This window comes from Yimella radicis (assembly GCF_054778255.1).
In genome coordinates this window covers 115,344-172,188 of the sequence record NZ_BAAGZR010000007.1, presented here as the reverse complement: position 1 = coordinate 172,188, position 56,845 = coordinate 115,344, and the positions used below count along the sequence as shown (strand labels likewise).

At 67.1% G+C, this 56,845-nt stretch carries 54 protein-coding genes (2 of these 54 only partly in view); 27 read left to right on the top strand and 27 right to left on the bottom strand.

Features of this window, described 5'->3' with window-relative positions; all coding sequences use genetic code 11:
* The 5 genes from ACYU8W_RS05360 to ACYU8W_RS05340 all read right to left on the bottom strand — a co-directional run.
* Positions 1-14, bottom strand: the 5' end (the start) of a protein-coding gene (locus ACYU8W_RS05360) for an AAA family ATPase (protein ID WP_499467266.1). Its footprint begins 985 nt before the window's first position; 14 of the gene's 999 nt are visible here — the first part of the coding sequence; its start codon is at positions 12-14; its stop codon lies off the left edge, out of view.
* Complete coding sequence (locus ACYU8W_RS05355; RefSeq protein WP_499467264.1) at positions 14-1,129, bottom strand: DUF4350 domain-containing protein; 1,116 nt, start codon at positions 1,127-1,129, stop codon at positions 14-16. Before ACYU8W_RS05355 ends, ACYU8W_RS05360 begins: the two co-directional genes overlap by 1 nt.
* Positions 1,126-1,761: a DUF4129 domain-containing protein gene (locus ACYU8W_RS05350; protein ID WP_499467262.1), complete on the bottom strand. Its 636-nt coding sequence runs from the start codon at positions 1,759-1,761 to the stop codon at positions 1,126-1,128. Before ACYU8W_RS05350 ends, ACYU8W_RS05355 begins: the two co-directional genes overlap by 4 nt.
* Positions 1,762-1,780: 19 nt before the next feature.
* Entirely contained in the window at positions 1,781-2,695 is a 915-nt protein-coding gene (locus ACYU8W_RS05345) for a DUF7847 domain-containing protein (RefSeq protein ID WP_499467260.1), read from the bottom strand.
* A gap of 218 nt (positions 2,696-2,913) precedes the next feature.
* Positions 2,914-3,516 carry an AAA family ATPase gene (locus ACYU8W_RS05340; RefSeq protein ID WP_499467258.1) on the bottom strand — a complete coding sequence of 201 codons (603 nt, stop codon included), beginning with the start codon at positions 3,514-3,516 and terminating at the stop codon, positions 2,914-2,916.
* 81 nt (positions 3,517-3,597) lie between these two features.
* Between ACYU8W_RS05340 and deoC the strand changes: the two genes are divergently transcribed.
* Together deoC and ACYU8W_RS05330 are read left to right on the top strand one after the other, a co-directional pair.
* Positions 3,598-4,251, top strand: a complete 654-nt coding sequence (gene deoC, locus ACYU8W_RS05335; RefSeq protein ID WP_499467256.1) for a deoxyribose-phosphate aldolase — start codon at positions 3,598-3,600, stop codon at positions 4,249-4,251.
* Positions 4,252-4,256: 5 nt separating this feature from the next.
* Entirely contained in the window at positions 4,257-4,883 is a 627-nt protein-coding gene (locus tag ACYU8W_RS05330) for a PH domain-containing protein (RefSeq protein ID WP_170221958.1), read from the top strand.
* Between the two features lie 90 nt (positions 4,884-4,973).
* Here the strand turns inward: ACYU8W_RS05330 and ACYU8W_RS05325 are convergent, their stop codons facing one another.
* The gene (locus ACYU8W_RS05325; protein WP_499467254.1) at positions 4,974-6,605 is read right to left on the bottom strand and encodes a phospho-sugar mutase; all 1,632 of its coding nucleotides are present in this window, start codon (positions 6,603-6,605) and stop codon (positions 4,974-4,976) included.
* A 13-nt stretch (positions 6,606-6,618) separates the two neighbouring features.
* Positions 6,619-7,455: a purine-nucleoside phosphorylase gene (locus tag ACYU8W_RS05320; RefSeq protein ID WP_499467252.1), complete on the bottom strand. Its 837-nt coding sequence runs from the start codon at positions 7,453-7,455 to the stop codon at positions 6,619-6,621.
* A 63-nt stretch (positions 7,456-7,518) separates the two neighbouring features.
* Between ACYU8W_RS05320 and ACYU8W_RS05315 the strand changes: the two genes are divergently transcribed.
* Positions 7,519-8,922 (top strand): NAD(P)H-quinone dehydrogenase, encoded by a 1,404-nt coding sequence (locus ACYU8W_RS05315; protein WP_239701279.1) that lies wholly within the window; start codon positions 7,519-7,521, stop codon positions 8,920-8,922.
* Between the two features lie 254 nt (positions 8,923-9,176).
* Here ACYU8W_RS05315 and ACYU8W_RS05310 read toward each other — a convergent pair whose 3' ends face one another.
* From ACYU8W_RS05310 to ACYU8W_RS05300, 3 genes are all read right to left on the bottom strand, one after another.
* Complete coding sequence (locus tag ACYU8W_RS05310; protein ID WP_239701282.1) at positions 9,177-9,365, bottom strand: hypothetical protein; 189 nt, start codon at positions 9,363-9,365, stop codon at positions 9,177-9,179.
* A 124-nt stretch (positions 9,366-9,489) separates the two neighbouring features.
* The gene (locus tag ACYU8W_RS05305) at positions 9,490-10,173 is read right to left on the bottom strand and encodes an acetyl-CoA hydrolase/transferase C-terminal domain-containing protein (RefSeq protein ID WP_499467250.1); all 684 of its coding nucleotides are present in this window, start codon (positions 10,171-10,173) and stop codon (positions 9,490-9,492) included.
* Positions 10,170-10,373: a hypothetical protein gene (locus ACYU8W_RS05300; protein WP_499467248.1), complete on the bottom strand. Its 204-nt coding sequence runs from the start codon at positions 10,371-10,373 to the stop codon at positions 10,170-10,172. Before ACYU8W_RS05300 ends, ACYU8W_RS05305 begins: the two co-directional genes overlap by 4 nt.
* 71 nt (positions 10,374-10,444) lie before the next feature.
* Here ACYU8W_RS05300 and ACYU8W_RS05295 point away from each other — a divergent pair, with 71 nt between their 5' ends.
* On the top strand, positions 10,445-11,044 hold the full coding sequence (locus ACYU8W_RS05295) for a TetR/AcrR family transcriptional regulator (RefSeq protein ID WP_499467247.1): 600 nt from the start codon (positions 10,445-10,447) through the stop codon (positions 11,042-11,044).
* Positions 11,045-11,125: 81 nt separating this feature from the next.
* Here the strand turns inward: ACYU8W_RS05295 and ACYU8W_RS05290 are convergent, their stop codons facing one another.
* Complete coding sequence (locus ACYU8W_RS05290; RefSeq protein WP_499467245.1) at positions 11,126-12,907, bottom strand: acetyl/propionyl/methylcrotonyl-CoA carboxylase subunit alpha; 1,782 nt, start codon at positions 12,905-12,907, stop codon at positions 11,126-11,128.
* Positions 12,908-13,001: 94 nt separating this feature from the next.
* On the opposite strand from ACYU8W_RS05290, the gene ACYU8W_RS05285 reads away from it, so the two are divergent.
* Both ACYU8W_RS05285 and ACYU8W_RS05280 read left to right on the top strand, forming a co-directional pair.
* Positions 13,002-13,847, top strand: coding sequence for an aldo/keto reductase (locus tag ACYU8W_RS05285; RefSeq protein ID WP_499467243.1), 846 nt, complete (start codon positions 13,002-13,004; stop codon positions 13,845-13,847).
* A 109-nt stretch (positions 13,848-13,956) separates the two neighbouring features.
* Positions 13,957-15,180: a serine/threonine-protein kinase gene (locus ACYU8W_RS05280; RefSeq protein ID WP_499467241.1), complete on the top strand. Its 1,224-nt coding sequence runs from the start codon at positions 13,957-13,959 to the stop codon at positions 15,178-15,180.
* Between the two features lie 3 nt (positions 15,181-15,183).
* On the opposite strand, the gene ACYU8W_RS05275 is transcribed toward ACYU8W_RS05280, so the two are convergent.
* From ACYU8W_RS05275 to ACYU8W_RS05265, 3 genes are read right to left on the bottom strand one after another with little or no spacing between them, the layout of a single operon-like run.
* On the bottom strand, positions 15,184-16,521 hold the full coding sequence (locus tag ACYU8W_RS05275; RefSeq protein WP_499467239.1) for a hypothetical protein: 1,338 nt from the start codon (positions 16,519-16,521) through the stop codon (positions 15,184-15,186).
* 52 nt (positions 16,522-16,573) lie between these two features.
* Entirely contained in the window at positions 16,574-17,944 is a 1,371-nt protein-coding gene (locus ACYU8W_RS05270) for a VWA domain-containing protein (protein WP_499467237.1), read from the bottom strand.
* On the bottom strand, positions 17,941-18,798 hold the full coding sequence (locus ACYU8W_RS05265; RefSeq protein WP_499467235.1) for an AAA family ATPase: 858 nt from the start codon (positions 18,796-18,798) through the stop codon (positions 17,941-17,943). Before ACYU8W_RS05265 ends, ACYU8W_RS05270 begins: the two co-directional genes overlap by 4 nt.
* A 151-nt stretch (positions 18,799-18,949) precedes the next feature.
* Here ACYU8W_RS05265 and ACYU8W_RS05260 point away from each other — a divergent pair, with 151 nt between their 5' ends.
* Positions 18,950-20,131, top strand: a complete 1,182-nt coding sequence (locus ACYU8W_RS05260; protein WP_239701292.1) for an acyl-CoA dehydrogenase family protein — start codon at positions 18,950-18,952, stop codon at positions 20,129-20,131.
* A complete protein-coding gene (locus ACYU8W_RS05255) occupies positions 20,128-21,678 on the top strand; it encodes an acyl-CoA carboxylase subunit beta (protein ID WP_499467233.1) in 1,551 nt (516 codons plus the stop codon). The genes ACYU8W_RS05260 and ACYU8W_RS05255 overlap by 4 nt, the downstream gene beginning before the upstream one ends.
* Positions 21,679-21,732: 54 nt before the next feature.
* Here the strand turns inward: ACYU8W_RS05255 and ACYU8W_RS05250 are convergent, their stop codons facing one another.
* On the bottom strand, positions 21,733-22,389 hold the full coding sequence (locus ACYU8W_RS05250; RefSeq protein ID WP_499467231.1) for a hypothetical protein: 657 nt from the start codon (positions 22,387-22,389) through the stop codon (positions 21,733-21,735).
* 125 nt (positions 22,390-22,514) lie between these two features.
* Between ACYU8W_RS05250 and ACYU8W_RS05245 the strand changes: the two genes are divergently transcribed.
* Positions 22,515-23,579 carry a YihY/virulence factor BrkB family protein gene (locus ACYU8W_RS05245; RefSeq protein ID WP_499467230.1) on the top strand — a complete coding sequence of 355 codons (1,065 nt, stop codon included), beginning with the start codon at positions 22,515-22,517 and terminating at the stop codon, positions 23,577-23,579.
* Positions 23,580-23,628: 49 nt separating this feature from the next.
* Here ACYU8W_RS05245 and ACYU8W_RS05240 read toward each other — a convergent pair whose 3' ends face one another.
* Complete coding sequence (locus tag ACYU8W_RS05240; RefSeq protein WP_499467228.1) at positions 23,629-24,270, bottom strand: Maf family protein; 642 nt, start codon at positions 24,268-24,270, stop codon at positions 23,629-23,631.
* Between the two features lie 342 nt (positions 24,271-24,612).
* On the opposite strand from ACYU8W_RS05240, the gene ACYU8W_RS05235 reads away from it, so the two are divergent.
* A complete protein-coding gene (locus ACYU8W_RS05235) occupies positions 24,613-26,391 on the top strand; it encodes an HNH endonuclease signature motif containing protein (protein ID WP_499467223.1) in 1,779 nt (592 codons plus the stop codon).
* Positions 26,392-26,545: 154 nt separating this feature from the next.
* Here ACYU8W_RS05235 and ACYU8W_RS05230 read toward each other — a convergent pair whose 3' ends face one another.
* Positions 26,546-28,417, bottom strand: a complete 1,872-nt coding sequence (locus ACYU8W_RS05230) for a Na+/H+ antiporter (protein WP_499467222.1) — start codon at positions 28,415-28,417, stop codon at positions 26,546-26,548.
* Positions 28,418-28,505: 88 nt separating this feature from the next.
* The gene (locus ACYU8W_RS05225) at positions 28,506-30,146 is read right to left on the bottom strand and encodes a DUF885 domain-containing protein (RefSeq protein ID WP_499467220.1); all 1,641 of its coding nucleotides are present in this window, start codon (positions 30,144-30,146) and stop codon (positions 28,506-28,508) included.
* Positions 30,147-30,249: 103 nt separating this feature from the next.
* On the opposite strand from ACYU8W_RS05225, the gene ACYU8W_RS05220 reads away from it, so the two are divergent.
* Positions 30,250-31,419 carry an MFS transporter gene (locus tag ACYU8W_RS05220; protein ID WP_499467218.1) on the top strand — a complete coding sequence of 390 codons (1,170 nt, stop codon included), beginning with the start codon at positions 30,250-30,252 and terminating at the stop codon, positions 31,417-31,419.
* Positions 31,420-31,449: 30 nt separating this feature from the next.
* Here the strand turns inward: ACYU8W_RS05220 and ACYU8W_RS05215 are convergent, their stop codons facing one another.
* The 3 genes from ACYU8W_RS05215 to ACYU8W_RS05205 form a co-directional block, all read right to left on the bottom strand.
* Complete coding sequence (locus ACYU8W_RS05215; protein WP_129625838.1) at positions 31,450-32,361, bottom strand: sulfite exporter TauE/SafE family protein; 912 nt, start codon at positions 32,359-32,361, stop codon at positions 31,450-31,452.
* Between the two features lie 180 nt (positions 32,362-32,541).
* Complete coding sequence (locus tag ACYU8W_RS05210) at positions 32,542-32,760, bottom strand: acyl-CoA carboxylase epsilon subunit (protein WP_499467216.1); 219 nt, start codon at positions 32,758-32,760, stop codon at positions 32,542-32,544.
* Positions 32,757-34,412 carry an acyl-CoA carboxylase subunit beta gene (locus ACYU8W_RS05205; protein WP_499467214.1) on the bottom strand — a complete coding sequence of 552 codons (1,656 nt, stop codon included), beginning with the start codon at positions 34,410-34,412 and terminating at the stop codon, positions 32,757-32,759. The genes ACYU8W_RS05210 and ACYU8W_RS05205 overlap by 4 nt, the downstream gene beginning before the upstream one ends.
* A gap of 25 nt (positions 34,413-34,437) precedes the next feature.
* Between ACYU8W_RS05205 and ACYU8W_RS05200 the strand changes: the two genes are divergently transcribed.
* From ACYU8W_RS05200 to ACYU8W_RS05185, 4 genes are read left to right on the top strand one after another with little or no spacing between them, the layout of a single operon-like run.
* The gene (locus ACYU8W_RS05200; RefSeq protein WP_499467212.1) at positions 34,438-36,252 is read left to right on the top strand and encodes a biotin--[acetyl-CoA-carboxylase] ligase; all 1,815 of its coding nucleotides are present in this window, start codon (positions 34,438-34,440) and stop codon (positions 36,250-36,252) included.
* The gene (locus tag ACYU8W_RS05195; RefSeq protein ID WP_499467210.1) at positions 36,249-37,025 is read left to right on the top strand and encodes an enoyl-CoA hydratase/isomerase family protein; all 777 of its coding nucleotides are present in this window, start codon (positions 36,249-36,251) and stop codon (positions 37,023-37,025) included. The genes ACYU8W_RS05200 and ACYU8W_RS05195 overlap by 4 nt, the downstream gene beginning before the upstream one ends.
* A gap of 17 nt (positions 37,026-37,042) precedes the next feature.
* Positions 37,043-37,717: a response regulator transcription factor gene (locus tag ACYU8W_RS05190; RefSeq protein WP_499467208.1), complete on the top strand. Its 675-nt coding sequence runs from the start codon at positions 37,043-37,045 to the stop codon at positions 37,715-37,717.
* A 6-nt stretch (positions 37,718-37,723) separates the two neighbouring features.
* Positions 37,724-38,707: a sensor histidine kinase gene (locus tag ACYU8W_RS05185; protein WP_499467206.1), complete on the top strand. Its 984-nt coding sequence runs from the start codon at positions 37,724-37,726 to the stop codon at positions 38,705-38,707.
* Positions 38,708-38,723: 16 nt separating this feature from the next.
* Here the strand turns inward: ACYU8W_RS05185 and ACYU8W_RS05180 are convergent, their stop codons facing one another.
* Positions 38,724-39,239, bottom strand: coding sequence for a GtrA family protein (locus ACYU8W_RS05180; protein WP_499467204.1), 516 nt, complete (start codon positions 39,237-39,239; stop codon positions 38,724-38,726).
* Between the two features lie 24 nt (positions 39,240-39,263).
* Here ACYU8W_RS05180 and ACYU8W_RS05175 point away from each other — a divergent pair, with 24 nt between their 5' ends.
* Positions 39,264-40,466, top strand: a complete 1,203-nt coding sequence (locus tag ACYU8W_RS05175) for a 5-(carboxyamino)imidazole ribonucleotide synthase (RefSeq protein WP_499467203.1) — start codon at positions 39,264-39,266, stop codon at positions 40,464-40,466.
* Positions 40,463-40,996: a 5-(carboxyamino)imidazole ribonucleotide mutase gene (purE, locus tag ACYU8W_RS05170; protein ID WP_499467201.1), complete on the top strand. Its 534-nt coding sequence runs from the start codon at positions 40,463-40,465 to the stop codon at positions 40,994-40,996. The genes ACYU8W_RS05175 and purE overlap by 4 nt, the downstream gene beginning before the upstream one ends.
* A 131-nt stretch (positions 40,997-41,127) precedes the next feature.
* Here purE and ACYU8W_RS05165 read toward each other — a convergent pair whose 3' ends face one another.
* Complete coding sequence (locus tag ACYU8W_RS05165; protein WP_499467199.1) at positions 41,128-42,339, bottom strand: nucleotide sugar dehydrogenase; 1,212 nt, start codon at positions 42,337-42,339, stop codon at positions 41,128-41,130.
* Between the two features lie 129 nt (positions 42,340-42,468).
* Between ACYU8W_RS05165 and ACYU8W_RS05160 the strand changes: the two genes are divergently transcribed.
* Both ACYU8W_RS05160 and ACYU8W_RS05155 read left to right on the top strand, forming a co-directional pair.
* On the top strand, positions 42,469-43,479 hold the full coding sequence (locus ACYU8W_RS05160) for an LLM class F420-dependent oxidoreductase (RefSeq protein ID WP_499467489.1): 1,011 nt from the start codon (positions 42,469-42,471) through the stop codon (positions 43,477-43,479).
* 53 nt (positions 43,480-43,532) lie between these two features.
* The gene (locus tag ACYU8W_RS05155) at positions 43,533-44,699 is read left to right on the top strand and encodes an acyl-CoA dehydrogenase family protein (protein ID WP_499467197.1); all 1,167 of its coding nucleotides are present in this window, start codon (positions 43,533-43,535) and stop codon (positions 44,697-44,699) included.
* Positions 44,700-44,768: 69 nt separating this feature from the next.
* Here ACYU8W_RS05155 and ACYU8W_RS05150 read toward each other — a convergent pair whose 3' ends face one another.
* A complete protein-coding gene (locus ACYU8W_RS05150; protein WP_499467195.1) occupies positions 44,769-45,698 on the bottom strand; it encodes an LCP family protein in 930 nt (309 codons plus the stop codon).
* A gap of 682 nt (positions 45,699-46,380) precedes the next feature.
* Here ACYU8W_RS05150 and ACYU8W_RS05145 point away from each other — a divergent pair.
* The 3 genes from ACYU8W_RS05145 to ACYU8W_RS05135 are packed head-to-tail and all read left to right on the top strand — an operon-like array spanning position 46,381 to position 49,261.
* Positions 46,381-47,379, top strand: coding sequence for a glycosyltransferase family 2 protein (locus tag ACYU8W_RS05145; RefSeq protein WP_499467487.1), 999 nt, complete (start codon positions 46,381-46,383; stop codon positions 47,377-47,379).
* Positions 47,380-47,400: 21 nt separating this feature from the next.
* Positions 47,401-48,222: an ABC transporter permease gene (locus tag ACYU8W_RS05140; RefSeq protein ID WP_499467193.1), complete on the top strand. Its 822-nt coding sequence runs from the start codon at positions 47,401-47,403 to the stop codon at positions 48,220-48,222.
* Between the two features lies 1 nt (position 48,223).
* Entirely contained in the window at positions 48,224-49,261 is a 1,038-nt protein-coding gene (locus tag ACYU8W_RS05135) for an ABC transporter ATP-binding protein (protein WP_129625827.1), read from the top strand.
* A gap of 2 nt (positions 49,262-49,263) precedes the next feature.
* Here the strand turns inward: ACYU8W_RS05135 and ACYU8W_RS05130 are convergent, their stop codons facing one another.
* From ACYU8W_RS05130 to ACYU8W_RS05120, 3 genes are read right to left on the bottom strand one after another with little or no spacing between them, the layout of a single operon-like run.
* Positions 49,264-49,890, bottom strand: coding sequence for a TIGR03089 family protein (locus tag ACYU8W_RS05130; protein WP_499467191.1), 627 nt, complete (start codon positions 49,888-49,890; stop codon positions 49,264-49,266).
* Entirely contained in the window at positions 49,887-51,410 is a 1,524-nt protein-coding gene (locus tag ACYU8W_RS05125; RefSeq protein WP_499467189.1) for an aldo/keto reductase, read from the bottom strand. Before ACYU8W_RS05125 ends, ACYU8W_RS05130 begins: the two co-directional genes overlap by 4 nt.
* 42 nt (positions 51,411-51,452) lie before the next feature.
* On the bottom strand, positions 51,453-52,565 hold the full coding sequence (locus ACYU8W_RS05120; protein ID WP_499467187.1) for a PseG/SpsG family protein: 1,113 nt from the start codon (positions 52,563-52,565) through the stop codon (positions 51,453-51,455).
* A gap of 192 nt (positions 52,566-52,757) precedes the next feature.
* On the opposite strand from ACYU8W_RS05120, the gene pseB reads away from it, so the two are divergent.
* The 5 genes in view from pseB to ACYU8W_RS05095 are tightly spaced (at most 3 nt apart) and all read left to right on the top strand, a layout consistent with a single transcriptional unit that may run on beyond the window.
* Positions 52,758-53,747: a UDP-N-acetylglucosamine 4,6-dehydratase (inverting) gene (gene pseB / locus ACYU8W_RS05115; RefSeq protein WP_499467185.1), complete on the top strand. Its 990-nt coding sequence runs from the start codon at positions 52,758-52,760 to the stop codon at positions 53,745-53,747.
* Entirely contained in the window at positions 53,747-54,874 is a 1,128-nt protein-coding gene (locus tag ACYU8W_RS05110; protein ID WP_499467183.1) for a DegT/DnrJ/EryC1/StrS family aminotransferase, read from the top strand. Before pseB ends, ACYU8W_RS05110 begins: the two co-directional genes overlap by 1 nt.
* A gap of 3 nt (positions 54,875-54,877) precedes the next feature.
* On the top strand, positions 54,878-55,753 hold the full coding sequence (locus tag ACYU8W_RS05105) for a hypothetical protein (RefSeq protein WP_499467181.1): 876 nt from the start codon (positions 54,878-54,880) through the stop codon (positions 55,751-55,753).
* A gap of 1 nt (position 55,754) precedes the next feature.
* Positions 55,755-56,612 carry a hypothetical protein gene (locus ACYU8W_RS05100; RefSeq protein WP_499467179.1) on the top strand — a complete coding sequence of 286 codons (858 nt, stop codon included), beginning with the start codon at positions 55,755-55,757 and terminating at the stop codon, positions 56,610-56,612.
* On the top strand, positions 56,609-56,845 hold the beginning of the coding sequence (locus ACYU8W_RS05095; protein WP_499467177.1) for a hypothetical protein. It continues 1,407 nt past the right edge of the window; 237 of the gene's 1,644 nt are visible here — the first part of the coding sequence; the start codon lies at positions 56,609-56,611; its stop codon lies beyond the right edge, outside the window. The genes ACYU8W_RS05100 and ACYU8W_RS05095 overlap by 4 nt, the downstream gene beginning before the upstream one ends.

Here is a 56,845-nt window from a genome sequence, read left to right as displayed (position 1 = left end):
TCCAGATCGGTCATCAGCGGCGGACCTGCCTTTCGAGTGCCGAGAGTTCATCGGCCAGTTTGCTCAACGACGATTCGTCGATGGTTCGTGGGTCGTCGGCCAGCAGGACGCCGACCTCATGCGGTTCGCGTCCGCTGTGCAGCGCCACCTGGTGGACGAGGTGTTCGTCGTCGATGCCGGGCGGAAGGCCGAGGTAGCGACGCACACGGTCGCGGGTCGCCGAACGCAGCACCGCCGCCGTGCGGGAGGTGTCGCGAGCCTTGCGGTAGAGCTGCCCGCGCGCGGCGGTGGTCTCGTTGGCGTGGACGATCACCGGCAGCGGTTCGGTCACCAGACGTCCGAGGCGTCGACCGCGCCAGAACATCAGGAGCAGCACGCACGCCGAGGTCAGCCAGAGCGCCGGCATCACCCACCTCGGGAACACCGTCTCCTGCTGCGCACTGGACGACTTCGGATCGAATCCGCCGGAGTACCAGAGGAGTTCGCCGGTCTGGCCGAGTGCTCGCAATCCGAGTGCGGCGTTGTCGCCGGCCTTCATCGTGCTGTTGGTGAGGATGTCGGTGCTGCCGATGACCAGCAGCGCCGGACGCCGGTCGGCGGCCGGAAGTTCGAACACGACGCCCTCGGAGTCGTCACCGAAGCAGGAAGTCGCACCCGCCGGAACGGCGTAGCTGACCGAGTCGGCCGACATGGTCAGCGAGCGAGCCCATGCCAGCGAGCATTCCTGGCCTGCGGCCGTCGCGGTCGACGTCCCGCCGGCTTCGGTGGTGATCTCGAACGCGTCCTTCAGCAGGTGCGGGTGTGGTGCGATCAGAATGAGTCGTGCGCTGTCGCGATGGGCAGACGCGATCTCGCGCAGCCGGTCGGCCGAGACGGACGTCGGGTCGCTCACCAGCACGGTCGTGCCCTTGCCCGGCGGTCGGTCTTGCAGCTCGTCGACATCGGTCACTCGATGCACGTCGACACCGTTGGCGCCGAGCACGCTCGCCACGGCCTCGGACCCGCCCTTGCCGGGGTTCTGCGGATCGAGCGGAATCTCGTTGCTGCGGTTGAGCATCGACATGACGCCGGCCACGACCAGCACGAGTGCGAGGACTGCAACGGCAGCGAACAGACGGCGGCGGGTCATCGCGTGACCGCCGGGTGCGCAGGACGGCTGCGGGCGAGGGACGCATCGAGGTCACGCATCGCCTCGACGACCGGACGTGGCGGCACGCGTCCGCCGTACCGCACCTCGTCGAACGTGCGTGCGGCGGCGCCGATGTCGGACCGGCGATCGGGAAAGGCGTGCGAGAGCTCGTTCGCGACCTCATGCGCTGTTGCGCCGGGTCGTGCGGAGACGATCGTGCGGTCGACACCCCGCCGGGCGAGCGCTCGGAAGTACTGCACATGGGCCAGGGCCGTGTCACCGTCCGCCAGTGCGCGGTCGCCCGCCGCGCGTAGTTCGTCCGCGTCGAGTTCGCTGGAGATGACCTCGTCCACGTCGTGGTCCGAGCCGCGTTCGGGTCCTTGACGACGTCGAATCCTGGTGAGGCCGAGTCCGATCAGGGCCGCCAGCATGATCAGTACCAGGCCCAGCCAGAGGGGCGGCAGCGAGCCGGCGCCGTCGGTGAGATCGGCCAGTCGTTCGTTCAGCCAGTCCATCAACTTCTGCAGGAGGGTGCGCCGGTCGCCGTACTTGGGCTTGCTCAACTCGTGCTCGAGTTGCCTACGCGCGTCGTCGGACGACGGTTGCAGGGGCGGCTCGAGGCGGGCGAACATCGTCAGTACAGGATCCGAGTCACTTCTGCCCGGCGGCCTTCATCAGCTCGAGGTCGAGCGCCTCACGCCGGATGCGCTGATCGATGTAGAGCAAACCGGTCACGCTGGAGCTGAACGGTGCGGTGATCGCCGTGGAGATGATCGTCATGACCTGCATGAAGACGACGAACCACAACGGCGTCGCAACTCCCGCGTCGGGGTCGGCGCCCGCGAGGAGCACGCCCATCCCGACGAGCATCGCGGGGAACAGGATCATCGAGGCGATCATGCCGACCAGCAATTGCGTGACGAGCGAGATCCCGAAGATCCGCCAGAACTGGCCGCGGGTGAGTTCCCAGGAACGCTTCAGCGACCGGACCGGGCCGATGCCCTCCAGCGTGACCGCAGCGGGGGAGAGCATCGTGCGGGTGCCGAGCCAGATCAGTAGAGCCAAGCCGGCGACGACGGCCAGGATGCCGACGATCACGGCAGCGATCTCACCACCGGCCAGGTAGGCGAGCAGGGTCACGCCGACCAGGACCGCAACGAGCAGGATGCCACCCAGCAGCAACAGCAAGGTGGCGCCGAGCAGCGCCCAGATGCGCGGCTTCACCCGGGTCCATGCCTCGCCGATCGAGGCGCGGTGACCGAGCACGGCCTCGGCCACGACCACGATCAACATGCCCGACAGCAGGATCGAGGCGAAGACCCCGACCAGTTGACCGACCGAGTTGGCGATCGACACCAGGGCATCACCGGTGTTGTCCGCACCGAACGCGGTGTTGGTGATGAGCAACGTCAGCAACAGCGTCGGGATCGCGAAGAGCGTCGAGATGACCAGCGACATGCCGAGGGTCGCCATCGGGTTGCCGCGGACCGTCCGGAACGCGCCCTCCAAGATGTCGCCGAGCACGAGCGGCCGCAACGGGATCACACCGGGTTTGGGGGCGAACAAGCCTGGGGGAGCGCCGTATTGAGGTTGAGGCGAGGGTGGACCGCCGTATGGACCAGTTTGCGGCGGCGGATACTGCTGGCCGTATCGAGGGCTCTGGCTGTGATCGGGTTGCGGGCCGCGTCCCGGTGCGTACTGGCCGTACTGCGGAGTGGGTGGCGGCGGGCCGTGGTGCGCCGGCTGCTCAGGCTGCCGTTCTCCCGAAGGACTGGCCCAGTTCGTCATGCACCGACCCTAACCTCCCGCTCCGCCTGCTTCGGGGTGACTGCACGCGCGCCACGCCGTACATGCGCGGCGACGATCTGCGGCTCGTCCATCGCCAACCGCAAACCTCGACGCGCGAGCACCGGCACCGACTTGCGCCGCTCGGACACGTCGCGCACGAACCGGCGTCCCATCGTGACCCAGCGGTTCTGCCGGACGCAGAACGCATCGCGCAACAAGTCCGCATCTCGCAGCAGGGCGATCAGGTCGGCGGCGAAGATCCCCTCGGCCACGACAGTGTCGGCGCTCGCCAGTTCGACGGTCGAGTGCCCGGCCGCCCGGGAGGTGGAGATGTCGTAGTCGGGCACCACGGTCCGGCCGGTCGTGCACAGATCCTGCAACGCGGCGAACGCGGCATCGATGTTCCAGGAGCCGACGACGTCCCAGTCGGGGATGCCCAGTGACGACATCGCCAGCGACGGATCGTCGCCGTCCTTGTAGAAGTCGTCCAGGCGCACGGTTGGCCAGCCGTACGAGCGGTGCAGGCGTTCGGCCAGGCGGGACTTCCCGGATCCGCTGGGGCCGCACAGGATCAGCACGCGTGCTCGTCGTTCGGACATCGATCGGGTTCCTCCTCGAGCATCGCTCGGGCGTTCTGGTGGCGCGATGAGAATACGGCAGCCCCCAGGTAGCCTGGCCGGGTGACGAAACCGAACCGTTCCCAGGTCGCGCAGATGGTCGACCACACCCTGCTCAAGCCCGAAGCCACCACGGACGACGTGCGTGCGCTCGTCGCCGACGGTGAGCGGCTGGGCGTCTACTCGGTGTGTGTGTCGCCGTCGATGCTGCCGCTGGAGACCTCGCTGCCCGTCGCAGTCGTCTGCGGGTTTCCGAGCGGGAAGCACACCTGCGCGGTGAAGGCGGCCGAGGCTGCCGAGTCCGCGAAGCTCGGCGCCGCGGAGATCGACATGGTCATCGACATCGGAGCCGCCCACGCCGCAGACTTCGACGCGGTCCAGGCCGACATCGCCGCGGTGCGCCAGGCTGCTCCGGACGTCGTCTTGAAGGTCATCATCGAATCCGCCGCCCTGACCGACGAGCAGATCGTGGCGTGCTGCCAGGCGTCCGAGCGCGCCGGTGCGGACTTCGTGAAGACGTCCACCGGTTTCCACCCGGCAGGTGGCGCGAGCGCACACGCGGTGCGACTGATGCGCGAGACCGTCGGCGACCGTCTCGGCGTCAAGGCGTCGGGTGGGATTCGCACCCCTGAAGCCGCTGCCGAGATGATCGAGGCGGGCGCGAACCGCCTCGGTCTGTCCGGCACCGAGTCTGTGCTCGCCGGTTTCGACGCCTGACCTCAGTGTCACAGGACAAGAATCCGGGCAACCCCGTCCGCACTTTCCGCCAGCGGGGTGCGTACGTGACCGGTTGGGTGTTGGTCGGCGTCTTCCTGGTCGTGCTCGTCGCGCTCGCGGTCGCGTCCGGGCTCGAGGTGGGTGCCACCGCGTTCCTGTTGGCTGCGGCGGGGGTGGTCTGGTTGATTCTCGTCCGTCCCGCAGTGCGGTTGAGCGCCGACGGGGTCCGTCTGGAGAATCTCGTCCGTGACATCCGGATGACGTGGCCGGCGGTCGACATGACCGAGGCCCGCTGGAACCTCAAGGTGGTTTCACCGGAAGGCGACGCGTACTCCTCCTGGGCCATCTCGGCGCAGCGTCCGAAGATGACCGGGGGTGTCACCCCGACGCCGGGTGGACAGTTGCTCCCGACCACCGGCACCGATGTGCCGATGGGACAGGAGCACCGGTCCGGGTCCGCCGGCGCGGTCGCCTCGGCCATCGACGAGGCCAAGGCCGACTACGAGCGGGCCGTCGCCAAGGGTGCGATCGCCGAACAGAAGCCCGAGATTCACCGCACCGTTTCGCCGGTGGCCGCGGCAGGCTGGGCCGCGTGCCTGCTGGCCGTCGTGATCGGCTTCCTCAGCCTGTAGTCGGCCGCTTCGGAGGAGGTCTGGTCGAGCAGGTGCGAGCGCCGCGATCGAGACCTCGTGCGGTTCGGTGGAAGGCGAGAACCGTCCCGGTCAGGCGGTGGTGAGACCCTCCATCTCGGCCCGGACGGCCGCGAGTCGTTGCGCGGTCTCGGCAGCGTCGTCACCGATGGCTTCGAGGTAGATCTTGAGCTTCGGTTCGGTGCCTGAAGGTCGCACGATGATGCGTGTGTCGTCAGCCAGGTAGTAGCGCAGGCCCTCCGTCGGGGGCAGCGCGTCCGACCCTTCCGCAAGATCCTCCCTGCGGGAAACCGACTGTCCAGCAACGTTTTCCGGCGGATTGTCGCGCAGTCGCTGCATGATGCGTCCGATGATCGACAGGTCATCGACCCGCACCGAGAAGCTGTCGGTGAGGTGGGCGCCATGGGTGCGGGCGAGTTCGGCGAGGACGTCGGGGATCGAACGCCCCGTGGCCTTCAAGTCCGCAGCCAATTCGGCGATCAACAGACCGGCACTGATGCCGTCCTTGTCCCGGACGCCTGCGGGATCGACGCAGTAGCCGAGCGCTTCCTCGTAGCCGTACCGCAGACCGGGGACGCGGCTGATCCACTTGAACCCGGTGAGTGTCTCCTCGTGGGCGATGCCCGCGGCGCGGGCGATTGCGCCGAGCAGACGAGAGCTGACGATCGAGTTGGCGAACACCGAGCCTTCGGCGACACCGCGTTGCACCAGGTGGTGACCCAGGAGCGCACCCACTTCGTCGCCGCGCAACATTCGCCAGGTGCCGGCGTCCTCGATCGCGACGGCGCACCGGTCGGCGTCGGGGTCGTTGGCGATGACGATGTCGGCACCCACCTTCCGCGCCTCGGCGAGCGCAAGATCGATCGCTCCCGGCTCCTCGGGATTGGGGAAGCTGACGGTCGGGAATTCCGGATCCGGCTCCGCTTGCTCGGCGACAGGCTGGACGTCGGTGAAGCCGGCGCGGTGCAGGGCGTCGATCATCGTGGCCGACCCGACGCCGTGCAATGCGGTGTGCACGATCCGCAGGTCGCGCGGGCCGCCCGCCTCGACGACCGACGTCACCGACGCCAGGTAGTCGTCGATGATCGAGTCGTGGACCGTCTCCCAGCCGTCGTCGGCCTGAGCGACATCGGCCGCGCGCGGAAAGCGGTCGATCGCAGCGGCGATCTCGGCGTCCGCGGGTGGAACGATCTGGCTGCCGTCGCCGAGGTAGACCTTGTAACCGTTGTCCTGCGGCGGGTTGTGGCTGGCGGTCACCATCACTGCGGCGTCGGCGCCCAGGTGGCGAATCGCGAACGCCAACAACGGCGTCGGCAACGGATGGCTGAGCACGAGCGCGCGTCCGCCGGCTGCCACGACGACGGCCGCAGTGTCGCGGGCGAAGACGTCTGAGTTGTGGCGGGCGTCGAATCCGATCACCACGGTCACGTCGGGGCGGCCCTGCGATTCCTGCAGGTACGCGGTCAGGCCGGCAGCAGCACGCAGCACGACGACGCGGTTCATCCGGTTCGGCCCGCCACCGAGCGCGCCGCGCAGCCCGGCGGTGCCGAACTCGAGCAAACCGGAGAACCGGTCGGCAAGTTCGGCGTCCGCGCTCTCATCGCCTCTTTGGGCGCGCTCCAGCAGGCTGATCAGGCCGGCAGCGGTCTCGGCGTCGGGGTCGTCGGCGATCCACTCGCGGACGTCGTCGTGCACCTGGGTCATGACGGAACCTCGCTCAGAGCTTGCGGACGATCTGCGACAACAGGTCGGCGCAGCGACTCGCTGCAGCCTTGCCGGCGTCGATGACTTCCTCGTGCGACAGCGGCACCTCACTGATGCCGGCGGCCGCGTTGGTGACCAGGCTGATGCCGAGGACCTCCAGGCCGACGTGGCGCGCGGCGATGGCCTCGAGCGCGGTCGACATGCCGACCAGATCGGCGCCGAGCACCTTGGCCATCTGCACCTCGGCGGGCGTCTCGTAGTGCGGCCCACGGAACTGCGCGTACACACCCTCGGGCAGGTCCGGGTCGACCGTGCGGGCCAACTCCCGCAGGCGCGAGGAGTACAGGTTGGTGAGATCGACGAAGGTCGCGCCCTCGAGCGGCGAGTCCGCGGTGAGGTTCAGGTGATCGCTGATCAGCACGGGCGTGCCGGGAGCCCAGTCGGGGTTCAACCCGCCGCAGCCGTTGGTCAGCACGACGGTGTCGCACCCGGCGGCCTTGGCGGTGCGGACGCCGTGCACGACCGCGCGCACCCCGCGTCCCTCGTAGTAGTGCGTGCGGGTGCCGTAGACCAGCGCGTGCTTGTCGGTGCCCTCGATGCGGATCGATCGCATCGTGCCCTCGTGGCCGGCGACGGCGGCCTTGGCGACTCCGGGCACCTGCTCGTTGTCGATCGTGGCGACGGTTTCGCCGAGCCGGTCGGCGGTGTCACCCCAACCGGAACCGAGCACCAGCGCCACGTCGTGCTTGTCGACGCCGGCCAACTCCCGGATCCGCCGTGCCGCCTGATCGGCGAGCTGGAAGGGGTCGACGTCGGCGAAGTCGGCGGTCTGCGTCTTGATGTTCGTCACGGCCGCCACAGTACCCAGCCGGACCCCCGGAACACACGACCTACTGCGTGGTTGGATGGGCGGGTGACTGGTCGACAGAAGTCAGTGGTGGTCATCGGCGGCGGTCCCGGTGGCTACGAATCCGCGTTGGTGGCCGCGCAACTCGGCGCCGCCGTCACGATCGTCGAGAGGGACGGACTCGGTGGCGCTGCGGTGCTCACCGACTGCGTCCCGAGCAAGACGCTGATCGCGACCTCCGACTTCATGTCGCGCTTCAAGGCGGCCGGACGTCTGGGTGTGCACTTCGAGGGGCACGAGGAGGACCAGCACGCCGAGGCGCACATCACCGAGGTCAACACCCGCGTGCTGAAGCTGGCCAAGGCGCAGAGCTACGACATCCGCGCTCAGGTCGAGAGCGTCGGCTGCCGCGTCGTGCACGGTTCGGCCTCGATCGTCGACAGTTCCACCGTGCGTCTGGTGCGGCAGGACGCCGAACCCGAGGAGATCAAGGCAGACGTCATCCTGCTGGCGGTCGGCACCACACCGCGGGTGATGGAGTCGGCGATGCCCGACGGCGAACGCATCCTGACCTGGCAGCAGATCTACGACCTGAAGGAACTGCCGGAGCACATGATCGTCGTCGGTTCCGGTGTCACCGGTGCCGAACTCGCCCACGCCTACCTCGGCCTGGGTTCGAAGGTGACGCTGGTGTCCTCCCGCGATCGCGTGCTTCCGGGCGAGGACGCCGACGCCGCCACCGTCATCGAGAACGTCTTTCGTCGCCGTGGCATGCAGGTGCTCAACCGCTCCCGTGCCCAGTCCGCGGTGCGCGACGGCGACAAGGTGACGGTCACCCTCGAGGACGGCCGGACGGTCGAGGGTTCGCACGCACTGTTGGCCGTCGGTTCGATTCCGCAGACCAAGGGCATCGGACTCGAGGAGGTCGGTGTCGACCTCACGCCGTCGGGTCACATCAGCGTCGACCGTGTCTCCCGCACTTCCGTGCCTGGTATCTATGCCGCCGGCGACTGCACCGGCGTGCTGCCGCTGGCGTCCGTGGCCGCAATGCAGGGACGAATTGCCATGGCGCACGCACTCGGCGACGCGGTCGCCCCGCTGAACCTGCGCGGTGTCTGCGCGAACATTTTCACCGACCCCGAGATCGCCACGGTCGGTTACTCCCAGGCGGACGTCGACGAGGGCCGGATCGAGGCCCGCGTGGTCACGCTGCCGCTGTCGACCAACCCGCGGGCGAAGATGCGCAACATCAAGGACGGCTTCGTGAAGCTGATCGTCCGTCCCGGCTCGAACACGATCGTCGGTGGAGTGGTCGTGGCGCCCCAGGCGTCCGAGTTGATCTACCCGATCGGCCTGGCCGTACAGAACCGCCTGACTGTCGATCAGATGGCCCAGACCTTCTCGGTCTACCCGTCGATGACCGGTTCGATCGCCGAGGCCGCGCGCCGGCTGCACCAGTCGGAGATCTGAGGCCGGTCCCCGCGGGGAGGCACGAACAACGCGAGAACCGACGAATGCCGCTGGTTGAGCCCTACGGATGACGAAGGAATCCGCAGGTGCCGAAACCAAGGTGCGACAACGTGAGAACCCAGCCACGTCGGGCTGGGTTCTCGTTGTTCCTACGGTGGTTTCGGCACCTCGGCCTTCGTTCCTCAGGTCGAGGCCTCAACCAGCGAAGGTGGCCGGGTTCTCGTTGTTCCTGCCGTGGTTGAGTAAGCTGAGAATCAGTGAGAGAAGGAGTGCTGGCCGAGGTTGCTGTAGTAGCGGACCAGGGGCTGACGGGTGGCCACGCGCTGCTGACGGTTGCGGGCGAAGAACTGCACCGTCCAGGTACCCAGGACGGCGATCATCGCGACGAGCGCAATGGCGGTGATGATGGTGAAACCGGTGAAGAAGCCGGGGATCATGTTCATGGTGACGACTGCCTTTCTACAAGTGTAGTGCTCGATCTATCTACGACACTACACCTGTAGTGAGCAAGGTCGAAACGAACGGTGCGTGACCTCTGTCACGCGCGACGCGGACTCGCCACGACGTTCAATAGATCGGGTTGTCCAGACCAAATTCTGCTGCAGCGGAACGCAATTCATCCCGAACGTCCGGATGTGCTGCCTTCTCGATGATCTCGGTCGCCTGCTGCTTCTCGTCATTACCGAGCAGGAACGCGATGCCCTGTTCGGTCACGATCGCACTCTGCTGGAAGCTCGTCGTCGTGTCCGCGAGGCGGGGGACGACGGTCGACACGTCCGCCTTGGGGTGCCAGGAGCGCAGCGCGATGAACGAGTGTCCGCCGGGGGAGTGCATCGCACCGACGATGAAGTCGGTCTGACCGCCGAACCCCGGGTCTGCAGGGTGGATCCGTCGGGCACCTGCGCGGCGACCGTCGCACCGATGAGTGCGCTCGCAGTGCACGATCACGACGTCCGCACGCAGCCGGCGGCGCAGCAGCACCGGCACCATCGACAGGCGGCAGGGAACGTAGGACAGTGCCGGGTGGTGGCGCTGACCGGCTCCGATGAAGCAGGTCTCGGCGATGACGCCCTCGCGGGTCGGGATCCCCTCGGCGCCGTTGAGGATGTTCAGGATGTAGGTCGGCACCGCGTGGTCGAGGGCTTCGACGGCCTTCCACGGTGTGGCCAGGTTGCCGCTGACGACAACCCTCGGGCGTCCCTGGAGGATCGACAGCCGCGACCGCAGTTGCGCCGTCGTGACGGTCTTCATCGACGGTCCCGGCCGGGGTCGTCCGCCTCCGCATCTTCGGTCCGGCCGCACGGTGCCTCGTGGTCGATCTGGTGCGGCATCAGGCCGGCGTCCTCCCACACCTTGTGCCGGTTGCGCCGGGCACGGGGAACGGCGACGAACAGCACCGCCACGATGACAGCGGTGAACAACAGAAGTGGGATCACGTTGCCCCAGGACATTGGCTACCTCGTCTCGGTCTCGACCGTCACCCTGACGGGTGTCGGATCGTCGATTGTGACAGTCTCTTGCGGTGACCACGCCACGACCTGAAGGAACCGCCGCCCGCCAGACCCATCTGCTCGACGCAGCGATCGGAGTCGTCGGCGAATCAGGATTGCGTGGCCTGACTCACCGAGCACTCGACCGCGCCGCGGGCCTGCCCGAGGGCAGCTGCTCGGTCTACTACCGAACCCGGCTGGCGTTGCTCACCGCTCTCACCGACCACGTCGCCGGACGTCTGATGCACGACGTCCAGCAGCTCACCGATTCACTGCCGGTGGGCACGGACGACCCGACCTGCGCGATTGACGGCACGACGCGGTTGCTGCTCGGCTGGGTTCGCGACCCGGCTCTGTTGCTCACGATCAGCGAGCTCAGCCTGGAAGCCGTCCGCACCCCCTCGTTGCAGGATTCGATGCGTGCCTGGCGGCGCGGGCTGGTCGACCTGGTCGGCAGTGTCGTCGAACGTGAGCACAAGGGCGCATCGCACCAGCGCGCGCAGACCGTCGTCGCGGCCCTTGAAGGTGTTGCGATCGGTTCGCTGAGCCTGCCCGCGGACGAACGCGAGGCCTATCTCGCCAGCACCGTCTCGCTGTTGGTGAAGGCGATGTCCGACCTGGAGACTGACTGAGCGCAATAACGACCAGGCCCTTGACTACGGGCGTAGTAGTCAAGGACCTGGTCGTCATAGCGACCGGAGTCGCGCAGGTGGTTACTCGGCGTCCTTGATCTGCGCGATCACGGCGCCTGCACTGACGGTCTCGCCGATGTTGGCCTTGAGGCCCGAGACGACGCCGTCCTTGTGGGCGGTGATCGGCTGCTCCATCTTCATCGCTTCGAGCACGACGATCGTGTCGCCGCTGGAGACGGTGGCATCGTCCTCGACCGCGATCTTGACGATCGTGCCCTGCATCGGAGCGGTGACCGAGTCGCCGCTCGCGGCCTGACCGCCGCCGCTGGACCGGCCGCGCTTCGGGGCCTTCTTCGGGCCGCCTGCTGCGCCGCCGCCAGCGCCGAGCTGCAGGTCGCCGGGCAGCGACACCTCGATGCGCTTGCCACCGACCTCGACCACCAGCGACTGCCGCGGGGCGGCCTCGGGAGCCTCGCCGGCGGCGCCGCCGAAGGGCTCGATCTGATGGTCGAACTCGGTCTCGATCCAGCGGGTGTGGATCGTGAACTTCTCGTCCGGGTCGTTCGGTGCGAATGCCGGGTCGCAGACGACTGCGCGGTGGAACGGCGCGACCGTCGGCATGCCCTCGATGACCAGTTCGTCCAGCGCGCGGCGGGACCGCTCGAGCGCTTCCTGGCGGGTGCGGCCGGTGACGATCAGCTTGGCGATCATCGAGTCGAACGCGCCGGCGATCGTGTCGCCCTCGACCACGCCGGCGTCCCACCGCACGCCGGGGCCGCTCGGCACGACCATCTTGGTGATGGTGCCGGGGGCGGGGAAGAAGTTGCGGCCGGCGTCCTCGCCGTTGATGCGGAACTCGAAGGAGTGCGCGTGCGGCTCGGGGTCGTCGAAGTCGAGCGCCTCGCCGGCCGCGATCCGGAACTGCTGGCGGACCAGGTCGATTCCGGTGACCTCTTCGGAAACCGGGTGCTCCACCTGGAGGCGGGTGTTGACCTCGAGGAAGGAGATGTGGCCCTCCGGCCCGATCAGGAACTCGCAGGTGCCCGCGCCGACGTAACCGGCCTTGCGCAGGATCTCCTTGCTCGCACGGACGAGTTCGGCGTGCTGCTCGTCGGTGACGAACGGAGCCGGTGCCTCTTCGACGAGCTTCTGGTTGCGGCGCTGCAGCGAGCAGTCGCGGGTGGAGACGACCACGACGTTGCCGTGCTGGTCGGCCAGGCACTGGGTCTCGACGTGGCGCGGGTGATCGAGGAAGCGCTCGACGAAGCACTCGCCGCGACCGAACGCGGTGACCGCTTCACGGACTGCGCTGTCGAACAGTTCGGGGATCTCCTCGATGGTGCGGGCGACCTTCAACCCGCGTCCGCCACCGCCGTACGCCGCCTTGATCGCGACCGGCAGACCGTGTTCCTTGGCGAACTCGACGACCTCGTCCGGGCCCTCGACCGGGTCCTTGGTGCCGGGCACCAGCGGAGCGTCGGCGGCCAGTGCGATGTGACGCGCCTTCACCTTGTCGCCGAGGCTGTCGATCGCCTCGGGGCCTGGACCGATCCAGATCAGGCCGGCGTCGATGACCTTCTGCGCGAAGTCGGCGTTCTCGGCCAGGAAGCCGTAGCCGGGGTGCACCGAGTCGGCACCCGACTGCTCGGCGATCTCGAGCAATTTCTCCTGCACGAGGTAGGAATCGGCCGGTGTTGAGCCGCCGAGGGCGTATGCCTCGTCGGCGACCTTGACGTGCAGCGAGTCACGGTCGGGCTCGGCGTAGACGGCGACCGATTCGATGCCGGCGTCCTTGCAGGCGCGGGCGATTCGGACGGCGATCTCGCCACGGTTGGCGATGAGAACCTTGCGCAGTTCGGGCATGGCGTGAGCCTATCCGGATGTGGGCGATGCCACATTCGAGGGGCAAAACCGAACGGTAGGAAATATCGGGCGGCGATGCATCGCTGCATCGGGCATGACTGGTAACCCCACCATCCCCAACATTTCCCTGCGCGCCGGCGACACCTCGGTCGAGATGCCGCAGCTCGGTTTCGGCGTTTGGCAGGTCGAGGACGACGCCGCCGCCCCGGCCGTCACCGAGGCCCTGCGCGCCGGCTACCGCAGCATCGACACCGCCCGCATCTACGGCAACGAGGCCGGCGTCGGCCGTGCGCTCGCCGACAGCGAACTGGCGCCGTCCGATGTCTTCCTGACCACCAAGGTGTGGAACGACGACCATGGCTTCGACAAGACCCTCGCGGCGTTCGACGCCTCGCAGGAGCGCCTCGGCCGCCCCATCGACCTCTACCTCATCCACTGGCCGGTGCCGTCCAACGCAGCCTTTGTCGACACGTACAAGGCGATGATGCAGTTGCGCGACCAGGGCAAGGTGCGAGCGATCGGTGTCTGCAACTTCAACATCGAGCACTTGCAGGAGCTGCACGACACGGTCGGTGAGTATCCCGCGATCAACCAGGTCGAACTGCACCCGGACTTCCAGCAGAAGCAGTTGCGCGAGTTCCACGACAAGTTCGGCATCGTCACCGAGGCGTGGAGCCCGCTCGGTCAGGGCGGCGACATCCTCGCCGACGCCACGATCACCGATATCGCCTCGCAGTACGGCAAGACGCCCGCCCAGGTCATCCTTCGCTGGCACCTGCAGCTCGGCAATGTCGTGATCCCCAAGTCGGTGACGCCGGAACGCATCGCCGAGAACCTGGACGTCTTCGACTTCGAGCTCTCCAAGGCTGCGATGGATGCGATCGAAGCCCTCGATTCGGGCAAGCGTCTCGGTCCGGACCCGGCGGAGTTCAACGCCTGATCTCTGCTTCTTCTCACCGAGTGGCCGGGTTATGAACCGGTGGCCGGGATATGACCCGGCCGCTGGTTCACAGCCCGGCCACTCGGCGGTTCGCCTAAGGTTCTGCTTCGTGGGAGAAGTGATTGCGGGCCGCTATGAGCTGATCGACATGATCGGCGAAGGCGGCATGGGGGGAGTGTGGCGCGCGTACGACCTACGCGACGGCACCGTGGTCGCAGCGAAGGTGCTGCGCCAGTCCGACGCCGGTTCGCTACTGCGCTTCATGCGCGAGCAGGGGATGCGCATCCACCACCCCAATGTGGTGACGCCGCTCAGCTGGGCCGGTGTCGACGACCGCGTGCTCATCGCGATGCCGCTGGTCGAAGGTGGATCCGTCTCGGGGCTGGCCCACCGGCACGGCAAGCTGCCCGCACCGTATTCGGCCGAGTTGCTGCGTCAGTTGCTGGATGCGTTGACCGCCGTCCACGAGCAGGGCGTCGTGCACCGCGACATCAAGCCGGCCAACATGCTGCTGTCCGCGACCGGCACCGACAAGCCGCACCTGTGGCTCACCGATTTCGGCGTGGCCGTGTCTGTCGACGCGCCCCGTCTGACCAGCCACAGCATCGTCATGGGTACCCCCGGCTATCTCGCCCCCGAGCAGCTGCGCGGCTACGACCCTGACCCGAGGTCCGACCTGTACGCCGTCGGCATGATGGGCATCCAGTTGCTGACCGGGCACAAGCCGCGGGCACACGTCCGCACCGACGCGCTCGACCTGCCGCCGCGTCCGGACGGTGTGCCGGATGCCTTGTGGGACACAGTGATTCGCCTTGCCGACCCGGACATCGACCGTCGTCCGGCCAGCGCGGCCGAAGCGCGCCGGGCCATCGAGCCGGTGGCGTGGGAGAAGCAGTCGGCGATCGACGTCCGCAGCGACCTGCCACCCATGGGAGAAGCAGCCGGTGATTTCCGACCGACCGACGCCAGCACCGCGCCCCTAGACGGCGATCACACCGTCATGCGGCGTCCGACCGCGGCGATGCCGATGGCCGGCAATGTCGCAGCGCCCGCGCAGTCGACGAATCGTGCACACCGCGCGGTCGATCGCGCCGCACGAGCCAAGAAGCTTCAGCGCGTTGCGGTCCTCGTCGGTGCGCCCCTGGTCGCCGCAGCGGCGCTGGCCGCGATCTGGGTCCCCAAGGACAACGGGCCCACGGACGAGCCGGGCAAAGCCCGCCTCGGCGCCGAGTGCATCTGGTCGGACGTCGGCACGTCCGAACGCGACCAGAACGGCGTGCTGCGCACCTGCTTGGAGCAGGACGGTAAGTACGTCTGGACCGCTACGAGCTGAGGCTCAGGCCTGCCGCCGAGAACGCAGGGCCCACAACACTGCTGTCGCTGCCGCCAACACGGCGAGCGCACTGAGCGCGACCTTCGCCCACGGGAACGGGGCCCCGGTCTGCACCCCCTGGCCGATGCTCATCTCGCCCTTGCCCGGCTGAGCAAGCTTTGCGCCGCCTGTGTTCACGAAGGTCGGCCCCTGCTGGACGTCGCCCACTACAGCGATGTTGAGGTCGGCCGGGATCGGGGGCACGGAGTCGGGCATCGGCTCATCGCTGAATGTGAAGGACGCCGGACGGGTCCACACCGTCACGTAGTACCAGCCCGGCGTGGTTGTCCACTGCAGGCTGGCCTGCGGCACCTCGTTGCCCGCCTCCGACTTCGCAGACCGATTGGCCCACAGCACAGGTGCGGTGTAGGTGCCGATCGTCGCGCCCTTGGAACTGTTGGCCGACATCGAGAGGGAGTCGGAGTACTGGTAGTCCTTCGGGTTCGCGTCCAGAGCGATCCGTTGGGGCGTCCAGATCCTCGTCGAGACCTCGACAGCGATCGGGGAGGCGAAGTTTGTGTCCTTCCCGGGCACGCGCAGGGTGGCCGCCAGGCGCTGTCCCCAGTCGAGGCGGACCTTGTAGAAGGCTTGCGTACCGACGCCGAGTTTGAGTGAGTGCGTGCCGGCAACCAGGGTCGCAGCGTCGCCGAAACCCTTTCCGGGTGCGACCTCGCCCCGGACCTTCCCGTCCGGTGCCTTCAAGGTGGCTGTCTGGGCGACCGTCGCGGGTGACCCGACGCTGCCGGTGCCCTTGGGCTCGTCGGTGAGCAGGATCTCGGCCTTCGTCCTGCCGTTCGCGGGAATGCCGTTGTGCTCGATCGAGATCGACAGCTTGGTCGATTCGCGGCAGGTACCGCCCAGGTAATTGCCACGGGACACGTCCTCGTCGTCGTCCACCCCGACGTTCACGTTGAGGAAGGTGAGCGCGGAGTCCTTGCTCAACGTGCCGGTGTCGGAGGTGCAATCGTCGCCCTTGGCGTCGAGGATCGACACCTTGGTCTTGTGCTCACCGGTTGCCTTGAGCGCCTTGCCCTCGCGTTCGTCGGTGAGCACGCTCGCCAGGAAGGTGCGCATCTGGTTGCGGTTGATCGTGAAGGTGCGCGGGGATCCGTCGTTGGGGAGTTCGGCCTGGTAGAGACCCGCCTTGAGTTCCGGGCCCCCGGTCTTGTCGGTCGCGAGAGTCACCTGCTTGCCGGACGTGCCGTACGACTGCGGTTCGATCGCGGCATGCGCGGGTGCAGTGCCGGTTGCGACGAGGGCGGCACTGGTCAGAACGGCGGCAGCAGACTTCCGGAAACGCACGCGCACAGTATGACCCGCGGACGCCTGTGATCCGTTGACCGGCGCGTGGATCTCACACCAGATGACGTTCGACGAACAGGCGCAACTGCGCGACATTGCGGCACTCGTGCATGGTGATCTCCCGTGCATAGTCATCGGCCGCGGAGTCGCCGGTGCCCCAGGAGGAACTGCGTTCCGGGTTGAGCCACACCGTGGTTCGTGACTTCCGGCCGATCTCCCGCAGGGCGTCGACACCGGGGTCGGCGTAGTTCGTGCGTCCGTCACCGAGCACGAGCACGGTGGTGCGATGGCCGATCGCATCACCGTGTTCGGCCAGGACGTCGGCGAACGCGGTGCCGTAGCTGCTGCTGCGTCCACGCGCCGTGAGAGCCGCCTGGGACAACGCCCACGAGGTGAGCGAGACGCCCGGGGGCGCGTCCTTCACGACGTGCGTGATGTCGGCCGCGCTGCTGACGAAACCGAGCATCTTCACGTGTCGGAACTGGCTCTGCATCGCCTGCATCAGCAGCATGGTGAACCCGCTGAAGCCGCCCACGGACCCCGACATGTCGGCGATCAGCACAATGTCCGGACGGTGCCGGTTGCGTTGCTCGTACACCGGGTCGAGCGGGACGCCGCCGGTCGCCATCGCAGTACGCAGCGTGCGACGGACGTCGATGCCCCCGCGGTGCGCCCGGCGCCTCCTGCTGAGCTTGGCCTCGAGTTTGCGGGCCAGCGGATCGAGCTGGCGTTTCATGGCGTCGAGGTCCTTGCTGGACATCGCGAGGAAGTCGCGCTGGTCGGCCGGCCCGTCGACGCCGTACCGCGCGATGCGTTCCTTCGGTCGGACGGCGGTGTTGCGTCGACGCGCCTCCGACTCCACGCGCTGCCTGAATTCGGCCACCCGTGAACGCAGTTCATCTCGGTCGATGCGGTCGGTGAACCCTCCCGAACCTGACCCCTGCCCTTCGCCCTGTTCGTCCCCGTTGCCGCGACCCAGTTCCTGGGCCGGCGCGATGAGCCTTTGCGGCGCGAGCGCGTCGACCGCCTGGGCCGAGGACCACCCCCGTGATTCGTCGTCGGGGGAGACCCGGCCGAGCAGTTCGAGTGTGGCCGCGGCGATCTCGTCCATCCGTCGTTCGTCGGCGTCGGCGAGTGCCCGGGTCAGTTCCTCGCGCAGGGCGTCGACGTCGGCGTCCGCGAGATCAGTGGTGGGGGCGCCGGGGGCGGACGGGAACCACAGGTCGAAGAGCTGATCGAAGACCGGTCGGCCGTCGGCCGAGCGCACCATCGTCGCGGCGAGCGCCTCCCGCAGGGTGCGGCGGTCGTCCAGGCCGAGCACCTCGATCGCCTGTGCGGCGGTCGTCGTCTCGGTCGAACCCACCTCCAGACCCTGCGTCCGCATCGCCTCGGCGAGGCCGACGAGGTTTCGCGGAAGGCTCACAATTTCAGTGCGGTTCGGGCGGATTCGATGTCGTCCTGGTGTTTCAGCAGCACCCCGAGCGTGGCCTCGACGAACTCTGCGTCCAATTCGTCGGCGCCGAGCGAGAGCAGGGTGCGAGCCCAGTCCACGGTCTCGGAGACGGATGGCGGCTTGCGCAGATTGCCCTCCCGCAGCGCGCGCACCACGCGCACCAGCGAGTCACGAGTGGCCTCGTTGACGCCGGGAGCATGCAGTTCCACGATCCGTTGTTCGAGTTCGGCGCTCGGGTAGTCGATGTGCAGGAACAGGCACCGTCGGCGCAGGGCCTCGGACAGTTCACGCGTCGCGTTGCTCGTCACGACGACCAGAGGGTGGTGGCGGGCAGCGATCGTGCCGAGTTCCGGAATCGTCACCTGGAAGTCCGAGAGCAGCTCCAGCAGCAGGCCTTCCATCTCCTCGTCGGCCTTGTCGAGTTCGTCGACCAGCAGCACGACGGGGGCGTCGCTGCGCACGGCCTTGAGCAGCGGCCGCTCCAGCAGGAACTCCTCACCGAAGACGTCCGTGCGCACGTGCTCCCAATCGGCGTCCTTCTCGGCGGTGATGCGCAGCAACTGCTTGGCGTGGTTCCACTCATACAGCGCACGCGCTTCGTCGACGCCCTCGTAACACTGCAGCCGGACGAGGTCACGACCCGTCGCGGTGGCCATGGCCTTCGCGAGCGCGGTCTTGCCGACGCCCGCGGGCCCCTCGACGAGGATCGGACGGCCGAGCGCAGCGGCGAGATAGACGGTGGTCGCTATCGCGTCCGAGGCCAGGTAGCCGGTGCCGGCCAGACGCTCGCGGGAGTCGTCGACGCTGCTGAAGGTGTCACTCATGCCTCCCATCCTGCTGGGTATCGCGCCCTTGCCGTTGCACTGGTCCGGTCGGCGGCAGCCCTCGGGCAGGTGGGCAGGCGGCGAGGGACCGCTGTTACCTTGACGACACCGCGCAATCGTGACCCACACCACAAGTGAAAGGCCGCACCCGATGTTCGAGCTGTCCAAGGACCACGAGGATTTCCGGCGCCTCGTGCGGGACTTCGCCGAGGCCAAGATCGCGCCGCATGTCGCGCAGTGGGATCGCGAGCACCACTTTCCGTCGGAGTTGGTGCCGCAGATGGGCGAGCTGGGCCTGTTCGGGCTCGTGGTGCCGGAGGAGTTCGGCGGGGCCGGATTGGACGAGGGCGGCTTCACCTACCTCTGTCTGGCGATCGAGGAACTCGGCCGTGTCGACCAGTCGATGGGCATCACGCTGTCGGCGGGAGTCGGCCTGGGAATCAACCCCATCCTGACGTACGGCACGCAGGAACAGAAGCAGCAGTGGCTGCCCGACCTCGTCGCCGGCAGGACGCTCGCCGGCTTCGGCCTGACCGAGCCCGAGGCAGGTTCGGACGCCGGCGCCACCAAGACGCGCGCCTCGTTGGCCGACGGTCAATGGACCGTCAACGGTGCGAAGGCCTTCATCACCAACTCCGGCACCGACCGCACCTCCGTCGTCACCGTCACCGCCAGGACCGGTGAGACCGCGGACGGCAAGGCTGAGATCAGCGCGATCATGATCCCTTCGGGCACAACGGGATTCACCGTCGAGCCGCCGTACGACAAGCTCGGTTGGCACATCTCCGACACTCACGGGCTCACGTTCGAGAACTGCGTGGTGCCGGAAGACAACCTGCTCGGCGAACGCGGTCACGGGTTCAAGCAGTTCCTGAAGACCTTGGACGATGGACGCATCGCCATCTCGGCGCTCGCTGTCGGCCTGGCCCAGGCGTGTCTGGAAGCGGTCACCGAATACTCCAAGACCCGCATCGCGTTCGGCCGTCCGATCGGCGTCAACCAGGGCGTCTCGTTCCAGGTTGCCGATCTCGCCGTGATGGTCGAGGCGTCGCGCCTGCTGACCTACAAGGCCGCCTGGCTGAAGGACGAGATGGAGGCCGGACGCCGCAGCCTCGGTGAGGTCAAGCAGGCCGCGTCCATCGCCAAGCTCTACTCGTCCGAGGCCGCCGTGACGGCGACCCGCATCGCGACGCAGATCTTCGGTGGCAACGGCTTCATGGAGGAGTACCCGGTGGCGCGGTTCTACCGCGACGCGAAGATCCTGGAGATCGGTGAGGGCACCTCCGAGGTGCAGCGCATGCTGATCGCCCGCGGTCTGGGACTGCCGTCGTGACCCACCCCAAGGACGCACGGGTCGAGGATGTCCGCGGTCGGCTGAAGGCGGCGTACGAAGCGTCCGCCGCGCCCTCGGAAGCAGCCCGGGCCAAGCTCGACTTGCAGAACAAACTCTATGTGCGAGAACGCATCTCGCTGCTCTTCGACGAAGGATCGTTCGTCGAGGACGGGCGGTATGCGAACGCGACGGCGACCGGTCTTCCCGCCGATGGTGTGGTGACCGGCCGCGGCACGGTGGACGGGCGTCCGGCGATCGTCATCGCCAACGACCCCACCGTGAAGGCCGGGTCGTGGGGCTCGCGCACCGTGGAGAAGATAGTCCGGGCCACCGAGATGGCGCTGCGCGAGGATCTCCCGGTCTTCTGGCTCGTCGACTCCGCCGGTGCACGCATCACCGACCAGGTCGAGATGTTCCCCGGGCGCCGCGGGGCCGGACGCATCTTCCACAACCAGGTCGCGTTGTCGGGAAAGGTGCCGCAGATCTGCTGCCTGTTCGGCCCGTCGGCCGCCGGTGGCGCGTACATCCCGTCCTTCACCGACCTGATCATCATGGTCGAGGGCAACGCCTCGATGTACCTCGGTTCACCGCGCATGGCCGAAATGGTTGTGGGAGAGAAGGTTTCACTCGAAGACCTGGGCGGCGCACGGATGCACTGCACACAGTCCGGCGTCGGTGACCTGCTCGCACAGGACGACACCGAGGCCATCGAACTAGCGAAGTTGTTCTTCTCCTACCTCCCGCTGAACTGGCACTCCGAGGGGCCGGTGTACCACCCGGAGGAGCCGAGCGAACCGCTCACCGACGACACTGTGCCGGAGGTCGAGAGCCAGCCGTTCGACGTCCACGAGGTGATCGACGGCCTGGTCGACGACGACAGTTTCTTCGAGGTCAAGCCGCTGTTCGCCCCCGAGCTCGTCGTCGGGTTCGGTCGGATGGAGGGCCGCACGGTCGGCATCCTGGCCAACAACTCGGCGGTCAAGGGCGGCGTGCTGTTCACCGACTCCGCCGACAAGGCCGCGCGATTCATCTGGATGTGCGACGCCTACAACATCCCGATCCTGTACCTGGCCGATGTTCCCGGCTTCATGATCGGATCCGAGGTCGAGCGGGGTGGCATCATCCGGCACGGCGCGAAGATGGTGTCCGCAGTGTCGTCGGCGACCGTCCCGCAGTTCTGTGTTGTGATCCGAAAGGCTTACGGCGCAGGGCTGTACGCGATGGGTGGCCCGGGCTTCGGTCCTGACGCCACGCTCGCACTTCCCACCGCGCGCATCGCCGTGATGGGTCCGGAGGCCGCGGTCAACGCCGTCTACGCCAACAAGATCGCTGCGATCGAGGACGAGGCCGAGCGCGAGGCGTTCGTGCGAGCCCGCCGCGAGGAATACCTCGAGGACGTCGACCTCGAACGTCTGGCCGCGGATCTGGTGATCGACGGCGTCGTCGAGGCGTCCTTGCTGCGTACCGAGCTGCTGCACCGGTTGCGGTACGCGGCCGGCCGCGACCGACACTTCAGCACCCGGCGCCGTTCGATCCCACCGGTCTGACCGGCGAAGCACGAAAGCCCCCGCTCGATCGAGCGGGGGCTTCGTACGGATACGTCAGTTCTGCCCCGGGGGCACGACGACCGTCGTGGTGACCGTCACGGTGCTGGCCGGCGGGGGCGGGGGTGATGGCGGCGCCGGTGCGGTGACGGTCTGCGTCGTGGTCACCGTGCTCACCTGAGGCGCAGCGGTCGCCGTCGTGGTGACGGTCGTAGCGGCGGCACTGCTGGTCACTGTGCGCACGGAACCTGGCTGCGTCACGGTGCGGGCCGGCACGGTACGGGTGACGGTGCCACCCGGCTGCACGACCGTCGTGGTCACGGTCGTTGCATTCGGCGCGGCACCCGGCCGGGTGCTCGACGGGGCACTCGTGGAGGTCGGGGCTGATGGTCCGGACGGGCTCACCGTCACCGTCTGAGCCGGCTGGGTCACGGTGGTGGACGCGTCCCCGTCCCCGGCCGCGCTCGCGCGCCCGGCCCACCAGGTGAATCCTGCGAGCAGCAGAGCCAGCACGCCGGCAGCGGCGGCGAGTGCCGGACTGATGCCACCGCCGGCGGAATAGCGTCCGCCGCCCTGCGCGTCGTCGTCCTCGGCGTAGTACTGCTCGCCGGCGTACTCCTGGTCATCACCGGAATCGGAGTCGAAGAAGTCCATGATGCCGGGCCGGTCGTCGTCGACCGGCCCGGTCTTGTCGGGGTCGTGCGGATCAGGCATCGAGGAATCCAAACCATTTCTCGGATGAGAGCGGTGCAGCCCGCTCCTGGTGCGACTCGTTGGACACGCTACGCGACCCGATCGCCCCGCGCAGACCAGTGGCGTCCCCGGGATAGGTTGCCAGCATGTCCTTCACCGACCGGGTCGACGCGATCCAACGCCGCTATCCGGTGTTGGGCTACCCGATCGCGGTCGGTTACAAGTTCTTCGACGATCTCGGCGCCTACCTGGCGGCGTTGCTGACCTACTACGCATTCATCTCCCTGTTCCCCGTGCTGTTGCTCGCCTCGACCGTGCTCAGTTGGATCCTGCGTGGCCGACCGGAGTGGCAGGACACGCTGCTCAACTCGGCATTGGGGGAGTTCCCGGTGATCGGTGACCAACTCAAGGCACCGGCAGCCCTGGACGGCGGAACGGGAGCCGTGGTCATCGGTGTGCTCGGTGCGCTGTACGGAGCACTGGGCGCCGCACAAGCTCTGCAGTACGCGGCGAACACCGTCTGGCAGGTGCCGCGCAACAGCCGTCCCAACCCGTTTGCGGCGCGCGGCCGCTCGTTCATCCTGCTGGTCACGGCCGGCTTCGGATTACTGCTGACCACCGCAGCCTCGATCTTCGTGACGCGGTACATCTCGGGCACACCGGCGACGCTCGCGATCAACCTGCTCAGCGTGCTGATGTCTACCGCAGTGTTCCTCGCCGCCTACCAAATGGCCACCGCCGCTTCGTTGCGTCTGGCTGACCTCTGGGTGGGTGCGGTGGTCACGGCGATCGGGTGGGAGGCGCTGAAGACCTACGGAGCCACCTACGTCAACACCGTCATCAAGCACGCGTCTGCCATCAACAGCATTTTCGCGTTTGTGCTCGGCATGATCGCGTTCATCTATGCGGCTGCCGCACTGATCGTGTTGTCCCTGGAGATCGACGTGGTGCGTCGTAAGCATCTGTACCCGCGGGCGCTGCTCACTCCGTTCACCGATGACGTCGAGCTCACCGAGGGCGACCAGAAGGCCTACGTCGGCCAGGCCAAATCGATGCGCGCCAAGGGTTTCGAGGAGATCGACGTCAGTTTCGAGGTCAAACGCGCGCAGCGCCGACGAGCCGACCAGGAAGAGCAACTGCGGGAGGGCGAGACCCAGGAGATGCCGTCCCGGGTGTTCACCCAGCGGGACGATCGGAACTTGGACGGGTGACTAGCTTCACTCTGTGACCGCGTGAGGTTCTCCCGCGAAGGGTGGAACCTCACACAGATTCTGTTGGTGCAGCGCGCAGTTCGTGCCAGGAGATGCCGATCTCCTGCAGCAGTTCGCGTAGAGCGGGCAGGCTGACTCCGACGACGTTGTGGTAGTCGCCCTCGATGCTGGTGACGAACGGACCGCCGAGTCCGTCGACGGTGAATGCGCCTGCCACGTACAGAGGTTCGCCGGTGGCGACGTACGCCTCGATCTCCTCGTCGTCGATGTCGGCGAAGTGCACGACAGTGCTCGCGGTGACACCGAAGGTGGCACCCGTGCCGTCGTCCCGGTTGTCGATCAGCCAGTGGCCCGAGTGCAGGATGCCCGACTTGCCGCGCATCCGCTGCCAGCGGGCGATCGCATCGCTCGAGTCGGACGGCTTACCGTGGGCCGCCCCCTCGAACTCCAGGACGCTGTCGCAGCCGAGCACGAGCGCGTCGTCCGCTTCGTCCCGACCGGCAACGTCCTCGCATTTGGCACGCGCGAGGATTAACGCGACACCGGCGGGTTCGAGTGCGCCGTACCGATTCTCGGCCTCGGCGGTCGCCGCCGGCTCGTCGACGTCGGAGACGATGACTTCCGGTCGGACACCTGCGGAACGCAGGGTAGCCAGGCGGGCAGGGGAGGCAGAAGCAAGGACGAATCGCACCCGCTCACCGTACTGTCCGGGCCTTGATCGTGAGCACCACCGGTGGAGCCGAACGCCCGTCGCCGCTGGTTGAGCCGAACGCCCGAGGGACGAGGGCGTACGCGCCGAAACCAAGGCAACCACCCACGGCCACCCAGCCACCCCCGTTCTCCACGACCGATCGCCGCTGGTTGAGCCGAACGCCCGAGGGACGAGGGCGTACGCGCCGAAACCAAGGCAACCATCCACGACCGCTCAACCACGCGTTCTCCACAACCCGCGAGTAACCAATTCGGTTGTCCACAAACGACATTCATCGGTCACACCACTCCAACTCGGTTCGAACAGGTGTACGATGAAAGCATGTCGAACACCACGACGAAACCCCTCGGACAGGACACGATCACCCCGCGTGACCTGCTCGAAGCAGTGATGCTCGAAGACGGTGTCGACGCAGCCATCGAACTGGCATCGCACCCCGAACTGGTACCAGGCGCGAACCCCGCCACCATCCAACTGCTCATCGCCCAACTGCTGGCACACAACGTGTTCGAACGCCTCAACAGCGACGACCCGTTCACCGTGGACGCAGCCGGCGACAAGTTCTTCACGCAGGACGACCTCACCGGTCTGAGCGGGATCGAGCACGCGGATCAGAACTCGGATGAGGATCACTGGGTGACACAGACCCGGCAGTTCGAGGAATCGATCCGGGTGGCGCACTCGGTGATGAACACCGCCGGTGCCGTCCGGGCGATCTCGATCAGTCAATACGCCCGCTGGGACGCGCACGACGTGACCTGCACACGGTTTGCTCAGCATGAGCCGGGGCATGTGGGTGAATTCGCCGCTGACGGTGTCGCCGCCGAACTGCGCCTGTCCTCGATCGCCGCGTCGCAGTTGGTGCGCACATCGGTGTGGGCAGCCACCAAAACACCCGCCCTGCTCACGCAGGTGGCTTCGGGTGTGGCGAACCTGGACACCGTGACCGCGGTCGCGACCGAACTGCAGGACGCCCGCCCCGACACCTGCGAACTCATCGAAGACAAGATCCAGGCACGCAAGATCCACTGCCGGGGTGCGGCGTCCGCACGCCGCTCCACCCGCACCCTCGTCACCAGGTTCGAGGCAGCAGCCGCCCGCAACACCCACAAGCGCACCAAAGCGCAGCAGACCGGGGTGTGGTTCGACCCCCACCCCACCCCCGGGTTGGCGTCCTTCACCGCGGTCCTGCCCGATGCGCAGGTCGCGGAGATCTGTGACCTGGTCGAGAAACGCGCCTACGATCTCAAACGATCCGACACCAGTGAAGACGCTGCCGACAAACTCCTGGGTGAGTACCGGGCCGACGCGTTGTACGAGATCGTCACCCGCAACCTGAACTACACCCTCGACATTCAGGTCCTTACTCCCACCACATGCCAGGGCTGCAGCAACAACTCTGCGGACGCCAACAGGAACGGCGATTCCGGTCGTGACCGCAGCAACGAGGACAGTGGCGATGACGGCGACGACGGCCGCTTAGGCTGCAACCCAGGCGGCAACCCAGGCGGTGGCGGGAACGGTCCCGGCGGTGACACACCCGGTCCCAGCAAGGGGAGGTCATCCAAAAAGACCGTGACCCGCGGTGAAGCACTCGGCCTCTTCACCAGCAAACGCAACGCCAAGAACAGCGACACGAACCGCGACAGCGGTGCGTTGGGGATCCATCACCGCGCGGGCGCACTGTCCGGGTACGGGATCGAAGCACTCATCCAGAACGCCACCACGATCACCACCACCGGGGTCGAATTCAACCCACTCACCGGTGAACTCATCCACCAGGACACCTCACAGGCGTACCGGCCACCCGAGACGATGCGCCGCAGGATCCAAGCCCGTGATCAACACTGCCGAGCACCCGGGTGTGCCCGGCACGCGGTGTTCACCGACACCGACCACGTCACCGCCTACCAACGCGGTGGACCCACCACCGACACCAACCTGCAATGCCTGTGCCGACACCACCACAAAATGAAACAGCGCGGCTGGCAGGTGGTCATGAACACCGCCGGCGTGTGCACCTGGACCTCACCCACCGGCCGCACCTACACCACCGAACCCGGACTCCTACAGACCTACCGGGACACCGAAGGCCTCTGACGGACCGACGTCGTGTCCACCATCGACCTGCGGTCAGCGATAGCCCGCGGCCTCACGTGTCAGTCACGTCGAGCAACATAGAACGGCACCCGGTGCGCCCACCAGGTGGCCGGGTCCACGTGGATGCTCGAGGTGTCCCGCCGGCGGAGCGCAGTCAGCCGAGGAGGTGATGCGTGTAGCACCACCGCCACGCCTCGCCCGGCTCGAAGGACCTCATCACCGGGTGGCCGGTGCGTTCGAAGTGCGCGCTCGCGTGCTTGCCGACGGACGAGTCGCAGCAGCCCACGTTCCCGCAGGTCAGGCACAGCCGCAACGAGACCGGATGGAGCCCGTCCCGCATGCACTCCGGGCAACTGTCGTGGGAGAGCGGTTCGACGGTGTCCGGCGCCTCGCGCAGTTCCTCGCACCCGAACTGTCGCTCCTGCGGCGTCAACAGCGTGTCGTCGCCGACCCGCTCGTCGCGGTCGCTGTTCTGGGCGATCATCGACTCCTCGACGTCGATGCCGGCCATGATCTCGACCAGCACCTCGTGGTCGATGACGCCCTTGTCGCGCAGCTGCAGCAGCTTCTCCCGTTCGGCATCGAGCATCGATTCACGCAGCCGGCGATAGGTCGTCGAGGGGTTCTCGACGTCGGGATCGTTGCGGCCCAGTCGTTCCCATGCTGGGTTGACTCGTCGCTTCGCCTGGTCCCGGAGTGCTTCGACGGTCGGCTCGGGGACATTGGGAGACTTCGCGATCTCTTCGTTCAGTCGTCGCTCCCCGGCGTTGACGGCCATCTGCAACATCTGCGCGTACTGCAGCGCCGTCTCGCGCGGGTCGGGTCCGTGCAGGTCAAGCTTGCGGGCGACCGCGCCGAGGGTGAAGCCCTGCAGGATGAGGGTGCCGAGCGTTACGACCAGCGCGGTGAAGACGAGCACGCCGCGTTCGGGTGCGTCCTCTGGAAGCAGTGACGCGGCTGCGAGTGTGACCACTCCGCGCATGCCGGCCCAGGACGCAACCGCACTTTCGCGCATGGAGAGACCGCCGTCGGTACCTCTGACACGACGCACCCAGGCCCATGCCAGCAGCCACACCGGTCGCACCACCACGACCGTCGCCAGCACCGCCGTCGCAACGAGCACGCTGCGTCCCAGACCGAGCGGCGAGGCCTGCATCTCCTGCAGGATCGTGCGCGCCTGCAGGCCGATCAGCAGGAAGACGAGGTTTTCCAGGATGAACTGGATCGTGCCCCAGTTCATCCGCTGCGCCACGCGGGCGGACGGTGTCTGGTCGACCGGAGAGGTGTGCGCCAACATCACGCCGCACACCACCACGGCGACGACACCGGAGGAGTGGACGAGTTCGGCCGGGATGTACGCGATCCACGGCGTCATGACCGAGACCGCGACGTTGGTGGTCGTGTCGCGCAGGTGGCGGCGCACCAGTTGGATCAGCCGATAGGCGAGGAGTCCGATGAGGATGCCGCCCAGCGAGGAACGCAGGAACGAGACGAGGACGTCGACTCCCGTCACTTCTTGGGTGGACGCCTCGATGGACAGGCTGACGATGACGAGCGCGGTGGCGTCGTTGAAGAGTGACTCGCCCTCGAGGATGGAGACGATGCGGCGGGGGAGTCCGATACGTCGGGCGATCGCTGTGGCCGCGACCGCGTCCGGCGGTGCGACCACACCGCCGAGCGCGAGCGCGAGTGCGAACGGCAGTGCCGCGAGGAGGCCCCAGGCGACCGCCGCAACGGCGAACGCCGTTGCTAGCACGAGGAATACGGACAGCCCGATGATCGAGCCGCGCTCGCGTCCGAGGTCGATGAGGGACGTGTTGATCGCCGCGGCATAGAGCAACGGCGGGAGGAATCCGAGCAGGACGACGTGCGGTTCGACATGTACGTCGGGCATCCACGGCACGAACGAGGCAACCGCGCCGATCGCGGTGAGGATCAGCGGAGCCGACAGGCCGAACCGTCGACAGACCGCCGTGACCGCGACGACCACGGCGAGCAGGGCAAGAGTGATCTGGGCGAATTCCACCGCGTCAGTATGACCCCGCGAACGCTCATCCTGTAGCGCGCTCTGCTGTCGCTCCCGTCATACCGAAACGCGCTGTGCATGAAGAAGATCAGGCGAGAACGGCCTCACGCAAGGTGTCGAGGCCGACGCTGCCGATGTCGAGGGCGCGGCGGTGGAAGGTCTTGAGATCGAAGTCGTCACCTTCGCGGCGGGCGACCTCGGCGCGCAATTCCATCCACAGGCGCTCGCCGATCTTGTACGACGGGGCCTGCCCCGGCCAGCCCAGGTATCGGTCGAGTTCGAAGCGCAGGAAGCCCTCGTTCATGTCGCAGTGCGCGTTGAGGAAGGTCCACGCCTTGTCGTAGGTCCATTCGCCGCCGCCCACTTCCTCGGGTGCCTCGAAACCGCAGTGGAACCCGATGTCGAGCACGACGCGGGCCGCACGCAGTGACTGACCGTCGAGCATGCCCATGCGGTTGCCCGGGTCGTCCATGTAGCCGAGTTCGTCCATCAGCCGCTCGGCGTAGAGCGCCCAACCTTCACCGTGGCCGGAGGTCCACGCATCCATGCGGCGCCACTTGTTGAGCAGTTCGCTGCGGAACATCGTCTGCGCGACCTGGAGGTGGTGCCCCGGGACCCCCTCGTGATAGACGGTGGTGAGCTCGCGCCAGGTGCCGAACTCGGTCACGCCTTTCGGCACAGACCACCACATGCGCCCCGGACGGCTGAAGTCGTCGGACGGGCCGGTGTAGTAGATGCCGCCGGACTGGGTCGGGGCGATCATGCACTCGATGGTGTGGACGGGTTCGGGCACGTCGAAGTGCACTCCGGCGAGTTCGGTGATCGCCTCGTCAGCCTTCTCCTGCATCCATTTCTGCAGCGCGTCCGTGCCGTGCAACTGGTACTTCGGGTCGGCGTCGAGGGCAGCTGTGGCCTCCTTGACAGTGGCTCCGGGCTGGATGCGCTCGGCAACCGCGGCCATCTCGGCGGTGATCCGCGCGAGTTCCTCCTGCCCCCAGGCGTACGTCTCTTCCAAGTCGACGGCGGCACCGAGGAACTGGCGGCTGTACAGCGGGTACTTGTCGCGTCCGCAGCCGTCGGCCTCCGGCGCCTTCGGGAGGATCTCCTCACGCAGGCGACGTCCTGCGTCTGCGTAAGCCGTTGCGGCAGAACGAATCTGGTCGGCGATCTGCGGGTGCTGCTGCGCGAACGTCGTGAAATAGCCGTCGTCCGCGGTGTGGTCCTCGGTCTGCTTGATGCAGGCTTCGACCTGGCGCTTGGCGGCGACATCACCACGGGACGCGGCCTCGGCCAGCGACTCGAACCACTGGTCGAGCGCCCTCGGCAGCGTCTGCATCCGGCGTCCGATGGTCTCGATCTGCTCGTCGGTGTCGGTCGGCATCAGGTCGAAGATGTCGCGCATCTCCTGCAGCGGCGACGCGATCACGTTGAGGGACGCGAGCGGGATGCCGGCCTCGAACGCCTCGACCTCGAGCTCGAGGCGCTCGCGCATCGCGCTGAGCGTCACCCGGTCGACGTCGTCCACCGGTTGCGCTGCATCCAACTTCGTGAGCGTCTGCCGAGCGAGGTCGGCCTTCGCCCGGTGGCCGGGGGGCGAGAAGTCGTCCATCTCGTGGTCGTGCCCGGGCACGCCGAGGTAGGTGGCGGTCAGTGGGCTGAGGGCGACGGTCGCGTCATGGTGGTCGTCGGCGATCCGGTCGATGGCGGTGTATTCGCGGTTCGAAGTCACGCGCTCGAACCTATCCCGTCACCCGTCGGGTCGACACCGCATTTGTGACGGCGCGGAAGGCAGGTGCCGGGGCAGGCCGGGGACGGGTGCCTAGACTCGGCGGGTGAAACGAGTCGCCGCACCGGGCCTGCTCCTGGCCCTTCTGCTGGCGACCTTCGTAATCCGTGCGCCGGTCACCAGCGTCCCGCCGGCGCTCTCCCTCATCCGTGACGACCTGCACCTGAGCGCCGTCGCTGCCGGATTGGTGACGACGCTCCCGCTCATCTGCTTCGGTGTCTTCGCCTGTCTCACACCGCCGCTCGCGGCACGCGTCGGAGTCGAGCGAACACTCGGGGTCGCGGTCGCCGCCATCGTCGTCGGCATCGCCGTCCGTCTCGTCGTCACCCCGCCCACCTTCTTCACCGGCACGCTCCTGATCGGACTGGGTATCGCCATCGCCAATGTGGTGATTCCTGCGATCGCCCGGCTTCGGTTCCCGGCGCATCTCGCGTACGTGATGGGCCTGTACACCGTGGCCCTCCAGGTCAGTGGAGCGAGCGGGGGGTTCCTGACCCGGCCGCTCATCGACGGTCTCGGCTGGCAGTGGCCGTTCGTCATCGGCCTCTGGCTGGTGCCGGCGCTCGCGGTGTTGGCCTGGTGGACGCTCGCGGCTCGACGCAACCGCAGTGACGTGGCTGCGTCCGCGCCGCCCGTGACCCGTATCCGCGCGGTCGCGGCCCGTCCCGGCACCTGGCTCATCGTCCTGGTGATGGGTCTGCAGTCGATGGCCTTCTTCACGCTCGTCAACTGGCTGCCGACGATGCTCACCGATCAGGGATGGTCACCGTCGTCCGCGGGAATCGCGTTGGGGTTGTTCAGTCTGCTCGGCTTCCCCGGCTCACTGTTGGGCACCCGGGTACTGGGTTCGAATCGGCGGATCACCTGGATCGCTGCGATCACCGCCACGTACGTCGCGGGACTCGTCCTGCTGGTGCTGGGCTCGGTGCCTGCAGCGTTCGGCGTGCTGCTGTGTGGCCTGTGCCAGGGGCTGCCGCTCGCCATTGCCCTCTCCGCGATCGCGCACCAGCACGACCCGTCCGATGTGCCCGCCGTCTCGGCGGTCGGTCAAGGTGCCGGTTACCTGCTCGCGTCCGTCGGCCCGGTGGCCGTCGGCGCGCTCTACGGTGCGTCTGCCGACTTCGTCCTCGCGGTCACGGTGCTGGCCGTGATGATGGGGATCTGGGCACTCGCCACGGTCGCCGTCGGACGCGGCCAGGATGCGGCGACGGCCTGAGCCCGGTCGCGGGCGTCGTCCAAGAACGGATCAGGCGGACGCGGTCGCGGCCGGTCGCTCCTCATGCGCCGGGATGGTCTGCTCCTTGCGGTACGCACGCCAGCTGTAGCTGACCGCTGCGGCCCACAACGCGTACAAGGCTGCGTACACCACGTAGCGAGTTGTGTCGGATGCGTCGAGCCAGTCGCTCTTGAGCAGGGTGCGGGCGTTGGTGACCAGGATCAGTCCACCGACCGCCGAGCCGAGGATGCGCGGTGGTACGTGTCGCACCAGCCATGCGGCGATCGGTGCGGCGATGAGTCCGCCGATCAGCAGAGCGGCGACCCAGCCGAAGTTCACGCCCTGCGAACCGAGGGCGACAAGGAATCCGATGCTCGCGGCCACCGAGACGAGGAACTCGCTGGTGTCGATCGAACCGATCACCTTGCGCGGCTCCAGCCGACCGCTCGCCAGCAGGGCCGGCGTGCCGACCGGCCCCCAACCACCGCCGCCGGTTGCGTCGACGAATCCTGCGAAGAGCCCCAGCGGAGAAAGGAAGCGCTTGCGCAGCGGTTGACCGAGCCTGTCGGTGCGCAGCCCGCGCACGGTGAAGCGCGCGAGCACGTACAGCCCCAGCGCGAACAGGATCAGAGCCATGACCGGCTTGGCCGTGTCGGTCGACAGGTTCGCCAGGAAGGTCGCTCCGGCGAACGCGCCCAGCGCACCGGGGAGTCCGACCTTGAACACGACGGGCCAGTCGACGTTCCCGAACCTCCAGTGGGCCGTCCCCGAAGCAAGCGTCGTGCCGATCTCCGCCAGGTGCACCGTGGCTGATGCGGCGGCGGGATTGGTGCCGATCGCCAGGAGCAGCGTCGTGGAGGTGACGCCGTAGGCCATACCCAGGCTTCCGTCCACGAGTTGGGCTCCCAGTCCGACAAGGGCGAGCAGGACGAGCTTGCGCATGCCAGCCTCCATTCATAACGTAGTGTTTGGAAAAACAAAACGAAAGCTAATGGTGATGAGCGCGGAGACACCAGGCCTGTCCGGATGATGACATTGAGGTGGGATCGGGCATGCAGAACGCCCGGCCATGAAGGCCGGGCGTTCGGTCTGAATTTCGTTGTGCGGCACGGGCGCCGATTCTCAGCGTGGCAACCGCTCCACGAACCTCGCGGCCGGAAGACCGCTGGTGCGCCAGCCGACGCGGGCGCGTCCGGCCCACTCCGATCGAGGCAACGACGAATCGCCTCCACCGCCACCGGTGGCGGACAGCACGGCGACGACCGCTGCCATCTCCTCGGGCGTGACTGCGGACGTCTCGAATCGGATCGTGGCCTGCGGCGCGCTCTGCTCCTGGCTCACAGCGGGATGTTTCCGTGCTTCTTGGGTGGCAGGCTCTCCCGCTTGGTCTTCAGTGCGCGCAGGGCACGGATCACCTGGGTGCGCGTCTCGGACGGCGCAATCACCGCGTCGACGTAACCGCGCTCGGCCGCGATGTACGGGTTGGCGAGGGTGTCCTCGTACTCCTGGATCAGTTCCTGGCGGCGCTTGTCGACGGCGGCCGGATCGTTGTCGGTCTCGGCGGCGACGGCGGCGATGTCCTTGCGGTACAGGATGTTTGCCGCACCTTGAGCGCCCATGACCGCGATCTGCGCGGTCGGCCAGGCGAGATTGATGTCGGCGCCGAGGTGCTTGGAACCCATCACGTCGTACGCGCCGCCGTAGGCCTTGCGGGTGATCACGGTGACCAACGGAACGGTCGCCTCGGCGTACGCGTACAGCAGCTTCGCACCGCGCCGGATGATGCCGCCCCATTCCTGGTCGGTGCCGGGCAAAAAGCCGGGCACGTCGACGAAGGTGAGAATCGGGATGTTGAACGCGTCGCAAGTACGCACGAAACGCGCTGCCTTCTCCGATGCGTTGATGTCGAGCGTTCCCGCCAACTGCATCGGCTGGTTCGCCACGACGCCGACGCTCTGCCCGTCGACGCGTCCGAAACCGGTGATGATATTGGGTGCGAACAACTCCTGCACCTGCATGAATTCGCCGTCGTCACAGACGTGTTCGATGACCGTCACCATGTCGTACGGCATGTTCGGCGAATCGGGGATGATGGTGTCGAGTTCGAAGTCGGCATCGGTGATCACGAGTTCGGCCTCGTCGACCGCGGCGAACACGTCGCCGGGATCGAGGTTGTTCGGCGGCAGGTAGCTCAGCAGTGACCGCACGTACTCGATCGCGTCGTCCTCGTCGCTGCCCATGTAGTGGGCCACACCGCTGCGGCTGTTGTGGGTGCGTGCACCGCCGAGTTCCTCGAAGCCGACGTCCTCACCGGTGACGGTCTTGATGACGTCGGGGCCGGTGATGAACATGTGCGAGGTCTGGTCGACCATCACCGTGAAGTCGGTGATCGCGGGGGAGTAGACGGCACCTCCCGCGCACGGGCCCATGATCAGTGAGATCTGAGGGATGACGCCGGACGCGTGGACGTTGCGGCGGAAGATCTCGGCGTACAGACCGAGCGCGACCACGCCCTCCTGAATGCGCGCGCCACCGGAGTCGTTGATGCCGACGACCGGGCAGCCGATCTTCATCGCGAGATCCATGACCTTCACGATCTTCTCGCCGAAGACCTCGCCCAACGATCCGCCGAACACGGTGAAGTCCTGTGAGAAGACGCACACCGTGCGTCCGTCGACGGTGCCGTAGCCGCTGACGACCCCGTCGCCGTACGGGCGCTTCTTCTGCTGACCGAAAGCAGTGGAGCGGTGCCGTGCGAGTGCGTCGAGCTCGATGAACGAACCCGGGTCGAGCAACTGCTCGATCCGTTCACGAGCGGTCTTCTTGCCCTTGGCGTGCTGTTTCTCGACCGCCTTGGCGCTGCCGGCGTTCACGGCTTCATCGATGCGCAGGTGCAGGTCGGCGAGCCGTCCCGCGGTCGTGTGAATGTCGATCGCCGGCGACTGCTTACCGGCGTCGTCGGCTCCGGAAGTGTGACCTGCCTTACCCGTCATGGGATCAGACAATAGCCTTGTGCGCATGGCACCCGTCCTGGAGTCCGAGCGGCTTCGCCGAGACGTGCCCTCCCCTCCGTGGAATGACGTCGAGGTGCTCGGGTCGGTCGACTCCACCAATGCCGTCCTCGGCGCCGACCCTCGTCCGTGGCGGGTGGTGGTCGCCGATCATCAGAGCGCCGGCCGCGGCCGGCTCGATCGTCAATGGCACGCTCCGCACGGTTCGAGCATCGCGCTGTCGGCAACTCTTCCGCTGCCGGACGATCCCCGCCGCTGGGGCTGGGTGCCACTCCTGGTCGGGCTCTGCGTCCGCACCGCGCTGAGCCGGCTGACCCACTTGGACGTCGGACTCAAGTGGCCCAACGACATTCTGGTGTGCACCGAGTCCGGTACCTGGCGCAAGCTCGGTGGAATCCTGTGCGAGGCAACGGGTGGCGAACATCCCCGTGTCATCGTCGGCATCGGTCTGAACGTCTGGCAGAACGAGAGCGAACTGCCGTCGGACGCGGCAACCTCGCTGTCGATCAACGGCGTCTATCTGGATCGCGAGCCCATCATCGTCGCCATCCTCGACGAGCTTGCTGAGGCCCAGAAAGTTTGGGGCACAAGCAATCTGGACGACGACTACCGGGCGGCGTGCGTCACGGTGGGGCAGCACGTGAAGGTCAGTACCGCCCACGCCGCGGACGCCGAGGGTGTCGCCGTCGACATCGACGAGTCCGGCCGGTTGGTGCTCGAACAGTCCGACGGCGCCCGCACACCGCACGCGGTCGGCGACGTGGTGCACGTTCGTCCGGCGATGCCACCCGCCAGTGATCCGCGCCCCGTCGACCGAGCCCGGTTCGTCGACCGGATCGAGGAACAACTGCTGCACAGCCCCCGCACCCTGCGCCGCGCCGACGTCAGTGAACTGGCCGGCGTCGACTCCGACTTCCCCCGGCGCCTGTGGCGTGCACTCGGATTCGCCAACGCACGTGACGAGGACGTGGTGTTCAACGAGCGCGATGTCGAGGCCGTCCGTCGCATGGTCGAGATGGTCGGCCAGGGGCTGATCAACGAGCAGACCGCCATCGGTATCGCCCGCGCCGTCGGTCGCAGCACCGACCGGATGGCGATGTGGACCCTGCAACTGATCAGCGACATGATGCTGGCCGACGAAGGATTCGAGGTCGACACCGAACGCGCCGCCGACGTGGCCGAACGCATGGTCGCAGTCGCTGACCACCTTGTCCCGCTGGTCGAGCACGTCACCCGGCGCAATGTCGCCAACTCGATCGCGCGCATGGTCGCCGACGCCGAACCCGAGTCGCACGTCGGAGTCGTCCGCACCGTCGGATTCGCCGATCTGGTCGACTTCACCAAACGCGTCCGGTCGATGAGCGAACGCGACCTCGCGCTGCTGGTGATCCGCTTCGAGACGCTTGCCTCCGATGTGGTCGCGCAGGCCGGCGGAGCCGTGGTGAAGACCGTCGGTGACGAGGTGCTCTTCACGCACCGGACCATCTCGGGGGGAGTGCAGATCGCTTTGGACCTGCTGGCGGCGGTGGAAGCCGACCCACTGCTGCGCAAGATCCGGATCGGCGTCGCAACCGGCCGGGTGCTTGCTCGGCAGGGCGACATCTATGGCAACACGGTCAACCGGGCGAGCCGGCTCACGGCGCTCGCCGCGTCCGGCGAGGTGCTGGTCGACGAGGACGTCGCCGAAGCGATGCGCAAGATCGACGGTGTCGACGTGTTCGCCGCCGGCCCCACCCAACTCGCCGGCGTCGGCGAGGTGAACGTGTCAGCCGTGAGCCGCACCGGCAGCCATACCCACATCCACGAGGAGTTCAACCGATGATCACCGTCCGACGCCACGCCGACGGTCACATCGCCGAGCTGGTGCTCGATCGACCCGAGGCGATGAACGCCGTCTCCACGCAGATGGCCCGCGCGTTGGCGGACGCCACCGGCGAACTCGCTGCGGACCCCAGCGTCCGGGCCGTCGTCGTGAGCAGCTCCCACCCGAAGGCCTTCTGCGTCGGCGCCGACCTGAAAGAGCGCGACAGGTTCAGCGACGCCGACCTCATCGCTCAGCGTCCGATCGCTCGTGCGGCCTACACCGGAGTGCTCGACCTACCGGTGCCGACGATCGCGGCGGTCGACGGATTCGCGCTCGGCGGTGGCGCCGAGATCGCGCTCGCCTGCGACGTGATCATCGCCGGAGAATCCGCCACCCTGGGTCTGCCGGAGGTCTCGGTCGGAGTCATCCCCGGTGGCGGCGGCACCCAACTGCTCGTGCGTCGGATCGGCTGGGGCAAGGCGGCCAAGGTCATCTTCAGCGCCCGTAAGTTCACCGCGCAGGAGGCGCACGAGTTGGGCTTCGTCGAAGAACTCGCACCCGCCGGCGGAGCGCGGGACCGAGCCCTCGAGCTCGCCGAGACGCTCGCGCAGAACTCGCCCGTGGGCCTTCGTAACGCCAAGAAGGCGATGCGACTCGGCTCGGGCACCGACCTGCACGCCGGTCTGGAGATCGAGGACGCTTGCTGGCGCGCCACCGCGTTCTCACCCGACCGCGCCGAGGGTGTCCGGGCCTTCGCCGAGAAGCGTGCTCCGCGGTGGCCGGGGCCGTGACGGCTACGATTCCCGCCATGACCCGAGTCCTGCTGGCCGAAGACGATGCTGCGATCTCCGAGCCGCTCGCGCGCGCACTGCGCCGCGAGGGATATGAGGTCGACATCCGCCAGGACGGCAAGGACGCGCTCGAGGGCGGCCGCGACAACCCCGACCTGCTGATCCTCGACCTCGGCCTGCCGACGATGGACGGCTTGGAGGTCTGCCGCACGCTGCGTGCCGAGGGCTACCCCGTGCCGGTGCTGATCCTCACCGCACGTGCCGACGAGGTCGACACCGTCGTCGGACTCGACGCGGGGGCCGACGACTACGTCACCAAGCCGTTCCGGCTCGCCGAGCTGCTGGCTCGCGCCCGAGCGTTGCTGCGTCGTTCGCCGCAGGACATGATCTCCGCCCCGCTGGTACGGATGGACGCCGAAGCCCGGCGCGCATTCTGCGGATCCGACGAACTCCAGCTCACCGCAAAGGAATTCGACCTGCTCCGCGTGCTCGTCCGAGAGCAGGGAAAGGTCGTCTCACGCGAACAGCTGATGCGCGAGGTCTGGGAGACCGCCTGGCTCGGCTCGACGAAGACCCTCGACATGCACGTGTCCGTCCTTCGTCGCAAGCTCGGGGACGATGCGTCCGACCCGCGGTTCATCACCACCATCCGGGGTGTGGGCTTCCGATTCGAGGCACCGGACGAGAGCTGACCGGCGGTGCAGCACAAACTCGTCCGCCAGGCCACGGCCTCCGTCGTCGTCGCCCTGCTGATCGTCGTCCTGCCGTCGATGATCTTCGCGGTCGGCTGGTGGCGGCGCCTGGGGATCGTCGTCCTGTGCATCCTCGCCGGGGTCGTCGGCTATGTGTTCGCACGACGCACCGCCCGTTCGGTCTCCGAACCGGTGCAACAACTCGCCGCACAAGCCGAACTGTTCGGTGACGGGTCTGCCGTCTTCACGCCGCTGCGCACGGACATTGACGAGGTCAACCGCATCTCGCATGTCTTCGAACGACGCACCAGTGAGCTCACCCGATCGCTCGCGGCGGAGCGAGAGTTCGCCTCCGACGCCAGCCACCAGTTGCGTACCCCGTTGACCGCACTGCTGATGCGGTTGGAGGAGATCTCGATGGCGGACGACCTGCCCGCCGCTCACGAGGAGGCGAAGGTCGGCATCTCCCAGGTCGAGCGGCTCAACGGCGTGGTCGACCAACTGTTGCAGAGGGCCCGCAGCACGCCGACGGCGTCCATGCCGGCGACATCGCTCGACTCGGTGATCGCGGCCTTGCAGCGAGAGTTCCAACCGGCCTTCGCCGACGCCCGTCGCTCGGTGCTGGTCAGCGGGGAGCGCGGTTTGTGGGTGATGGTGACGCGCAGTGCGCTGTCGCAGATCTTGTCGACGCTGTTCGAGAACGCCTTGCAGCACGGGTCGGGCACCGTCGAGGTCAGAGCACGCCGCAGCGGCCCGTCCGTGGTGGTCGAGGTGAGCGACCGCGGGGCGGGAGTCGACCCGGCAATCGCACCGAAAGTGTTCGACCGTCAGGTGTCGACCGGCGGCACCGGACTCGGACTGGGACTGGCCCGGGACCTCGCTGACGCGGCCGGCGGACGACTTGAGCTACGCAGTGCCCGACCGGCGATCTTCGCGTTGTTCTTGTCGGCAGGCGAGGCGCCGCAACGGACGATCGGGCTCGGCGACTGAGATCTGTGGTCGGGCGTCAGTCGACGTGAGCGGGTGTGTGCTGGTCGACCAACGCCAGGTCGTTCTCCTCGTCCTCCAACTCGGCGGAGAAGATGAAGCGCCGATAGGTCCAGAACCGGAACAGGGTGCCGAGACCGATGCCGATGAACGCATTGACGTTCAGCCAGACCGGGCCGTCGAGACCGAGCGTGTAGTGCGTGAACGCAACCCACAGCGCAGAGACGCCCAGGGCGATCCCGTTCACCAGGAAGAACAGTGCGACCTCGTGGTGCACCGGACGGTTGCGCCGGTGACGGAAGGTCCAGAAACGGTTACCGATCCAGGCGACACCGGTCGCGACCGCGCCGCTGATGATCTTGGCGGTGGTGATCTTCGAATCCATTGCGCCGTTCACCAACAGATTGAACAGACCCATGTCGACCACGAAACTGACGGCTCCGACGATCCCGAACTTCGCGACCTCGTGCCAGAGACGCTGGACGAGAGTCGGCTGGGGGGTCTGCTGCACAAGGAGAGGGTAGTCGGTGATCATCGGTTCCTCGTTATCGTGTGCGCTGTGAATTCACAGGGAAGCTCAGACGGAACTCCACAACGCGCTCCGGGAGGTTTCCCGGTCGTCGGAATCATCGGTGGCGGGCAGTTGGCTCGGATGTGTGCCCCGTACGCGGTGAACCTGGGGGTCACCCTCACGGTGCTGTCCGAGTCCTGCGACGACTCGGCGGCGCTCGTCGTTCCGTCCTCGCCGGTCGGTGCACACACCGACCTGGACGCCGTCCGTGCCTTCGCGGACCAGTGCGACGTGGTGACCTTCGACCACGAGCACGTGCCGCAGCACATCCTGCGGGCGCTCGTGGACGACGGGGTGCAGGTGCACCCCGGCCCGGAGGCTCTGGCGAACGCGCAGGACAAACTCGTCATGCGGGCGCGGCTCACCCAACTCGGCATCCCCTGTCCGCCGTGGGCAGCGGTCGACTCGATCGACCAGGTGGAGCAGTTCGCGACCGAGCACGGCTGGCCGGTCGTGTTGAAGACGCCGCGCGGCGGGTACGACGGCAAGGGAGTGTTGTTGGCCAAAAGCGTTGCGGAAGCGTCCGATTGGGTGGACCGTCTCTCGGGTGGTGAGCAGCTGCTGATCGAGCAGGCGGTGCCGTTCAGACGCGAACTCGCGGTGCTCGTTGCGCGTAGCCCGAGCGGGCAGGCCGCCGTGTGGCCGGTCGTGCACACCGTGCAGACCGACGGCATCTGCACCGAGGTGATCGCCCCCGCTGCCGATCTCGACGAAGAACTCGCCGGACGCCTGACGCGCGACGCTCTGACCATCGCCGCAGAACTCGGTGTCACCGGCGTGATGGCGGTCGAGGTGTTCCAGATCGACGATGCCGACGGCAACGCGGCCTACGTGGTGAACGAGCTGGCGATGCGTCCGCACAACAGCGGCCACTGGACGATGGACGGCTCGGTGACCAGCCAGTTCGAACAGCACCTACGTGCGGTGCTCGACCTGCCGCTGGGTGACACGAGGGCCCGGAGCCGGTGGACGGTGATGGGCAACGTCCTCGGCGGTGACTATCCCGAGTTGTATCCGACCTACCGCCATTTGATGGCGCGCGACCCTGGTCTGAAGATTCACATGTACGGCAAGGGTGTCCGCCCGGGCCGCAAGATCGGTCACGTGAACGTCTACGGCGATGACCTGCTCGCGCTGCGCGAGCGAGCACAGCATGCGACGGATTACCTGCAGGGAGTGATCACCGAATGAGTTCACAAGACGATCAGAACCCCGTCGTCGGCATCGTCATGGGCAGCGACTCCGACTGGCCGGTCATGCAGGCTGCGGCCGAAGCGCTCGACGAGTTCGCCATCGCCTATGAGGTGGACGTCGTGTCGGCGCACCGGATGCCGACCGAGATGATCGAGTACGGACGCGGCGCTGCCGATCGCGGGCTGCGGGTGATCATCGCAGGCGCCGGGGGAGCAGCGCACCTTCCGGGGATGCTCGCCTCCGTCACCCCGTTGCCGGTCATCGGTGTGCCGGTGCCGCTGAAGTACCTCGACGGGATGGACTCGTTGCTGTCGATCGTGCAGATGCCGGCCGGTGTGCCGGTGGCGACGGTTTCGGTCGCGGGCGCTCGCAACGCCGGACTGCTCGCCGCCCGCATCCTCGCGTCCGGTTCGGACGAAGAAGCACAGCGCCTGCGCCGCGAGATGCTGCGCTTCCAGGAAGACCTCAATGCTCAGGCGACGGCCAAGGGCGAACGGCTTCGCGCCGAACTGGCCGGTCGGGACTGACCGATCGCCGCCGGCGAACGGCGGCCCGGATCGCAAGGACCCGGGCCGCCGGCGCGGACGGAACGGGCCCAACTGCCCATCGGCTCATGGGCGGGTTAGAACTGCGGACAACGTGGCGGCAGGACGACTTTTTAGGAGTCGATGCCGAAGATGTCGCGGGTGTAGACCTTGTCGGCGACGTCTTCGAGTTCGGGTACGCGGCGGTTGGCGACGATCAGGTCGACCGAGCTCTTGAACTTTTCCAGGTCGCGTTCCACCGGAGAACCGAAGAAAGTCTCCTCGGCGAGCTCGGGTTCATACACTATGACCGGAATCCCCTTGGCCTTCAACCGTTTCATGATGCCCTGCACGCTGCTGGAGCGGAAGTTGTCCGAGCCGGCCTTCATGATCAGTCGGTGGATGCCGACGGACTTCGGCTCGCGGCCGATGATGTCGAATGCGACGAAGTCCTTACGGGTGCGGTTCGCCTCGACGATCGCGCTGATCAACGTCTGCGGCACGTCGTGGTAGTTCGCGAGCAGTTGCTTGGTGTCCTTCGGCAGGCAGTACCCGCCGTACCCGAACGAGGGGTTGTTGTAGTGCCGTCCGATGCGTGGGTCGAGCCCGACGCCTTCGATGATCTGTCGGGTGTTGAGCCCGTGGGTGAGTGCGTAGGAGTCGAGTTCGTTGAAGAACGCGACCCGCATCGCCAGGAAGGTGTTCGCGAAGAGCTTGATCGCCTCGGCCTCGGTGGGGTCGGTGAGCAGCACCTCGACGTCGGGTTCGAGGCTGGCTTCGACCAACAGGTCGGCGAACCGCCGTCCGCGCTCGCTGTTCTCACCGACCACGATGCGTGAGGGGTGCAGGTTGTCGAACAACGCTCGACCTTCGCGAAGGAATTCCGGTGAGAACAGCAGGTTCTCGGTGTCCAGCCGCTTGCGGGCGTCCATGACGTAGCCGACCGGGATGGTCGACTTCACGACCATGACCGCCTCGGGGTTGAGTCGGGTGACATCGGCGATGACGCCGTCGACGGTGGTGGTGTCGAAGTAGTTGGTCTTCGGGTCGTAGTCGGTCGGGGTCGCAATGACGACGAACTCCGCACCGTCATAAGCGGTGTCCTTGTCCGTGGTGAACGTCAGGTCGAGGTCACCGTCGCGCAGCATGTCCTCGAGCTCTTCGTCGACGATCGGGGAGCGTCCCTGGCCCAGCCCCTCGATGCGTCCCTCGTCGATGTCGTAACTGACGACCGGGTGGCGCTGCGAGAGCAGGACCGCGATCGACAGACCGACGTACCCGGTGCCGACCACGGTGACGCGGGTCGACGAAACGTTCACAGCGGCAGGACGCGGTGTGTCAGACATGGCGCACACGCTACCGACCGTGTCGATGAGTCGCCCCGGATCGACGCACGACGAGACATGAACAACCGGTGACACCGGTTCTAGAGTGAACCGGCAGCGGTACACACACGTCCACGGAGGTTTCGCATGATGCGTTTCGGCATGTTCATCCCGCAGGGCTGGCGGCTCGACCTGGTCGGCATCGACCCGGCCGACCAATGGAAGACGATGTCGGATCTTGCTCGGCGTCTCGACCGGAACGATGCCTGGGAGTCGCTGTGGGTGTACGACCACTTCCACACCACCCCGGACCCGCTGCCGCAGGCCACCCATGAGGCCTGGACGCTGATGTCCGCCTTCGCCGCGATCACCGACCGGGTGCGCCTGGGTCAGATGTGCACCTGTATGAGTTATCGCGAGCCGACCTATCTGGCGAAGGTCGCCGCAACCGTCGATGTGATCTCCGGCGGACGAGTGGAGATGGGTATCGGTGGCGGCTGGTACGAGCACGAATGGCGTGCGTATGGCTACGGATTCCCTTCTGCAGGAGACCGATTGGGTCGGTTGCGCGAGGGTGTCGAGATCTTCCGGCAGATGTGGACGACGGGCTCGGCGACGCTCGACGGCAAGCACTACCAGGTCGACGGCGCCCTCTGCCACCCGCAACCGTTGCAGACCACCAGCGCCGAGAATCGCATCCCGATGTGGATCGCCGGCGGTGGCGAGAAGGTCACGCTGAAGATTGCCGCGAAGTACGCCGATTACACCAACTTCGACGGCAGCCTCGATGGCTTCAAGCACAAGTCGTCCTTGCTCGAAGGTCACTGCAAGGACATCGGCCGTGACTTCTCGACAATCACGCGATCGGCCAACTACAACGTGATGATCGGCGAGAACGACGCCCAGGTGCAGGATCGCCTGGCCTTCTTCGAGGACCTCATGGTCAAGGGCGGTCTGCCGAAGGAGCGCGCCGCCGACATGCGCGCGAACATGGCGACCCAGCCCGCCGTCGGCACACCGGAGCAGATCGTGGCCATGTTCGAGCAACTGCAGGACGCGGGCATGACCTACGCCGTCACCTACTTCGCCGAGGCCGCTTACGACACCAGCGGCATCGACCTGTTCGAACGCGAGGTCATCCCCGCCCTCGCCGCGAAGTAGGTCGACCGGCATCTGCCGAACGGCCCGGACGTACCCGAAAGTAGGATGAGCCTGTGAGCGCAAACACTGACTTCGATCTGTTCAAGATCTCCGAGGACCACGAAGCCCTGCGTGAGGCGGTGCGTGCCGTTGCCGACGCGAAGATCGCCCCGCACGCGGCCGAGGTCGACGAGAAGAGCGAGTTCCCGCAGGCGGCGCTCGATGCCCTCGTCGCGGCCGACTTCCACGCCCCGCACGTCGCCGAGGAGTACGACGGCGTAGGTGCCGATGCACTGGCGACCTGCATCGTGATCGAGGAGGTCGCACGTGCGTGTGCGTCGAGCTCGCTCATCCCGGCGGTGAACAAGCTGGGCTCGATGCCGGTCATTCTCGGTGCGTCCGAAGAGGTCAAGGCCAAGTACCTGCCGCCGATGGCCCGCGGCGAAGCGATGTTCTCCTACGGACTGTCCGAGCGTGAAGCGGGCTCGGACACCGCGTCCATGAAGTGCCGTGCCAAGAAGGACGGCGACTCGTTCGTCCTCAACGGGCAGAAGTCGTGGATCACCAACGCCGGTGTCTCGCAGTTCTACACGGTGCTCGCGGTGACCGACCCCGACGGCGAGCGGGGACGCAACATCACCGCGTTCGTGGTCGAGAAGGACGACGAGGGCTTCGGGTTCGGCGAACCCGAGCGCAAGCTCGGCATCAAGGGTTCGCCCACCCGTGAACTGCACTTCGACAACTGCCGCATCCCGGCCGACCGCATGGTCGGTGCTGAGGGCGAGGGTCTGAAGATCGCGCTGCGAACGCTCGACCACACCCGCGTCACCATCGGTGCGCAGGCCGTCGGCATCGCCCAGGGCGCCCTCGACTACGCACTCGGCTACGTCAAGGAGCGCAAGCAGTTCGGCAAGGCCATCGCCGAGTTCCAGGGGTTGCAGTTCATGCTCGGCGACATGGCGATGAAGCTCGAGGCCGCGCGCCAGATGGTCTACGTCGCTGCCGCGAAGTCGGAGCGGGGCGACGCCGACCTGCCGTTCTTCGGTGCCGCCGCCAAGTGCTTCGCCTCGGACGTCGCGATGGAGGTCACGACCGATGCGGTCCAGTTGCTCGGTGGCGCCGGTTACGTCAAGGACCACCCGGTCGAGCGGATGATGCGCGACGCCAAGATCACCCAGATTTACGAGGGCACCAACCAGATCCAGCGCATGGTGATGGCCCGTCAGCTGCTCAGGAAGTAGAAAATCCGCGTGAGAAAGCGCCCTTCGCCGGACCCGGCGAAGGGCGCTTTCTCACGCGGATTCCGTGGCTCAGGGAGCGACGTTGGGGGAGCGGTCGTTGTTCAGAGCGTCGAAGAGCTCCTTGGCCTTCGCGTCGTCCCAGAGCACGGCTTCCCCGGCGTAGGTCGGGTAGGCGGAGTTCGCCACGGGAATCTGCACCGACTGGCCGGAGGAGGTGACGTTCTTCAACGCCCACGCGATCTTCACCGCGGTGATCGGCCCCATGTCGTTGTCGACAGCAAGACCCTGCGCACCGGACTCGCCGACGCCCTTGAGGTTCCACGGCACGAGCAGGTTGCCGGGGGAGGCGACCTTGGTCATCAGGGCGGAAAGGAACTGACGCTGACGCGTCACCCGGCCGAGGTCGCCGAGCGGGTCGGAGTAGCGGGCCCGCACGTACCCGAGTGCGTTCTTGCCGTCGAGGTCCTGGCAGCCGGCCGGCAGGTCGATGTGCGCCTTCTCGTCCTTCATCGGACGCTCCAGGCACATCCGCACCCCGCCGACGGCGTCCACCACGTTGGCGAACCCGCCGAAGCCGATCTCCATGTAACCGTCCATCCGCAGACCGGTGGACTGCTCGACGGTCTCCATCAACAGCTTCGGGCCGCCGATGGCGTAGGACGCGTTGATCTTGTTCCTGCGATGACCGGGTACCGCGACCCAACTGTCGCGCGGTACCGAGACCAAGGTCGGACCGCCGCTGTCGGGTAGGTGCAGGATCATGATCGAGTCGGTGCGTTTGCCCTCGATGTTGCTGCCGCCGGTGCCCAGCCGGGAGGCTTCCTCGCTGGTCAGACCCGCTCGGGAGTCCGAACCCACCAGGACGTAGTTCTTGCCCTTGCCATCCGATGGACGCTGACCGGCCGGGAGAGCGTCCAGCTTCTGCACGTTGTTCCATGCACTGTTCGCCGCCCACAGCAGGCCACCGACCCATAGCGCGATGATCAGCAACGGGATCATCAGCCACTTGACCCAGCGGCGTTTGCGGCGCGGGCGTCCCGGTCCTGTCTCACCGTTGCCGTCACGCGGTGGACGTCCGCCGTACCCGGAGCCACCGGGCGGCGGTCCGGGAGGGCCTTGGCGTGATCCTGGCCGTGCGCCCTGCGCGGGTCCGGCGGGACGTCGTCCGCCGACCGGGAGTCGCTGGGTGTCATCGGGACCGGGGCGCCCGCCCGCCGCGGCGAAACGGCGGGCCGAGTCCGGGTCACGCTGAGCCGACGGGCGGGCATTCTGGCGTGGGCCGCCGGCCGCCGGCAGCACCTGGGTGGAGTCGTCCCCAGGGGCACGGTCGGCACGTCCCCGGTCGGGACGGGCCTGCTGTGGTCGCTGTGGTCGCTGTGGTCGCTGTGGCATGCGGGCGGTCGCGGGTCCGTTGCCGGAGCCGCTGCGTTGCACCGGGATTGCACGAGACTCGTCCTGGGACGGGCGCCGCCGCGGCCGGCGGCATGAGCCGGGCCGCGTGTCGAAAGTCAGGGCATCGTCTTCGTCAGGCACCGCGCAAGGGTAGCGGTGCGACCTGAGAGAGGGTTGTAGCCTGACGGACGTGCCAACCACCGATCCCGAACCCGGCGACCCCCCGCAGCCGATCCACCAGGAGCCGGTGAACGGCACGCACGACCGGCTGGACGGGATGTCGGTGATCATGCCCATCCTCGACGAGGAGCCGTATCTGCAGGAGTCGGTCGACGCGGTGCTCGCACAGCGGTGGGACGGCCCGATCGAGGTGATCCTGGCGCTCGGTCCCTCGACCGACCGCACCGACGAGGTGGCCGCGCGCATCGCGGCGCAGGACGATCGAGTCCGCCTCGTGTCCAACCCCAGCGGACGTACCCCGGACGCGCTCAACGCGGCCATCGCCCACGCCCGTTACGACATCGTCGCCCGGGTCGACGGCCACGGCGTCCTGTCGTCCGACTACCTCGTGACCGCCGCACGCACCCTGCAGGACACCGGGGCTGCGAACGTCGGCGGAATCATGGACGCAGTCGGGCGCACTCCGTTCGAGAAGGCCGTCGCGGTCGCGATGAAGAGCAAGCTCGGCGTCGGCGGGGCGAAGTTCAAGCTCGGTGGGGAGGCCGGAGCAGCCGAGACCGTCTACCTGGGCGTCTTCCGGCGGCACTGGTTGACCGCGGTCGGCGGTTACGACTTGCGATTCAGCAGGGCCCAGGACTGGGAGATGAACTACCGCATCCGCCAGCGTGGCGGCCTGGTGTGGTTCACGCCCGCGATGCGGGTGGCCTACCGTCCACGCCCCAACGTGCGGCGGTTGGCGCGGCAGTACTACGAGTACGGCCAGTGGCGCCGTGTCGTGGCCCGTACCCACGAGGGATCCATCAACGCCCGCTACCTCGCCCCACCCGTTGCGCTCGCCGCGATCGCAGTGGGAACCGTCGGCGGTTTCGTCTGGCGTCCGCTCTGGGCGATCCCGGGCGGGTACGCAGCGGCGATCGGGGCCGGCGGTCTGGCGATCTCGTCCGACGAATCCGCCGAGGTGCGGGTCCGCGTCCCGGTCGTGCTCGCCACGATGCACATGGCATGGGGCTACGGCTTCCTGACCAGCCGCATCCGGATCGATGAACCCGACGCGATGTCGGACACCTCACTCGGCGAGCGTCCGGGCGACACCGGCCGCGCGGACTAGGCTGGCCCGGATATGTCGAAGATGAGCCGTCTCGAGCGCATTTGGGACCACCGCAAAGTGCTGGGCACGCTGGTGCGCCGCGACCTACGAGTGCGCTATGCCCGCAGTTTCCTGGGCTACATCTGGACCCTGATCGACCCGCTGGCGAGCGCTCTCGTCTACGGCTTCGTTTTCGGGATCATCTACAGCACCCGGGGTGTCTCTTCCAGCCAAGGAGCACCGTTCGTGCTGTTCCTGGTGGCGGGTCTGTTGGCCTGGAACTGGTTCAACACGTGCGTGAATGAGAGTTCTCGTGCCCTCTATGCCGAACGTCTGCTGGTGCGTTCGACCAACCTGCCCCGCGAATTGTGGGTGATCCGGGTGGTGTTGTCGAAGGGGATCGAGTTCCTGCTCTCGTTGCCGATCCTGGTCGGCTTCATGGCCTACTTCGCGGTCATGCATCCGGACCAGACCCACCTCAACTGGCGGGTCGTGTACTGGATCCCGGCGATCGCGATGCTGTTGATCCTCAACATCGGAGTCGGTCTGGTTCTGGCTCCGCTCACCGCCCTGGTGGACGATGTCGTACGGCTTGTCCGGATCGCCTTACGTTTGTTGTTCTACCTGACGCCGATCGTCTACTCGGTGCATCTGCTGGAGGAGAAGGCCCCGTGGGCTCGACCGATTCAGCAACTGAACCCGCTCACGGCGATCAACGATATGTTCCGGCTCGGTTTTCTCGGACCGGAACAACACCCTGACTATCTCGCGTGGGCGGCCGGCACTGTCATCTCGATCAGTTGGTTGATCGTCGGTATGTGGGTGTTCCGGAAACTGGAACCTGCGGTCCTGAAGGAGATCTGACATGAGCGAACAGGCACCGCCGAAGACGACCTGGCGCCCGCAACGGACCCAGAACGACCCGCCCGGGTACGACCCCGAGAACAAACTAACCTGGCAGGACTACGACTTCCCGACCGTCCCCGGCACCGTCGAGTGGAAGACCCCGGTCGGCGAGCCGGTCATCACGGTCGACAACCTCGGTATCGAGTTCCTGCGCGGACGCAAGCGGAATCTGTCGCTGCGCGAGATCATCTTCACCGGCAAGAGCGCGCACGATCGGGAGACCTTCTGGGCGCTGCGCGACATCAACTTCACCGTCGGTCGCGGTGAGGCGGTCGGTCTGGTCGGCGGAAACGGTGGAGGCAAGTCGACGCTGTTGAAGCTCATCGCCGGCACGCTGTTGCCGGACGAAGGCAGCGCCTCGGTCACCGAGGGCGTGGCACCGTTGATCGAGTTGACCGGTGGATTCATCGGCGACCTCTCGGCACGCGAGAACATCTACCTCACCGCCGGTCTGCACGGGATGAGTCGCGAGCAGGTGGACGAGCGGTTCGACGAGATCGTCGACTTCGCCGGGCCGGCGGTACGTGACGGACTCGATGTGCCCTACCGGCACTTCAGTTCGGGCATGCAGGTGCGGTTGGGTTTCGCGGTGATCACCTGTCTGGACGAGCCGATCATCTTGGTCGACGAGGTGCTGGCAGTCGGAGACGCCGCATTCCGGAACAAGTGCTACACGCGCATGGAGAACCTGCTTGACCAGGGACGCACACTGTTCCTTGTGTCGCACTCCGAGGGCGATCTGCTGCGCTTTTGCACTCGTGGGCTCTACCTCAAGGACGGCGGCCTTGAGATGGACGGTCCCATGGAGGACGTCGTCGAGAAATACATGTCCGACCTGATGGGCAAGGATCACCACAAGCAGAGCGACGCCGCTCGCGACGAGGCTCGGCTGAAACGTCAGGACAGCCGTGTTCGCCGACGTCTGCAGCGCGATGCCGAGCGGGCTCAGAAGTCCGCAGGAGCATCCACCGACTCCACGGCTGCCGCGAAGGGCTGACCTCAGCCCGGCGAAACACTTACGACACGGTCCACGCCTTCATCGAGAACCCGTCGAGCACGACGCGACTCGTCCTCATTGCGTACGAGAACAACAGAGCCTGCTGCCGCAAGGGTGCTTGCGGTGATGCGGAGCGTCTCGCCGGCATCAGTGTCCACGAGCATCACTCGCTCGGATGCGGGCACGGCAGGAAGGACATCCGCGAAGGTCCGGCCGTCGAGGGCCAGGTCGTCCGGTGCTGCCTCGATCGAGGGACCGAACTGATCGGGAAAGCCGGCGAGGTCACTGGCAGCCAGTGACGCCACCGGCTCGACCAGGTCGCCGACGCCATGCATGGAGACGGTCGCGTCGCTGTCGGCCTCGGTCGTGGACACCTCGGCACCGATCGACCAGACGGCGAACGCCCAGTAGATCGTCCGCCAGTGCCGGGCCGGCAGGTCGAGGTGGACCCGTCCGCCCGGATCGACGAGCATCTCGTCGGTGAGCCAGTGGGATGCCTTCGAGGCCCACATCGACACCACCTTCGCCGACAGTTCGATGCGCTCACCGGACGCGTCGTCGTAGTAGGTGACCGCCGGAGCGGTGGCGTCGCGTTGAACGAGCCGAGGCAGGATCCGTGCGAGCGTCATCGAAGCATCTCCCGGACTGTCTGGATTTCGTTGTCGGACAATGGTTCTCGAGATGACAGATCAAGGTTGTACCGCATCTGCGAATCAGTGATCGCGCCGAGGGCGATCGACGCGACGGCAGGGTGGCCCAGGACATAGGCGACGGCAAGGTCTGCAACGCCTTCCCGGCCGACAGCGCGGGCCGCTTCGAGCAGCGCCAGGGACCGCGGGTGATCACCGGTGAGCAGAGCGCCCCCGCCGTACACCGAGTGCGCCAGGACGGTGACACCGCTGTCGGCGAGCGTGAGGACGGCCTGTGGCAGGGCCGGCGCGAGGACGTTGTACGGGAGTTCGAGGTAGTCCAGGCCGTCGAGTTCGCTCAGGGCCTCGGCCTCGCTGGGGTGAGCCAGGCTGACGCCGACGGCTCCCACCTCGCCCGTCGCGCGGTATTCCTGCAGACGCTCCCACGCGCCACCCCCGCCTACCCCCACCTGCTCGACGCCGCTCAGCAGAGCGGCGGCGACGCGTCGACGACCGAGTTCGGCGAACGACCGCTCGAGGCTGGCCTCGGCGCCCAATCGGGCCACCGATGCGTCACCGGCGAGCAGTGGCTGGAGCCGGGAGATGAACCCGAGCCGCTGGGTCAGTTGCGGCTCTCCGCAACTGCGCAGAATCCTCTCGGCGTTTCCGTCTGCCCGGCCGACCTCGACGTGGGTAACTCCGTGGTCCACCGCGCGAGCCAACATCTGGCGGACCTCGGGCGGGGCGCTGGCAAAGGGGCCGGACAACTGGGTTCCGCCGAGTGTCACCGCCGACTGCACGAACTGGCGGTGTGAGCGAACCGGCACCGTGCCACCCTCTGCGGCGATCAGTGTGCCGAGCTTGTCGATGAGTTCGCTCCAACTCACGCCGACGGGGTCGGTGACGTTGCCGAACAGCCGGGCGATGCGGTCGAAGTCGCCGAGGACGTCGACGGTGCAGCGGTAACGCAGTGGATCACCCGGGTTGTCCTCTGGCACGAACAGCAACTCACCCAGGTTGCGCCGCAACCAGGGGGTGACGTGCTCGCGGTCGTACGGCTCGCGGGTAGTGGCGTCCGCGCGACGCAGATCGCGCACCCAGAACGCCTCGGCACCCAGCCCCTCCGGTACTCGGTCGATGTCGACGCGACCGTACGCGTTCCCGCCGGCGTCCATGGCCGCGAGCAACTCGTCCACCAGATCGGCGTCGGCGACCGGGTTGTCACCCGTGAGGCGGACCACGCGATCGTCGTCATCCATGTCGGCGGTTGCGGTGACGAAGCGTCCGAGGACGTCGTCCAACGAACCGCGCATCACCGGCACGCCGACTCGTTCGAGGTGATCGGTGATGCGGGTGTCGTAATGCTCCTCGCTCGTCGCGACGATCACCTCGTGGCCCGAGCGAGAGGCGCGTCGTGCGACCAGTTCGATGAGGGGTATGCCCGCAATGGTCATCAACGCCTTGCCGGGTAGGCGTGAAGAGTTGAGGCGGGACTGAATGACGACGCGGGTGCGGGGCACCGAGAACCTCCGGTTGGGTGGCCGACGCGGGATCGCGCCGGGTCAGGTGATCAGGCTATCCGTGCCCCGGGGCGTGGAGCCGACACCGATCAGCGCGTCCGCGACTCTTGCACGTCCACGGCCGTCGAAGACCTTCATCCCCTGCTCGCGCAGTTGTGCACGACGTGCAGGGTCGGTGAGCAATCCCGCCAGATCGTCGACCGCTTGTGCCCGTTCCCGGGTATCACCGCGGTCGAGTGCGCTCAAACGGCCGGCCGGGACGACGAGGCCGGACCCCGTGGTTGCCCGGTAACCGGCCTCCTGGTTGTCCACGACGCAGACCACCGCGGTCGGGGTGCCGATCGTGAGCAACTCCCAGACGGTCGAACCGGCCGCGCTGACCGCGACGTCATGTGCCGCGGCCGTCGCGGCAAGGTTCGGAAGAACCGCGCTGACGGTGACGTGCTGGTGCGGTCCCTGTACCGGGACGGAGCTGAGCCGGGCGCCACGTGCCGGGTCGGGGCACACCACGGTGAGCTGCATCGGTGCGCCGGTTTCGACCAGCATGGGGACGAGTACCTCGGCGGCTCCGTGGGGATCGGTGCCGCCGAAGACGGCGAGGACTCGCGGCGCGGCGTCCGAGGTGACGCGGGTGTGCTCGAGGACGGGAGCCGAACGGACCGCAAGGACCTCGTCACGCAACAGCGAGTACGGCGGTCCGGCCAGTGCGATGGACCCGTCCGGGCCGCCGACGTGGGGACGGGCACCGTAGTTCTGGTCCACGTACACGTCGGCGACCTGGCCTGCCCCGAACTCGTCGTCGACCATGGCCAGCACGCGAACTGCGTTGCTGCGCAAGCCTGCACCGAGTTCCGGGGAAATGTCGTAACCGTCGATCACGGCGTGCGTGACATGTGCACGGTCGATCTGCGAGGGCGACATGACCGGCACGCCGAGGCGTTCGTACGCGTCCGCCACCCACCCGATGTCCAGCATCCCGAAGACGGTCACCCGGACAGACCTGCGGCTCAGTTCCTGGACGAGGGCGAGACACCGCACCGCATGCCCGACGCCGATGTTCGCGCTCGCGTCGACGCGGACCGCAACGTGGATCTCCTCGCGTGCTCTCGTGGACACCACTGCCGTCCGGTGCTCGCGGGCGGACGCGAGTGACATGGATCCCCCTCTCCCTGCGTTGAGTGGCTCGATCAGGTCGTGGCGGTCCCCCCGTGCCTTGAAGCAGTCGAGGGCCGCTCAATGCTAGCCTGAACCGCCCGGATGCCCGGCGCTCGGAGAGCCTTCCCGGCGGCCCGAGGCCAGGCAGCTGGTTGTCCTGTCATCACACGCGCGTCGCACGGGAGTCATCACGTGAGCATCCTCGAGGGTTCGTCAATCCTGATCACCGGTGGAACCGGTTCGTTCGGGAAGGCCTTCATCACCCGTCTGCTGCAGGACGTGAACCCCAAGCGGGTCGTCATCTACTCGCGTGACGAGCTCAAGCAGTGGGAAGCACGTCAGATGTTCGGCGACGATCCACGACTGCGCTGGTTCATCGGGGACATCCGTGACCTCGACCGGCTGCGCCGGGCGATGCACGGCATCGACTATGTGGTCCACGCGGCCGCGCTGAAGCAGGTCGACACCGGCGAGTACAACCCGCACGAGTTCGTGAAGACCAACGTGCTCGGCAGCCAGAACGTAATCGAGGCCTCCATCGACGCCGGTGTGCAGAAGGTGGTCGCCCTCTCGACCGACAAGGCGTCCAGCCCGATCAACCTGTACGGCGCCACCAAGCTCACCGCCGACAAGCTGTTCGTGCTCGGCAACCACTACGCGGCCGCCTACCCGACCCGTTTCGCGGTCGTCCGCTACGGCAACGTCACCGGATCGCGTGGATCGATCGTGCCGAAGTTCCGCGCGATGCACGAGCGTGGCGAGTCGCTGCCGATCACCGATCTTCGCTGCACGCGCTTCCTCATCACCCTGGCCGACGCGGTGCAGATGGTGCTCGACACCTTCGAGATGATGCAGGGCGGCGAACTCGTCGTGCCGCACATCCCCTCCCACAAGGTCACCGACCTCGCGCAGGCGATCGCTCCCGGCGCCAAGATGCACGACATCGGTCTGCGGCCCGGCGAGAAGCTGCACGAGGAGATGATCTCCCAGGAGGAGGGCCGACGCGCCGTCATGGTGATGGACGGCAAGTACTACATCCTCCAGCCGGAGTTCGCGACCTGGGGCTACGAGCCGCCGAAGGACGCCGTGCCGGTCGAGGAAGGCTTCCACTGCGCCTCCGACAAGAACGACATCTGGATCGACGCCGACGACATTCGCAAGCTGCTGGAGTCCGGCATCTGATGGTGCTGCCGTACGGGAAGCAGTCGATCGACGACAGCGACATCGAGGCTGTCGCTGCGGTCATGCGCGGCGATTGGCTGACCACCGGTCCAGCCGTCGACGCCTTCGAGGACGATGTCGCGAAGGTGGCCGCAGTGGAGCATCGGGCGGTGTCGGTCACCTCCGGAACCGCTGCGCTGCACACCGCGTATGCCGCGCTCGAACTGCAGCCCGGCGACCAGGTGATCACCACGCCGCTCACCTTCTTCGCCACCGCCACGTGTGCAATGTGGCAGGGTGCCGAAATCGTGTTCGCCGACGTGAGCGCCGACACCGGCAACCTCGACCCCGAGTCCGTCGCGCAGAAGATCACCGAGCGCACGAAGGTCATCGCCGGTGTCGACTACGCCGGGCACCCGATCGACGCGCCCGCGCTGAAGAAGCTGGCGCACGACAACGGTGCGCTGTTGCTCGAGGACGCTGCGCACAGCATTGCCGGATCGCTCGACGGCGTGCCGGTCGGATCGCTGGCCGACATCACCACGTTCTCCTTCTTCCCGACCAAGAACCTCACCACCGCCGAGGGCGGGGCCGTGGTCTCGCCGGACGCCGGCCTCGTCGACCGCGCCCGACGGTTCAAGGGCATCGGTTACGAGCGCAAGCCGGAGCTGATGGACGAGCACGGCGGCTGGTACTACGAGGTCACCTCGATGGGCCTGAACTATCGTCTGCCCGACATGCTCGCCGCGCTCGGATCCAACCAGATGAAGCGCCTGGGACAGTTCAAGACACGTCGTCAGGAGATCACCGACCGCTACAACGACGGCCTTGCCGGAATCGACGAACTGATCCTGCCCGCGCACCGCGAGGGCGCATCACCGATGTGGCACCTGTACCCGTTGCGCATCCAGGACGGTCGGCGACGTGAGTTGTTCGACCACCTGCGCGAGGGTGGCATCGGCGTCCAGGTCAACTACATCCCGGTGCATCACCAGCCGCTCTTCCAGCAGTTGGGTCACACCAAGGGCAGTTGTCCGGTCGCCGAGACCTACGCCGAGCAGGAGATCAGCCTGCCGATGTTCCCTGACCTGACCGACGCTCAGGTCGACCAAGTGATCGACCTCGTGCGGGGCTTCGTCGGGGCCTGACCCGTGCATCACGGCAACGTCTTCTACGGCCACGCGGCTGTGCTGGCCCGCTACTGCGGAATGCCGGCCGAGCCACCGCCGACGATCTGGGGCTATCTGCAGCACGGCTGGAACACCCACGACGGATTCGCCGTGGGGCACGAGTTCGTCCCGGGAATACCCAAACTCGTTTGGTCGGACGTGGTGGCGCGCCGCGGCTGGGCGCTCGGTCACCGTGATTACGTCGTCATTGGCTCACCCTGGGCCTATCTGATGCTGTTGCGTGCAGAGGAGATCGCCGCCACCGGCCCGGGGGAGGGGTCGATCGTGTTCCCCTTCCATGGCTGGGAGGGCCAGCAGATCGTCGGCGACCACGCCGCTTACGCGGACGAGGTGCGTTCGGTCGAGGGGGATGTGCCCCTCACCATGTGCCTCTACTGGAACGATTTCGAGCGGGACGACGTGCGAAAAACATACGAGAACAAGGGTTTTCGGGTAATCTCGCTCGGTCGTCGAGGGTCGATGTACCGTGACGGCAGCCAGGATTTCCTCGACCGGCAACTCGAGGAACTACTGCGCCACCGGCGCGTGGTGAGCAACCGACTGGGGTCGGCGTTGTTCTATGCGGCGACGGTCAATCGCGAGATCGGTGTGTACGGCGACCCGATGGTCCTGCAGAACGATCATGGCGTGCTCGGCGGCATGCAGCGCCAGACCAGGATGTTCCCGCACCTGCACCAGGAACGCGTGCCCAGCCCGATTGCCGGGGCGGCCGCTCGGTCCGAACTCGGCCTCGACAAGGTGATGTCACCCACCGCCTTGCGGCACCGGCTCGGCTGGGATGATGTGCCCGACCTCGTCCCCACCGCGGACGAACTTCAGACGACCGGGAAGGGCTGACGTGGACTCGAGCAACCACTGGTACGGCCACGCACACATTCTGGCCGAGTACTGCGGGCTCGACCCGGAAAATCCTCCGCGGATCGACGGCGTCATCCAGCACGGGTGGACGTTCGTCCATGGATTCGGTGGGGGACACAACCCGCCTCATGGGTTTGCGAAGTACGCGTGGTCCGACGTGTGCCGGCGGCGCGGTCAAGCGTACGGATGGCGTGACTACCAGGTGATCGGCGCACCGTTCCTCTACCTCGACCGGGTGCTGCCCCCCGACCCGGATGCACCGGAACCCGAGGGCACGATCTGGTACCCGTTCCATGGAACGGTCGACTTCGAGAAGGTCGAAGGCGATCACTCCGACCTTCTGCGCGAGATCCGTGAGACCGAGGACGGACCGGTCACCGTCTGCCTGTACTACGTCGAGTACGACCAACCCGAGGTGCGTCGCCACTACGAGGAGTCCGGCTTCCGGGTGATCTGCCACGGCCGCCGGGGGCAGTTCTGGCAGGGCGGAGACACGGACTTCCTGCGCCGCCAGTTGACCGAACTGAGGCGACACAAGCGAGTCGCCTCCAACCGTCTAACGACCGCGATCTTCTATGGCGCGGCGATCGGCCTGGAACCCGCCGTCTACGGCGACCCGATGGTGTTCGTCGATGCTCGCAAAGAGTTCGACGCCACCGACTGGCTCGAACATGTCTATCCCGAACTTCACGGTAAGACCATCGATCAGCCGACCGCGCAGCGAATTGCGTTGCGTGAGTTGGGTGCTGACGCACTGATGTCGCCGGAGGAGCTCCGGATCGCACTCGGGTGGCAGGACATCTGGCTGGCCCAGCACCAGGAGAGGACGTACGCATGAGCGGGGACGAGAACGGCGCCGAAAAGGTCCTGCGGCTGCCGGGCAGCATGCAGAACTGGTCGGATCTCGACCGCGGACCGGCCGGTTCCAGCGCCGCCGCCCGGTCGATCGTGCGAGAGTTCGTGGCCGGCGCGCATAACGTCGCGATCGTCGGGCCGCACTGCGCCGATCTCATCACCGGCATCGCCGACGTGGTCCCGCGCCTCACCGTGATCGTCCGATCGGTGGCCGAC

Excerpts from the sequence above, each read along its gene's own strand:
- ACYU8W_RS05355 (WP_499467264.1), bottom strand. The coding sequence starts at position 1,129 with ATGACCCGCCGCCGTCTGTTCGCTGCCGTTGCAGTCCTCGCACTCGTG.
- ACYU8W_RS05350 (WP_499467262.1), bottom strand. The coding sequence starts at position 1,761 with ATGTTCGCCCGCCTCGAGCCGCCCCTGCAACCGTCGTCCGACGACGCG.
- ACYU8W_RS05340 (WP_499467258.1), bottom strand. The coding sequence starts at position 3,516 with ATGTCCGAACGACGAGCACGCGTGCTGATCCTGTGCGGCCCCAGCGGA.
- ACYU8W_RS05325 (WP_499467254.1), bottom strand. The coding sequence starts at position 6,605 with ATGACCCAGGTGCACGACGACGTCCGCGAGTGGATCGCCGACGACCCC.
- ACYU8W_RS05310 (WP_239701282.1), bottom strand. The coding sequence starts at position 9,365 with ATGAACATGATCCCCGGCTTCTTCACCGGTTTCACCATCATCACCGCC.
- ACYU8W_RS05305 (WP_499467250.1), bottom strand. The coding sequence starts at position 10,173 with ATGAAGACCGTCACGACGGCGCAACTGCGGTCGCGGCTGTCGATCCTC.
- ACYU8W_RS05300 (WP_499467248.1), bottom strand. The coding sequence starts at position 10,373 with ATGTCCTGGGGCAACGTGATCCCACTTCTGTTGTTCACCGCTGTCATC.
- ACYU8W_RS05290 (WP_499467245.1), bottom strand. The coding sequence starts at position 12,907 with ATGCCCGAACTGCGCAAGGTTCTCATCGCCAACCGTGGCGAGATCGCC.
- ACYU8W_RS05285 (WP_499467243.1), top strand. The coding sequence starts at position 13,002 with ATGACTGGTAACCCCACCATCCCCAACATTTCCCTGCGCGCCGGCGAC.
- ACYU8W_RS05265 (WP_499467235.1), bottom strand. The coding sequence starts at position 18,798 with ATGAGTGACACCTTCAGCAGCGTCGACGACTCCCGCGAGCGTCTGGCC.
- ACYU8W_RS05260 (WP_239701292.1), top strand. The coding sequence starts at position 18,950 with ATGTTCGAGCTGTCCAAGGACCACGAGGATTTCCGGCGCCTCGTGCGG.
- ACYU8W_RS05250 (WP_499467231.1), bottom strand. The coding sequence starts at position 22,389 with ATGCCTGATCCGCACGACCCCGACAAGACCGGGCCGGTCGACGACGAC.
- ACYU8W_RS05245 (WP_499467230.1), top strand. The coding sequence starts at position 22,515 with ATGTCCTTCACCGACCGGGTCGACGCGATCCAACGCCGCTATCCGGTG.
- ACYU8W_RS05235 (WP_499467223.1), top strand. The coding sequence starts at position 24,613 with ATGTCGAACACCACGACGAAACCCCTCGGACAGGACACGATCACCCCG.
- ACYU8W_RS05215 (WP_129625838.1), bottom strand. The coding sequence starts at position 32,361 with ATGCGCAAGCTCGTCCTGCTCGCCCTTGTCGGACTGGGAGCCCAACTC.
- ACYU8W_RS05205 (WP_499467214.1), bottom strand. The coding sequence starts at position 34,412 with ATGACGGGTAAGGCAGGTCACACTTCCGGAGCCGACGACGCCGGTAAG.
- ACYU8W_RS05200 (WP_499467212.1), top strand. The coding sequence starts at position 34,438 with ATGGCACCCGTCCTGGAGTCCGAGCGGCTTCGCCGAGACGTGCCCTCC.
- ACYU8W_RS05195 (WP_499467210.1), top strand. The coding sequence starts at position 36,249 with ATGATCACCGTCCGACGCCACGCCGACGGTCACATCGCCGAGCTGGTG.
- ACYU8W_RS05190 (WP_499467208.1), top strand. The coding sequence starts at position 37,043 with ATGACCCGAGTCCTGCTGGCCGAAGACGATGCTGCGATCTCCGAGCCG.
- ACYU8W_RS05180 (WP_499467204.1), bottom strand. The coding sequence starts at position 39,239 with ATGATCACCGACTACCCTCTCCTTGTGCAGCAGACCCCCCAGCCGACT.
- purE (WP_499467201.1), top strand. The coding sequence starts at position 40,463 with ATGAGTTCACAAGACGATCAGAACCCCGTCGTCGGCATCGTCATGGGC.
- ACYU8W_RS05165 (WP_499467199.1), bottom strand. The coding sequence starts at position 42,339 with ATGTCTGACACACCGCGTCCTGCCGCTGTGAACGTTTCGTCGACCCGC.
- ACYU8W_RS05160 (WP_499467489.1), top strand. The coding sequence starts at position 42,469 with ATGCGTTTCGGCATGTTCATCCCGCAGGGCTGGCGGCTCGACCTGGTC.
- ACYU8W_RS05150 (WP_499467195.1), bottom strand. The coding sequence starts at position 45,698 with ATGATCCCGTTGCTGATCATCGCGCTATGGGTCGGTGGCCTGCTGTGG.
- ACYU8W_RS05145 (WP_499467487.1), top strand. The coding sequence starts at position 46,381 with ATGCCCATCCTCGACGAGGAGCCGTATCTGCAGGAGTCGGTCGACGCG.
- ACYU8W_RS05140 (WP_499467193.1), top strand. The coding sequence starts at position 47,401 with ATGAGCCGTCTCGAGCGCATTTGGGACCACCGCAAAGTGCTGGGCACG.
- ACYU8W_RS05135 (WP_129625827.1), top strand. The coding sequence starts at position 48,224 with ATGAGCGAACAGGCACCGCCGAAGACGACCTGGCGCCCGCAACGGACC.
- ACYU8W_RS05130 (WP_499467191.1), bottom strand. The coding sequence starts at position 49,890 with ATGACGCTCGCACGGATCCTGCCTCGGCTCGTTCAACGCGACGCCACC.
- ACYU8W_RS05120 (WP_499467187.1), bottom strand. The coding sequence starts at position 52,565 with ATGTCACTCGCGTCCGCCCGCGAGCACCGGACGGCAGTGGTGTCCACG.
- ACYU8W_RS05110 (WP_499467183.1), top strand. The coding sequence starts at position 53,747 with ATGGTGCTGCCGTACGGGAAGCAGTCGATCGACGACAGCGACATCGAG.